Source organism: Streptomyces sp. NPDC002793, assembly GCF_040295485.1.
GTDB lineage: Bacteria > Actinomycetota > Actinomycetes > Streptomycetales > Streptomycetaceae > Streptomyces.
In genome coordinates this window covers 112,776-168,919 of record NZ_JBEOVL010000015.1, presented here as the reverse complement: position 1 = coordinate 168,919, position 56,144 = coordinate 112,776, and the positions used below count along the sequence as shown (strand labels likewise).

52 protein-coding genes, 1 pseudogene and 1 riboswitch (2 of these 54 cut by a window edge) are annotated in these 56,144 nt (G+C 71.9%); of the genes and pseudogenes, 21 read left to right on the top strand and 32 right to left on the bottom strand.

Translation table 11 applies throughout. The features are described from left to right. The 6 genes from ABT001_RS17615 to ABT001_RS17590 form a co-directional block, all read right to left on the bottom strand. A protein-coding gene (locus ABT001_RS17615) for a hydantoinase B/oxoprolinase family protein (RefSeq protein WP_351277954.1) crosses the window boundary here: on the bottom strand, window positions 1-254 show its beginning. The gene continues 3,358 nt to the left of window position 1, outside the view; the window shows 254 of its 3,612 coding nt (coding positions 1-254); it begins with the start codon at window positions 252-254; its stop codon lies off the left edge, out of view. Beyond that, window positions 251-1,192, bottom strand: a complete 942-nt coding sequence (locus ABT001_RS17610) for an SGNH/GDSL hydrolase family protein (RefSeq protein WP_351277952.1) — start codon at window positions 1,190-1,192, stop codon at window positions 251-253. The genes ABT001_RS17615 and ABT001_RS17610 overlap by 4 nt, the downstream gene beginning before the upstream one ends. After that, window positions 1,189-2,355 carry a glycosyltransferase gene (locus tag ABT001_RS17605; RefSeq protein ID WP_351277949.1) on the bottom strand — a complete coding sequence of 389 codons (1,167 nt, stop codon included), beginning with the start codon at window positions 2,353-2,355 and terminating at the stop codon, window positions 1,189-1,191. Before ABT001_RS17605 ends, ABT001_RS17610 begins: the two co-directional genes overlap by 4 nt. Further along, complete coding sequence (locus ABT001_RS17600) at window positions 2,352-3,482, bottom strand: glycosyltransferase family 4 protein (RefSeq protein ID WP_351277947.1); 1,131 nt, start codon at window positions 3,480-3,482, stop codon at window positions 2,352-2,354. Before ABT001_RS17600 ends, ABT001_RS17605 begins: the two co-directional genes overlap by 4 nt. 132 nt (window positions 3,483-3,614) lie before the next feature. Then, window positions 3,615-5,033, bottom strand: coding sequence for a HEAT repeat domain-containing protein (locus ABT001_RS17595; protein WP_351277944.1), 1,419 nt, complete (start codon window positions 5,031-5,033; stop codon window positions 3,615-3,617). A 234-nt stretch (window positions 5,034-5,267) separates the two neighbouring features. After that, window positions 5,268-5,660 (bottom strand): ankyrin repeat domain-containing protein, encoded by a 393-nt coding sequence (locus ABT001_RS17590; RefSeq protein ID WP_351277942.1) that lies wholly within the window; start codon window positions 5,658-5,660, stop codon window positions 5,268-5,270. A gap of 322 nt (window positions 5,661-5,982) precedes the next feature. Here ABT001_RS17590 and ABT001_RS17585 point away from each other — a divergent pair, with 322 nt between their 5' ends. Then, window positions 5,983-6,177: a hypothetical protein gene (locus ABT001_RS17585; RefSeq protein WP_014044751.1), complete on the top strand. Its 195-nt coding sequence runs from the start codon at window positions 5,983-5,985 to the stop codon at window positions 6,175-6,177. 36 nt (window positions 6,178-6,213) lie between these two features. Beyond that, complete coding sequence (locus ABT001_RS17580) at window positions 6,214-7,815, top strand: hypothetical protein (protein WP_351277940.1); 1,602 nt, start codon at window positions 6,214-6,216, stop codon at window positions 7,813-7,815. A gap of 14 nt (window positions 7,816-7,829) precedes the next feature. On the opposite strand, the gene ABT001_RS17575 is transcribed toward ABT001_RS17580, so the two are convergent. Beyond that, complete coding sequence (locus ABT001_RS17575) at window positions 7,830-9,329, bottom strand: SCO1417 family PLP biosynthesis transcription factor (RefSeq protein WP_351277937.1); 1,500 nt, start codon at window positions 9,327-9,329, stop codon at window positions 7,830-7,832. 104 nt (window positions 9,330-9,433) lie between these two features. Here ABT001_RS17575 and yczE point away from each other — a divergent pair, with 104 nt between their 5' ends. From yczE to ABT001_RS17555, 4 genes are all read left to right on the top strand, one after another. Then, window positions 9,434-10,102 carry a membrane protein YczE gene (gene yczE, locus ABT001_RS17570; protein WP_351277935.1) on the top strand — a complete coding sequence of 223 codons (669 nt, stop codon included), beginning with the start codon at window positions 9,434-9,436 and terminating at the stop codon, window positions 10,100-10,102. Further along, entirely contained in the window at window positions 10,099-10,872 is a 774-nt protein-coding gene (locus tag ABT001_RS17565; RefSeq protein WP_351277933.1) for a glycerophosphodiester phosphodiesterase family protein, read from the top strand. The genes yczE and ABT001_RS17565 overlap by 4 nt, the downstream gene beginning before the upstream one ends. A gap of 46 nt (window positions 10,873-10,918) precedes the next feature. Continuing rightward, window positions 10,919-12,283, top strand: a complete 1,365-nt coding sequence (locus ABT001_RS17560) for an MFS transporter (protein WP_351277930.1) — start codon at window positions 10,919-10,921, stop codon at window positions 12,281-12,283. Between the two features lie 264 nt (window positions 12,284-12,547). Continuing rightward, a complete protein-coding gene (locus ABT001_RS17555) occupies window positions 12,548-12,922 on the top strand; it encodes an RNA polymerase-binding protein RbpA (RefSeq protein ID WP_078598328.1) in 375 nt (124 codons plus the stop codon). A gap of 119 nt (window positions 12,923-13,041) precedes the next feature. Here the strand turns inward: ABT001_RS17555 and fxsA are convergent, their stop codons facing one another. From fxsA to ABT001_RS17535, 4 genes are all read right to left on the bottom strand, one after another. Beyond that, window positions 13,042-13,644: an FxsA family membrane protein gene (gene fxsA / locus ABT001_RS17550; RefSeq protein ID WP_351277927.1), complete on the bottom strand. Its 603-nt coding sequence runs from the start codon at window positions 13,642-13,644 to the stop codon at window positions 13,042-13,044. Window positions 13,645-13,712: 68 nt separating this feature from the next. Then, the gene (locus tag ABT001_RS17545) at window positions 13,713-14,480 is read right to left on the bottom strand and encodes a polyprenol monophosphomannose synthase (RefSeq protein ID WP_351277924.1); all 768 of its coding nucleotides are present in this window, start codon (window positions 14,478-14,480) and stop codon (window positions 13,713-13,715) included. 534 nt (window positions 14,481-15,014) lie between these two features. Next, on the bottom strand, window positions 15,015-16,655 hold the full coding sequence (locus ABT001_RS17540; protein ID WP_351277922.1) for an amidohydrolase: 1,641 nt from the start codon (window positions 16,653-16,655) through the stop codon (window positions 15,015-15,017). A 67-nt stretch (window positions 16,656-16,722) separates the two neighbouring features. After that, window positions 16,723-17,163 (bottom strand): Lrp/AsnC family transcriptional regulator, encoded by a 441-nt coding sequence (locus ABT001_RS17535; protein ID WP_351277919.1) that lies wholly within the window; start codon window positions 17,161-17,163, stop codon window positions 16,723-16,725. 202 nt (window positions 17,164-17,365) lie between these two features. Here ABT001_RS17535 and ABT001_RS17530 point away from each other — a divergent pair, with 202 nt between their 5' ends. Next, window positions 17,366-17,785: a hypothetical protein gene (locus ABT001_RS17530; protein WP_351277917.1), complete on the top strand. Its 420-nt coding sequence runs from the start codon at window positions 17,366-17,368 to the stop codon at window positions 17,783-17,785. Between the two features lie 151 nt (window positions 17,786-17,936). Here ABT001_RS17530 and ABT001_RS17525 read toward each other — a convergent pair whose 3' ends face one another. Next, window positions 17,937-19,109: an acyl-CoA dehydrogenase family protein gene (locus ABT001_RS17525; protein WP_351277915.1), complete on the bottom strand. Its 1,173-nt coding sequence runs from the start codon at window positions 19,107-19,109 to the stop codon at window positions 17,937-17,939. A 357-nt stretch (window positions 19,110-19,466) separates the two neighbouring features. Here ABT001_RS17525 and ABT001_RS17520 point away from each other — a divergent pair, with 357 nt between their 5' ends. After that, the gene (locus ABT001_RS17520) at window positions 19,467-20,741 is read left to right on the top strand and encodes a glycoside hydrolase family 18 protein (protein ID WP_351277913.1); all 1,275 of its coding nucleotides are present in this window, start codon (window positions 19,467-19,469) and stop codon (window positions 20,739-20,741) included. 90 nt (window positions 20,742-20,831) lie between these two features. On the opposite strand, the gene ABT001_RS17515 is transcribed toward ABT001_RS17520, so the two are convergent. Then, complete coding sequence (locus tag ABT001_RS17515; RefSeq protein ID WP_351277911.1) at window positions 20,832-20,978, bottom strand: SCO1431 family membrane protein; 147 nt, start codon at window positions 20,976-20,978, stop codon at window positions 20,832-20,834. A 258-nt stretch (window positions 20,979-21,236) separates the two neighbouring features. Beyond that, window positions 21,237-22,163, bottom strand: a complete 927-nt coding sequence (locus tag ABT001_RS17510; protein WP_351277908.1) for a LysR family transcriptional regulator — start codon at window positions 22,161-22,163, stop codon at window positions 21,237-21,239. A 189-nt stretch (window positions 22,164-22,352) separates the two neighbouring features. Between ABT001_RS17510 and ABT001_RS17505 the strand changes: the two genes are divergently transcribed. From ABT001_RS17505 to ABT001_RS17475, 7 genes and pseudogenes are all read left to right on the top strand, one after another. Continuing rightward, window positions 22,353-23,351 carry a fumarylacetoacetate hydrolase family protein gene (locus ABT001_RS17505; protein ID WP_351277906.1) on the top strand — a complete coding sequence of 333 codons (999 nt, stop codon included), beginning with the start codon at window positions 22,353-22,355 and terminating at the stop codon, window positions 23,349-23,351. Next, the gene (locus ABT001_RS17500; protein WP_351277903.1) at window positions 23,348-24,310 is read left to right on the top strand and encodes a cyclase family protein; all 963 of its coding nucleotides are present in this window, start codon (window positions 23,348-23,350) and stop codon (window positions 24,308-24,310) included. The genes ABT001_RS17505 and ABT001_RS17500 overlap by 4 nt, the downstream gene beginning before the upstream one ends. Window positions 24,311-24,335: 25 nt before the next feature. After that, entirely contained in the window at window positions 24,336-25,466 is a 1,131-nt protein-coding gene (locus ABT001_RS17495) for an FAD-dependent oxidoreductase (protein WP_351277901.1), read from the top strand. Then, window positions 25,463-26,467, top strand: coding sequence for an amidohydrolase family protein (locus ABT001_RS17490; RefSeq protein WP_351277899.1), 1,005 nt, complete (start codon window positions 25,463-25,465; stop codon window positions 26,465-26,467). The genes ABT001_RS17495 and ABT001_RS17490 overlap by 4 nt, the downstream gene beginning before the upstream one ends. Window positions 26,468-26,480: 13 nt before the next feature. Then, on the top strand, window positions 26,481-27,419 hold the full coding sequence (locus tag ABT001_RS17485) for a VOC family protein (protein WP_351277896.1): 939 nt from the start codon (window positions 26,481-26,483) through the stop codon (window positions 27,417-27,419). 90 nt (window positions 27,420-27,509) lie between these two features. Continuing rightward, complete coding sequence (locus ABT001_RS17480; protein WP_351277894.1) at window positions 27,510-28,481, top strand: fumarylacetoacetate hydrolase family protein; 972 nt, start codon at window positions 27,510-27,512, stop codon at window positions 28,479-28,481. Window positions 28,482-28,551: 70 nt separating this feature from the next. Next, window positions 28,552-28,893: pseudogene (locus ABT001_RS17475) on the top strand (CoA-transferase); the annotation flags it as partial. 86 nt (window positions 28,894-28,979) lie between these two features. On the opposite strand, the gene ABT001_RS17470 reads toward ABT001_RS17475, so the two are convergent. Further along, complete coding sequence (locus tag ABT001_RS17470; RefSeq protein WP_351277891.1) at window positions 28,980-30,332, bottom strand: C39 family peptidase; 1,353 nt, start codon at window positions 30,330-30,332, stop codon at window positions 28,980-28,982. 186 nt (window positions 30,333-30,518) lie between these two features. Here ABT001_RS17470 and ABT001_RS17465 point away from each other — a divergent pair, with 186 nt between their 5' ends. Both ABT001_RS17465 and ABT001_RS17460 read left to right on the top strand, forming a co-directional pair. Continuing rightward, on the top strand, window positions 30,519-31,133 hold the full coding sequence (locus ABT001_RS17465) for a uridine kinase family protein (RefSeq protein WP_351277889.1): 615 nt from the start codon (window positions 30,519-30,521) through the stop codon (window positions 31,131-31,133). 367 nt (window positions 31,134-31,500) lie between these two features. Then, window positions 31,501-33,402, top strand: coding sequence for an AAA family ATPase (locus tag ABT001_RS17460; protein WP_351277887.1), 1,902 nt, complete (start codon window positions 31,501-31,503; stop codon window positions 33,400-33,402). 47 nt (window positions 33,403-33,449) lie between these two features. Here the strand turns inward: ABT001_RS17460 and ABT001_RS17455 are convergent, their stop codons facing one another. The 11 genes from ABT001_RS17455 to ABT001_RS17405 all read right to left on the bottom strand — a co-directional run bounded on the left by ABT001_RS17455 (window position 33,450) and on the right by ABT001_RS17405 (window position 43,635). Beyond that, complete coding sequence (locus ABT001_RS17455) at window positions 33,450-34,535, bottom strand: hemolysin family protein (protein ID WP_351277885.1); 1,086 nt, start codon at window positions 34,533-34,535, stop codon at window positions 33,450-33,452. Beyond that, window positions 34,532-35,914, bottom strand: coding sequence for a hemolysin family protein (locus tag ABT001_RS17450; protein ID WP_351277883.1), 1,383 nt, complete (start codon window positions 35,912-35,914; stop codon window positions 34,532-34,534). Before ABT001_RS17450 ends, ABT001_RS17455 begins: the two co-directional genes overlap by 4 nt. Window positions 35,915-36,100: 186 nt before the next feature. After that, on the bottom strand, window positions 36,101-36,580 hold the full coding sequence (locus ABT001_RS17445; protein ID WP_351277881.1) for a PH domain-containing protein: 480 nt from the start codon (window positions 36,578-36,580) through the stop codon (window positions 36,101-36,103). Between the two features lie 68 nt (window positions 36,581-36,648). Next, window positions 36,649-37,497: an ATP phosphoribosyltransferase gene (gene hisG, locus ABT001_RS17440; RefSeq protein ID WP_351277878.1), complete on the bottom strand. Its 849-nt coding sequence runs from the start codon at window positions 37,495-37,497 to the stop codon at window positions 36,649-36,651. A 77-nt stretch (window positions 37,498-37,574) separates the two neighbouring features. Further along, window positions 37,575-37,847, bottom strand: a complete 273-nt coding sequence (locus ABT001_RS17435; protein ID WP_031097852.1) for a phosphoribosyl-ATP diphosphatase — start codon at window positions 37,845-37,847, stop codon at window positions 37,575-37,577. A 35-nt stretch (window positions 37,848-37,882) separates the two neighbouring features. Then, window positions 37,883-38,368, bottom strand: coding sequence for a 6,7-dimethyl-8-ribityllumazine synthase (gene ribH / locus ABT001_RS17430; RefSeq protein WP_351277873.1), 486 nt, complete (start codon window positions 38,366-38,368; stop codon window positions 37,883-37,885). 24 nt (window positions 38,369-38,392) lie between these two features. After that, window positions 38,393-39,679 carry a bifunctional 3,4-dihydroxy-2-butanone-4-phosphate synthase/GTP cyclohydrolase II gene (locus ABT001_RS17425; protein WP_351277871.1) on the bottom strand — a complete coding sequence of 429 codons (1,287 nt, stop codon included), beginning with the start codon at window positions 39,677-39,679 and terminating at the stop codon, window positions 38,393-38,395. Then, window positions 39,676-40,320 (bottom strand): nicotinamide mononucleotide transporter family protein, encoded by a 645-nt coding sequence (locus ABT001_RS17420; RefSeq protein ID WP_351277869.1) that lies wholly within the window; start codon window positions 40,318-40,320, stop codon window positions 39,676-39,678. Before ABT001_RS17420 ends, ABT001_RS17425 begins: the two co-directional genes overlap by 4 nt. Next, the gene (locus ABT001_RS17415; protein WP_351277867.1) at window positions 40,317-40,937 is read right to left on the bottom strand and encodes a riboflavin synthase; all 621 of its coding nucleotides are present in this window, start codon (window positions 40,935-40,937) and stop codon (window positions 40,317-40,319) included. Before ABT001_RS17415 ends, ABT001_RS17420 begins: the two co-directional genes overlap by 4 nt. Next, window positions 40,938-42,011, bottom strand: a complete 1,074-nt coding sequence (gene ribD / locus ABT001_RS17410) for a bifunctional diaminohydroxyphosphoribosylaminopyrimidine deaminase/5-amino-6-(5-phosphoribosylamino)uracil reductase RibD (RefSeq protein ID WP_502967479.1) — start codon at window positions 42,009-42,011, stop codon at window positions 40,938-40,940. It abuts the gene before it with no gap. A 191-nt stretch (window positions 42,012-42,202) separates the two neighbouring features. Continuing rightward, window positions 42,203-42,333: riboswitch (FMN riboswitch) on the bottom strand. 99 nt (window positions 42,334-42,432) lie between these two features. Beyond that, the gene (locus ABT001_RS17405) at window positions 42,433-43,635 is read right to left on the bottom strand and encodes an ROK family transcriptional regulator (protein WP_351277862.1); all 1,203 of its coding nucleotides are present in this window, start codon (window positions 43,633-43,635) and stop codon (window positions 42,433-42,435) included. Between the two features lie 144 nt (window positions 43,636-43,779). On the opposite strand from ABT001_RS17405, the gene ABT001_RS17400 reads away from it, so the two are divergent. From ABT001_RS17400 to ABT001_RS17390, 3 genes are all read left to right on the top strand, one after another. Then, entirely contained in the window at window positions 43,780-45,009 is a 1,230-nt protein-coding gene (locus ABT001_RS17400) for an MFS transporter (protein ID WP_351277860.1), read from the top strand. A 138-nt stretch (window positions 45,010-45,147) separates the two neighbouring features. Then, entirely contained in the window at window positions 45,148-46,539 is a 1,392-nt protein-coding gene (locus ABT001_RS17395) for a uracil-xanthine permease family protein (RefSeq protein ID WP_351277857.1), read from the top strand. A gap of 180 nt (window positions 46,540-46,719) precedes the next feature. Beyond that, window positions 46,720-47,430, top strand: a complete 711-nt coding sequence (locus ABT001_RS17390) for a DUF5995 family protein (protein WP_351277855.1) — start codon at window positions 46,720-46,722, stop codon at window positions 47,428-47,430. 13 nt (window positions 47,431-47,443) lie between these two features. Here the strand turns inward: ABT001_RS17390 and ABT001_RS17385 are convergent, their stop codons facing one another. The 5 genes from ABT001_RS17385 to ABT001_RS17365 form a co-directional block, all read right to left on the bottom strand. Continuing rightward, entirely contained in the window at window positions 47,444-49,135 is a 1,692-nt protein-coding gene (locus ABT001_RS17385) for a flavin monoamine oxidase family protein (protein ID WP_351277852.1), read from the bottom strand. A gap of 45 nt (window positions 49,136-49,180) precedes the next feature. Then, window positions 49,181-49,978: a carbon-nitrogen hydrolase family protein gene (locus ABT001_RS17380; protein WP_351277849.1), complete on the bottom strand. Its 798-nt coding sequence runs from the start codon at window positions 49,976-49,978 to the stop codon at window positions 49,181-49,183. Between the two features lie 210 nt (window positions 49,979-50,188). Then, window positions 50,189-50,644 carry an Lrp/AsnC family transcriptional regulator gene (locus tag ABT001_RS17375; RefSeq protein ID WP_351277847.1) on the bottom strand — a complete coding sequence of 152 codons (456 nt, stop codon included), beginning with the start codon at window positions 50,642-50,644 and terminating at the stop codon, window positions 50,189-50,191. Window positions 50,645-50,770: 126 nt separating this feature from the next. Next, window positions 50,771-52,231, bottom strand: coding sequence for an aldehyde dehydrogenase family protein (locus tag ABT001_RS17370; RefSeq protein ID WP_351277844.1), 1,461 nt, complete (start codon window positions 52,229-52,231; stop codon window positions 50,771-50,773). A gap of 199 nt (window positions 52,232-52,430) precedes the next feature. Continuing rightward, window positions 52,431-53,897, bottom strand: a complete 1,467-nt coding sequence (locus tag ABT001_RS17365; RefSeq protein WP_351277842.1) for a GuaB1 family IMP dehydrogenase-related protein — start codon at window positions 53,895-53,897, stop codon at window positions 52,431-52,433. A gap of 294 nt (window positions 53,898-54,191) precedes the next feature. On the opposite strand from ABT001_RS17365, the gene ABT001_RS17360 reads away from it, so the two are divergent. Further along, window positions 54,192-55,244, top strand: coding sequence for a terpene synthase family protein (locus ABT001_RS17360; RefSeq protein ID WP_351277840.1), 1,053 nt, complete (start codon window positions 54,192-54,194; stop codon window positions 55,242-55,244). Between the two features lie 75 nt (window positions 55,245-55,319). Here the strand turns inward: ABT001_RS17360 and ABT001_RS17355 are convergent, their stop codons facing one another. Next, window positions 55,320-56,144 carry the 3' portion of a sugar-binding transcriptional regulator gene (locus ABT001_RS17355; protein WP_351277999.1) on the bottom strand. The gene runs 162 nt beyond the window's last position, so only the last 825 of its 987 coding nucleotides appear in the window; its start codon lies beyond the right edge, outside the window — the gene reads right to left on this strand; the stop codon is at window positions 55,320-55,322.

The following is a 56,144-nucleotide window of genomic DNA, read 5'->3' as shown; positions in this document are numbered from 1 at the left end:
TCGCCCCTTCGCTCCAGGAGGGCGTTGGTGGCGACGGTCGTGCCCATCCTGACTCCCGCTACCCGGTCGGCGGGGACGGGGTCGTGGGGGCCGAGACCGAGCAGCAGCCGGATCCCCGCGACAGCCGCGTCGCGGTATCGGCCGGGGTCGTGCGACAGCAGCTTGCGGGTGACCAGCCGGCCGCCGGGTTCCCGTCCCACCACGTCCGTGAAGGTGCCACCACGGTCGATCCAGAACTCCCAGCGTCCGGTCATCCCTCCATTCTGGCGCGGGGGACGGACTCCCGCAGAGAGGGCGTACGGGGCAGGCCGGACAGTGCCTCGGTCAGTGCGTGCTCGGCCCGTGCGTCGAGCCGTTCGGCCGTGCCGCGCGCCCGGTGCACGACCTCGGCCGCCGCGAGCCCCAACAGCTGGGGCAGCAGATCCGTGCTGCGCCGCGCCAGCCAGCCGGTGCCCTCGGTGGCCAGCCAGCGGGCGGCGGCCGCGCGGGTCGGCGGCGGCTGCTGCGGCTCGTGTCCGGGCCGGTCACCGAGGACGAGTCCCCGTTCGGCGAGCAGCCGGTGGAACCCGGCGGCCAGCCTGCGGTGTCCGGCCTCGGCGGGATGGAGACGGTCCACGCTCCACAGCGAACGGTCCTCGGTCCAGGCCCGGTCCGACGCGTGCAGGTGGACGGCGTCGTGGCGGGCGGACAGGGCGTGGACCACGGCGTTGACCGCCCCCTGGCGCCGCGCCAGGGGGCGGCGCAGCGGACCCGGGAGCCCCAGCGCCGTTCCCGGGTCGGGCAGACACGCCGTCAGCAGCAGGGCGCCGCCTCCGGTGAGCAGGGTGCAGACCTCGTCGAGCCGCGCGGTCAGACGGCCGATGTCGAAGGACCGGCGCAGGGTGTCGTTGACGCCGACGACCACCGAGGCGATGTCGGGCCGGAACTCCGCCGCCGCCACGGCCTGGCGTTCGTGGACGTCGGCGGAGAGCGCACCGCTCACGGCGAGGTTACGGAACTCCACGTCCTGGTCCGGGCCTGCGAGGCCCTGGGCGAGGAGGGCCGCCCAGCCCCGCCGGCCGCCCGGGACCGGATCACCGACGCCTTCGGTCAGGGAGTCGCCCAGGGCGGCGAACCGCACGGTGGCACGGGCGGCCGTGGCACGCTCCGGCGACCCGCTCACGGTTCCGCTGCGCGGAGCGGCCCCGCTCATGACCGCGCTCCGAGTGCGCCGCGACGCTGCGGGACGTCATGGGCGGCCAGGAACGCCGCGACCGACCGGTCCCATCCGAAGTGTCCGGCCCGTGCCCGGGCGGCCGCCCGGCGCTCCGGCTCGGGCCTGGCCAGCAGTTCCCGGAGGGCGGCGGCGAACGCCCGGCCGGTGTCGGCGGCGGCCAGTCCTGCCGTGCCGATCACCTCCGGGAGCGCGGAGCTCCCGCTCGCCACCACCGGGGTGCCGCAGGCGAGCGCCTCCAGGGCCGACAGCCCGAAGGTCTCCGCCGGCCCCGGGGCGAGACACAGGTCGGCGCTGGCCTGGAGACGGGCCAGATGCGCGCGGTCGTGCACATGGCCCAGGAATTCGGCCGGCAGCCGCTCCGCCCGCGCCCTGCTCTCCATCTCCGCGCGCAGCGGCCCCTCACCCGCCACCACCAGGGCCGCCCGCACACCCAGGTGCCGCAGTGCCGCCAGCGCGTCCAGCGCCCGGCCCGGGCGCTTCTCCACGGAGAGCCGTGAGCCGAGGAGCAGCAGGACCTCCTCACCGCGCAGATGGCGCGCGCGCAGTGCCGTGCTGCGCAGTCCGGGACGGAAGCGCCGGAGGTCCACTCCGAGGGGGGCGCGCACCACGTTGCGCACGCCGATGCGCACGAACTCCCGCTCCGCCCATTCGGTGGTGCACACGATCCGGGCGTACGCGTGGGCGCTGCGCGTGTTGAGGCGGTCGGCGGTCCTTCCCGCCACCGCCGGGGGCACCCCCCAGGTGCGGAGCACTCCGTCCGCCGTCTCGTGGGACACCATGACGGCGGGAACCCGGGCGCGGCGGGCCCATTCCCCCGTCCATCGCAGCGTGGTCCGGTCGGACACCTCCAGGCGGTCGGGGCGCAGCTCCTCCAGGAGGCCGCGCAGCCTCGCCCGGTTCGCCAGGACCCGGTAGCCGCCGCTGCCCGGCAGCACCGGCCCGGGCAGGGTGACGATCCTGCCCTGGGGGGCGCGTACGCCGCTCGCGTCGGCGCCGGGGACGATCAGTACCGGTTCGTGACCCGCCGCGAGGTAGCCGCGTCCCAGCTCGTCCAGGGCGGTGCGCAGGCCGCCCGAGGCGGGCGTGACGAAGTTCGCCAGGCGCACGATGCGCAGCCCGTCACGGCCGTTCCCGTTCACGCGGCCACCGCCGTCCGGCCGCGCAGGACCTCGTCGTAGTGGCCGAGGAGCTGGTCTCCGACGGCCTCCCAGGTGCGGCCCTCGACCGCGGCCCGCGCGGTCCTGCCGAAGGCCTCGGCGCGTGCGGGGTCCGCGAGGAGGGCGGCGACCGCCTCCCGCACCGCCCCCGCGTCGTGGGGCGGCACCAGCAGCCCGGTGCTCCCGTGGGCGACGAGGTCGAGCGGCCCCCCGGCCGCCGGCGCGACGACGGGGACCCCGGAGGCCATGGCCTCCTGCACCGTCTGGCAGAAGGTCTCGTACGGCCCGGTGTGCACGAAGACGTCCAGGGAGGCGAAGAAGCGTGCGAGGTCGTCCCCGGTGCGGCGTCCCAGGAAGACCGCGCCGGGCAGCGCCGGGCGCAGCGATGCCTCGCTGGGTCCGTCGCCGACGACCACGACGCGCACCCCGGGCAGCGAGCAGGCGCCGGCGAGGAGTTCGACGTGCTTCTCGGGGGCGAGCCGCCCCGCGTATCCGACGATCCTCTCGCCGCCCGGGGCGAGGGCGCGGCGCAGGGCCTCGTCGCGCAGACCGGGCCGGAACCGTACGGTGTCGACGCCCCGCGGCCAGAGCCGCACCCGGGGCACTCCGTGACCGGCGAGGTCGCGCAGTGCGGCGGACGAGGGGGCGAGGGTGAGATCGGCGGCGCTGTGCACGGCGCGCATCCGACGCCAGGCGGCGCCCTCCCCGGTACCCAGGTAGGTGCGGGCGTAGCCGGCCAGGTCGGTCTGGTAGACGGCCACGGCGGGTAGTCCCAGCCGGCCGGCGACCGCCATGCCGCGTACGCCGAGGACGAACGGTCCTGCCAGATGGACGAGTTCGGCACGGTGCCCGGTCAGTGCGGCGGCGAGCCTGCGTCCGGGGAGGGCCACCCGGACCTGCGGGTAGCCGGGCAACGGCAGTGAGGGGACGCGCACCACGGGGCAGGGGTCGCCGGTGGACGCGGAGTCGGTGGTGCTCGTCGCCCCGGCCGGGGCGATGACGAGCGGCTGGTGGCCGCGGGCGGCGAGGTGCCGGGCGGTCTGCAGGGTGCAGTGGGCCACACCGTTGATGTCGGGAGGGAAGGACTCGGTGACGATGACGACACGCATACGGGTGTTGTCACCGCGCAGGGAGTGCCCTTGCCGACTTGGATCTTTCCGTCCGGGGAACGTCCCATGAGCGTTTGAGCCGCGCGCCCCCGGCGCGCGGCATCCGGCTCCGTGCAGCGGCGTGGATCCGGCTCAGACGGCGGGCGCGTCCGGCCCGATGCGACTGCGTACGGCGGTCTGGACCTCGGCCTCCTCGGCCGGGTCGGCGGCGAGCCTCCTCAGCCGTTCGGCGACCCGTATGTCGCCGGTCTCCGCGTGGTGCGCGGCCAGCTCCCGGGTGGTCTCCTCGCAGTCCCAGAGGCATTCGACGGCGAACCCGCTGGGGAAGGACGGGTCGGTGGCGGCCAGCGCACGGGCGGCGCGTCCGCGCAGGTGCGAGGAGGACGTCTCGCGGTACACGTGGCGCAGCACGGGTGCGGCGCAGGCGATGCCCAGGCGCCCCGTGCCGTCGACGAGGGTCCACAGGCGGGGGGCGTCGGGCCCTTCGCCCCTGACCGCCTCGCGCAGCGCGGCGAGGACGAGCGGTGCGTCCTGTGCGCCGCCTCGGCAGGCCAGGACTCCGGCTGCGGAGGCTCCGAGCGCGTCGGGCCGGGGGGCCCAGCACCGGGCCCGGTCGACCGCCGCGTCTCCGCACATGCGCTCGAAGGCGGCCACGGCCGCCTCGGCGACGGTGCGGGACGGTCCGGCCACGGCCGCCTCGACGAGGTCGAGCACGGCGGGGTCCTGGGCCTCTGCCAGGTAGTGCAGGGCGGCGCAGCGTGCGCCCTCGGTACCGCTGCGGGCGGCCTCGACGATCAGGGGCCGGTCCTCGGCGCCGGCGACGGCGGAGAGGCAGCGGGCCGCTGGGACGTGGAGCGCGCTACCGCGTTCCAGTCCTTCCTGGGCCCAGTCGAAGACGGCCTGGACGCTCCAGCCCGGGCGTGGTCCGCCGGGCCTCATCTGCCGCTGCCACCTGTCGAAGGAGCCCTGCTCCGCGGCCGCCCTGACCCGGGCGCCGACCGCTGCACGCGGGTCGTCGGCCCAGAGCCGCCAGGGGCGGGGCTCGAAGGCGTCCCGCACGGTGGCGGCCAGCTCGGCCGCGCCCTCCGCGGTGGCGGGGAAACGGGCGAGCACCGGCTCGGCGAGTGAGCGCAGCCCGGCGTCGTCGTCGCGCACGGCCAGCTCGTCGAGCGCCCAGGCCCAGTTGGCCCCCGTGGCGGCGTACCGGCGCAGCAGCACGAGGGCGTCGTCGCGGCCGTAGGAGGCCAGGTGCCCGAGCACGGCGAGTGCGAGACCCGTACGTGATTCGTCGGTGTCGAGGTGGTCCTCGGGGTCCCAGAGGTGCCGCTCGATCTCCTCGGTACCACCGTCGAGGTCGAGGTAGAGGCGGGCGTAGTAGAGGGAGCGGTTCTCGACCTGCCAGTCGTGCCGCGGATCGCTCAGGACGCAGTGACCGAGGGCCGCGAGGGCCTCGGAGCGCGGGGCTGCGAGCGCGTGGAGCGTGCCGTCGCCTCGGCCCCTCTGCAGCAGGCCGAGCAGGGTGCCGCTCGGCGCTATGAACGGATCGAACATGGGGAAAGCCTCACATCAAGCTGTCGACGCGACCGGGACTGTGCTGTTCCATCTGCCGGGGTGGCATCCACGCCCTAGGCGGCACAGCAACATGATCGGCCGACCGCCGTCTTCTGCCTGGTGCTCATCTTCCTCTGCCTCTCGTCGGTGGCCCGAAACGGACCCGCGACGTCATGATGACCCAGCCATTTCGCCGACGCGACCACATTTACGACGCACCGGCCGGCCGGTGTCTCAGCGCGCACCGAAGAGTTCCAGCAGGTCGTCCTTGCCGAACATGCGCGCGGTGTCCAGGGCGGAGGGTGCTCCGGCGGCCGGGTCGGCGCCTGCGGCGAGCAGCGCGTCGATCACGTCACGCTCACCCTTGAAGACGGCTCCGGCCAACGGTGTCTGCCCCCGGTCGTTGGCCCGGTCCGGGTCGGCGCCACGCGCCGCGAGGGCGACGACGGCGGGCGCGTGCCCGTGGTAGGCGGCGAGCATGAGCAGGGAGTCGCCCCGGTCGTTGGTGAGGTTCGCGGGGACACCCGCGTCGACGTAGGCGGCGAGCGTGTCGCTCTCGCCGCGGCGGGCCAGGTCGAAGACCTTGGTCGCCAGCTCGACCACCTCGGGATCGGGGGTTTCGCTCATCGGACGGACCGCCTTCCATGGCCGTTTCGGCCGTTACCGGCCTGGTGGGGGTACGGCGGGGGCCGTACGAGTGAATCGACAGGGTACTGCTCCGGTCAGCCGTCAGCCTGCCCCGGAGCGGCGGAAGATCACGGTGACGGGCGGCACTTTCCGGCGGGGACAGGGCCCGTGCGGCTCCCGGAACTTCCGGGCAAGCATTTTTCGCCCACCGGTCGGGTGAAATGGATCACTGTTCACCCACTTGCACCTTTTATCGTATAGATACATCTTGTGATCCTGGAAGTACTCATGGTGACTGTCCCCTCAACCAGGAGAACCGCTCATGATCCTCTCCATCTCGGGCGTGGTACTGCTCGGCATCATCGTCTTCCTCTTCTTCAAGAAGGACGGGCTCAAGGCCTCGCACGCCCTCATCTGCGCCCTGTTCGGCTTCTACCTGGCCGGCACGGCCATCGCCCCGAGCATCACCGCCGGCGGGGCGAGCCTCGCCAGCATGCTGGGCGGGATCAAGTTCTGACGCCCCCGACCGCACCCACCACCTCAGGAGACCGACGTGGCCCGGCGACCACTCCCCCGCATTCTGAGCAGCGGCAGCACCTCGATCACCCGCAGCCGTGAGATCGCGCGCACGGCCGCCGACAACGCCACCGACGTCCTCCAGCCGCTGATCACGGTCACCCGCGGTCTGCGGCTGCTGGCGGGAGCAGGGCGGCAGAAGTGGGCCGCGACGCCCAAGGACCGGCGCGGACACGTGCTGTTCCTGGCCGCGGCCTGTGTCCTGGTGGTGGCGCTCATCCCCTACGGGCCTCTTCTGGCCCTGATCTCGGTGATGGGCGCCGCCGCGTGGCGGGGGCGCGACCGCACCCCCGCGAGTACCGGCCCCGGCGAGGCGGGGGCCGCACGGCTCCAGGCGCTCTACGAGGCGCTGGTGCCGCACTTCTCCGTGGCCGACGACCCCGGTCCGCTGTTCTCCCACGGCGGCGACTGGGAGAAGGCCTTCGGTACGTCGTACGAGTTCGACGGCAACGGGCGCCTCACCCGGCTCCAGGTGAACTATCCGGCGTACTTCACCGACGGCGATCCCGCGTCCCGCGCCCGGATCGAACAGGTGCTCCACGCGAAGTCGGGCCGTGGCCGCGAATACCACTTCGCCTGGGACGAGGAGAACAACCACCTCCTCATGACGGTGCTCGCCGCGCTCCCCACCACCCTCGCCGCCCAGCGCTTCGTCACCGCACCCGGCGAGACCGTGCTGGGTTTCACCGACGCCGACGCGGTCCGGCGCACCGTTCCGGTCCAGGACGGTGAGGTGACGCGGGACGCCTCCCCGGTGATCTGGCGCACCGGCGCCCGTTCGACGGAACCCCATCTGCTGATCGCCGGGCACCCAGGAAGCGGCACCACGACCCTGATGCGCTCGCTCGCCCTGCAGGCCCTCCAGCACGGCGACATCCTCGTCGTGGAGGGCGGCGGCACCGGCGAGTACGGCTTCCTGACCGGCCGGGACGGCGTACTGGCCGTGGAGTGCGGTCTGGCCGGGGCTCTCGCGACACTCGAATGGGCCGCGCACGAGACCGAGCGGCGGCTCATCGCCGCCAACCGGTCCCGCCAGGCCGGGCACCCCGAGCCCGAGGACATCAAACGCCCCCTCTGGATCCTGCTGGACCGCCCGAGCGCCCTGGGCCACCTGGCCGCCGCCGACGGCAGGCAGGATCCTCAGGAACTGCTCCAGGTGCCGTTGCGGCACGGCCGCGCGGCCGGGGTGACGGTGGTCGTCGCGGAAGCGTTCGACAGCCTGGACTCCCTCACCGAGACCGTGCGGACCCACACCAGGGCGCGCGCCGTCCTCGGCCCGGCGGACCGTGAACAGGTCGAGGCGGTCCTGGGCGCCCGGCCGCACACCACGCCCACCCCCGACGTCCCGCCGGGGCGCGGCTACACCCGGCTGGGCAGCGGGCCGGTCCTGCGGCTCCAGGTACCCGCCACCCCGGACCCGAACGACGAGGCCACGAACGAGGCGCACCGCCGGGCTGTGCTCGGCCTGCTGCCGGGCGGGGCGCCGACGACGGAACAGGCAGCACCCGAACCCGCCGCCGAGCCCGTGTCCGTCCACGCGGACCGGCTGATCGGGACGCCGGCCGCCGCCGAGGGGTGAACAGCCCCGGCGCCTCAGGCCACGAAGGTCCGGGGCGCCTCGGCTCCCGTGCTCGCCCCGGAACCGACCAGCTCGGCGGCCGCGGCGAGCCGGAGCGCCGCCTCGTCCGCCAGCGGGCCGCCGACGGTGAAGGGCAGCCGCACATAGCCCTCGAAGGCCCCGTCGACCCCGAAGCGCGGCCCCGACGGGACGCGGACGCCGACCCGCTCGCCCGCCACGGCCAGCCGGGACCCGGAGAGTCCGCCGGTGCGCACCCACAGGGTGAGTCCGCCGGCCGGCACCTCGAACTCCCACTCCGGGAGCTCCCGGCGCAGCGCCCGCACCAGGTCGTCCCTGTTCTGCCGCGCCTGCTCACGCCGGACCTCCACCGCCTGCTCCCAGCCGCCCGTCCGCAGCAGCCAGTTGATGGCGAGCTGTTCCAGCACCGGGGTCCCCATGTCGGCGTACGCACGTGCCGCGACCAGGCTGCGGATGACGTCCGGGGCGGCCCGCACCCAGCCGATGCGCATGCCCGCCCAGAAGGCCTTGCTCGCGGAGCCGACGGTCAGGACGGTGCTGCCGGCCGGGTCGAACGCGCAGACCCTGCGGGGCATCGCCACGTCCGCGTCCAGGCGCAGTTCGTGCATCGTCTCGTCGACCACCAGGACCGTGCCCGCCGAACGGGCCGCCTCGACCAGGGCACGGCGCTGCTGCTCGTCCGCCAGGGCACCGGTGGGGTTGTGGAAGTCGGCGACGACATAGGCCAGTCTGGGCGCCGCGTCCCTCAGGACCTGCCGCCAGCGGCTCATGTCCCAGCCGCCGAGGCCCTCCTCCATCGCCACGGGCACCAGCCTGGCGCCGGCCTCGCGCATGAGCTGGAGGATGTTGGCGTAGCTCGGGGACTCCACGGCGATGCGCTCACCGCGGCCGGCGAAGAGATGACAGATGGCGTCGATGGCGCCCATCGCCCCCGTCGTGACCATGATCTGCTCGGGCATCGTGGGGATGCCGTGCCCGGTGTAACGGTCCGCGATCATCTGCCGTAGCGCGGGAAGTCCGGCCGGGTAGTCGCCGTGCGTGTGCGCGTACGGCGGCAGCTCCTCCAGCGCGCCCTGGACGGCCCGGGTCAGCCACGGTTCCGGGGCGGGGAGCGAGGCGCACCCCAGGTCGATCATGGAGCCGAGCGATTCCGGGGGCAGCGGTTCGAGGCCCCGGGCGGGCAGCGGGTTGCCCGCCGGCACGGCGGTCCAGCTGCCCGCACCGCGGCGAGACTCCAGGAACCCCTCGGCGCGCAGCGCCTCGTAGGCGGCCGCGACGGTGGTCCGGCTGAGGGACAGCGCCAGGGCGAGCTCCCGTTCGGCGGGGAGCCGCGCGGCGACCGGGACCCGGCCTTCCAGGACGAGCAGACGCACCCCGTCGGCGAGGGCGCGGTAGGCGGGCGGCTTGCGGACGCCCGGCGCCGGGGGACGCGCCTGCTGGCCCTGGAGCTGACGGGCGAGCTGCGCCGCACCGACGGTCGAAGTCCACTGCGCCATACGAATCAGTCCACCTTCCTCGGATTGGCCATAGTTGGCAGCCAATCCCCTGCCACAGAGTGTCACGGAGCAGTCCACTCGCACCACCACACCGGAGGCACCACGTGTCCGAAACCACCGCCAGGAGCGGCGCCCGGCTCCCCCGGAGGCTCATCCACCTGTACGTGGGTCTGGCCCTGTACGGCGCGAGTTCGGCGCTGCTGGTCCGCGCCGGACTCGGCCTGGAACCATGGGGAGTGCTGCACCAGGGGCTCGCGGAGCGCACCGGCATTTCCATCGGGGTCGTCTCGATCGTCGTCGGGGCGGTCGTCCTCCTCCTGTGGATACCGATCAGGCAGCGCCCGGGCCTCGGAACCGTCTCCAACGTGTTCGCCGTCGGCATCGCCATGGACGGCACTCTCGCCCTCGTCCCCGAGGTGCACGGCCTCGGGGCGCAGATACCCGCGATGGTGGCGGGCATCGTGCTCAACGGTGCCGCCACCGGCCTGTACATCTCCGCGCGCTTCGGCCCGGGGCCGCGTGACGGTCTGATGACGGGACTCAACCGGCTCACGGGCCGCTCCATCAGGCTGGTGCGTACGGCGATCGAGGTGGCCGTGGTCGTGACCGGCTTCCTGCTCGGCGGTTCACTCGGCGTGGGCACGGTCCTGTACGCCCTGGCCATCGGTCCGCTCGCCCAGCTCTTCCTGCGCCTCTTCGACCTTCCCGCGCCGGACGGGCGCACCGCCGCCGTTGCCGGCCGGACACCGCGAGAGGCGATACTTCCGCGGTGACCGCAGCGACTTCGGGGCGCCACCCCTATCTGGACCACCCTTCGACGATTGCCTTCGCCCACCGAGGCGGGGCGGCGGACGGCTTGGAGAACACCGCGGCCGCGTTCCGGCGCGCGGCCGGAGCCGGCTACCGCTATTTCGAGACCGATGTGCACGCCACCGCGGACGGCCGCCTGGTGGCCTTCCACGACCCGACCCTGGACCGGGTGACGGACTCCCGGGGACGGATAGCCCGGCTTCCCTGGAGCGAGGTGCGCCGGGCGAGGGTGGCCGGCAGTGAGCCGCTGCCCCTCTTCGAGGAGCTGCTGGCGGAGTTCCCCGACGCCCGCTGGAACGTGGACATCAAGGCGGAGCCCGCCCTCGCACCGCTCATCGATCTGATCCGCAGGACCGACGCGTGGGACCGGGTGTGCGTGGGTTCCTTCTCGGAGGCGCGCGTGGCCAGGGCGCACCGTCTCGCGGGCCCTCGCCTGGCCACCTCCTACGGGGTGCGCGGCGTGCTCGGCCTGCGGCTGCGCTCGTACGGCATCCCGGCGGCCCTCCGGGCGGGCGCCGTCTGCGCGCAGGTCCCGGAGAGCCAGAACGGCGTCCGCGTCGTCGACCGGAACTTCGTCCGCACGGCGCACGCCCGCGGCCTGCAGGTGCACGTCTGGACGGTCAACGAACCGGAACGGATGGCGGCGCTCCTGGACCTCGGGGTGGATGGCATCATGACCGATCACATCGAGACGCTGCGTACGGTGCTGAGCGAGCGGGGGGCCTGGGCCTGACGCCGGGACCCGCCGCGTCCGCAGGGGACGAACGAGGGGGCGCGGTGTGAGCACCGGTACCGCAGGAACGGTGGAGCCGGCCGGACAGCCGGCCGAGGCCGCCGCACGCAGGCGAGAGCAACGCGGCTGGTACTTCTACGACTTCGCCTGCTCCGTCTATTCCACCAGCGTCGTGACGGTCTTCCTCGGCCCCTATCTGACGTCGATAGCCAAGGCGGCCGCCGACGCGGAGGGGTACGTGCATCCGCTGGGCATACCCGTGCGTGCGGGCTCACTCTTCGCGTACACCGTGTCGGTGTCCATCGTCGTGGCCGTGATCGTGATGCCGGTCGTGGGTGCCGCGGCGGACCGCACGGGCCGCAAGAAGCCCCTGCTGGCGGCGGCCGCGTACACGGGCGCGACGGCGACGGCCTGCATGTTCTTCCTGGAGGGCCACCGCTATCTGCTGGGGGCCTTCCTGCTCATCGTGGCGAACGCCTCGATCTCCGTGTCGATGGCCCTGTACAACGCGTACCTGCCGCAGATCGCCACCCCGGAGGAACGCGACGCCGTCTCCTCCCGCGGCTGGGCCTTCGGGTACACCTCGGGCGCCTTCGTCCTCGTCCTGAACCTGATCCTCTACACGGGCCACGAGTCCTTCGGTCTGGCCGAGTCCGACGCGGTCCGCGTCTGCATCGCGTCGGCCGGCGTGTGGTGGGGCGCCTTCGCCCTCGTACCGCTGCGGCGGCTGCGTGACCGCCGGGTGGCGCCCGGCGGCGACGGCGCGGTCGGCTCGGGCTGGCGGCAGCTGCGGGCGACCCTGCGCGACATGCGCCGTCACCCGCTCACCCTGTCCTTCCTGCTCGCCTATCTGGTCTACAACGACGGCATCCAGACGGTGATCTCCCAGGCCTCCCTGTACGGCTCCGAGGAACTCGGCCTCGACCAGACGACCCTGATCACCGCGGTGCTGCTGGTACAGGTCCTCGCCGTGGCGGGTGCGCTGGGGATGGCGCGACTCGCCCGGCGGTACGGAGCCAAGCGCACGATCCTCGTCTCCCTGGCCGTCTGGACGCTGATCCTCGCCGCGGCGTACGCGCTGCCCGCCGACGCTCCGGTGTTCTTCTACGTCCTGGCGGCGGCGATCGGCCTGGTGATGGGCGGCAGCCAGGCCCTCTCGCGGTCGCTGTTCTCACATCTGGTGCCGCGCGGGAAGGAGGCGGAGTACTTCTCCGCCTACGAGATGAGCGACCGCGGACTGAGCTGGCTGGGGCCCCTGGTCTTCGGCCTCGGCTATCAGCTCACCGGCAGTTACCGTGACGCGATCCTGTCCCTGGTGCTCTTCTTCGCGCTCGGCGCCGTGCTCCTGGCGAGGGTTCCCGTGCGGGCCGCGGTGGCCGCCGCGGGCAATCCCGTGCCGGACCGGATTTAGACGTTGAAGTGAAAGGCCGGTAGTGTACGCCTTTGGTGTGCTCGGCGGACCGTTACTGCGAGCGGAAGAAGCCGAACCCTCGGGTGACAGCTTCGACCAAAGGTGACAAACCGGGCACCGGTGGGTAGTGGACCCAGACAAAGCAGCGGCACGACGGGCGACGCATGACCGGCAACGGGAATCTTTGCCGCCGACCGGACGTTGACCGGATGACGACGACAGCGACACCTGTCCTGTGGGCGACAAGCCCGGGAGGCACGATTCATGAGTGAGCGAGCTCTCCGCGGTACGCGACTCGTGGTTACCAGCTACGAGACGGACCGCGGCATCGATCTGGCCCCGCGCCAGGCGGTGGAGTACGCATGCCCGAACGGACATCGATTTGAGATGCCGTTCTCGGTAGAGGCGGAAATTCCGGCGGAGTGGGAGTGCAAGGCGTGCGGCGCCACGGCACTTCTGGTGGACGGGGACGGCCCCGAAGAGAAGAAGGGCAAGCCTGCGCGTACGCACTGGGACATGCTCATGGAGCGACGGACCCGCGAGGAGCTCGAGGAAGTGCTGGCCGAGAGGCTGGCGGTCCTGCGCTCCGGCGCCATGAACATTGCCGTGCACCCGCGGGACAGCAGGAAGTCTGCCTGACCGCGTATCACCGCACCGCACAAGAGCCGCGGGCCGCGACACAGAACATGTGTCGCGGCCCGCGGCTCTTGTCACCTCTTCACGGGCTGCGGCTCCTTCGCCGTCGCCGCCCGCCCGGCTCAGGAAATCAGCGGCGGGCGGTCCGCGCCCCGGCCGTCGTCGGGGCGCCGTCGCCCGGGCGTGCCGTCCTCACGGATGACCTCGCCCTGGACCACCTTGCCGTCCGGACGGTGGATACGAGCCTGCTGGAAGACGTCCTGGAGGCCCCCCGGCGAAGCCGCCCGCATCCGGCGCTCCAGGGAGCGTTCCACGGCGCGTCCGAGAGCGGAGCGGACCGGGGGCAGCAGGAGCAGGAGCCCCGCCGCGTCGGAGATCACTCCGGGGATCATCAGGAGCAGGCCGCCCAGCATCAGGAAGCCGTTGCCCTTGCTCCCGGCCGGAGGCGCGACAGGACCCCCCGCGGGGGCGCCGGGCTGCCCCGGCATCTGCTGAAGGGTCTCGGTGAGGTTGCGGAAGGCCCGCCGGCCCGCCCGCTTGATCACCGTCGCGCCGAGCACGGCACCGGCGACCAGGATCAGCAGCACGGTGAAGCCGTTCGCCGCACCGGCCACCACGGTGAGCAGCCAGATCTCCAGCACCAGCCAGGCGGCGACGCCCAGCGGCAGGAGGGTGCGGGCGCGCGAGCGCCGGGGACGGGTCGGAGGCGGAGTGCCGGTCGTCATGCCCCCAGTGTGCCTGTACGGGCGTGCGAACGGCGTAAGGGGGTGATCACCAGGCCGCCGCCGGGCGGTCAGGGGGCCTTGCGGCCCAGTACCTTGTTGGCCCGGCCGGTGATGCCCCAGCCGGTGACGCGCCACAGAGCCTCGACGAGGATGTCGCGGCTCATCTTGGAGTCACCGATCTCCCGCTCCATGAAGGTGATCGGCACCTCGACGACATGACAGCCCGCCTCGACGGCCCGCCGGGCGAGGTCGACCTGGAAGCAGTAGCCCTGCGAGGCGACCTCGTCGAGGCCGAGGTGATCGAGCGTCTCGGTACGGAAGGCCCGGTAACCGCCGGTGACGTCCCGCACCGCGAGGCCCAGCAGCATCCGGGAGTAGAGGCTGCCGCCGCGCGAGATCATCTCGCGGTGCCTGGGCCAGTTGACCACCCGGCCGCCGGGGACCCAGCGCGAGCCGAGGACCAGGTCGGCACCCTTCAGGGCGGTGAGGAGCCGGGGCAGCTCCTCCGGCTGGTGCGAGCCGTCCGCGTCCATCTCGACCAGGACGCCGTAGCCGTGTTCGGAGCCCCAGCGGAAACCCGCGAGATAGGCGGCGCCGAGCCCTTCCTTGCCCTCGCGGTGCAGGACGTGCACCTGGCTGTCACCGGCCGCCAGCTCGTCGGCGACCTTGCCGGTGCCGTCGGGGCTGTTGTCGTCGGCGACGAGGACGTCCGCTTCCGGAACGGCGGCGCGCACCCGGGCGACGATCAGCTTGACGTTCTCGGCCTCGTTGTAGGTCGGAATGATCACCAAGACCCTGCCGAGCGGGCCGAACTGCCTCTGACCGCCGTCGTTCACTACTGCCCCTTAAAGTCCGTACGCAGGTGCACACCATATCCAGCACGGCACGGCCGGGCGCCGACGCGGTCGCGGGGTGGCGTGTGGCGCCTGGACAGAAGCGTGGAACTGCGGACAGAAGGACGGCGGTGCGGATCGGGGCCCGGCGTCCTTCGGGCCGACCTGGGACCCGCTGGCTGCGGGTCGACCGAGAGCCGTTGTCTACTGAACCTCCGGGCCCCACCCGGGTCGCACCTGCCGTCCGGACCGAACTCTCCCTCGCCCCCGAGGCGCGGGCGCTGAACCTGGCTGTCAGTGGTGGTGCGCCGGTGCGGCACACCACCCCATGACCCAGCGGCGTTCGACGACTGCGTGGAGGTTCGACCGGTCGGACGTCCAGTGGTGGACCCGGCCGAACCTACCGGCCCGTGGGCGCTTTCTGTCAACAGTCGCCCGACCTGCTGTTTCTCCGGAAAACGCCTGGTCAGCGCCGAGGACTCGCAGGTGGCGGGAGAGACTCCCCGTCTTCGATCGGCGGTACGCGATGTCCCCACGTCACTCGTTCGGCCTCACGTAGACGGTCTCCCCGAAGACCACCGTGCGCAGACAGACCGGAAGCTCCGCCCCGGGGGTGAGATCGGGCAGCCCCGGGGTGCCGGAACGGGGGTCGGTGGACCATCGCGCCACCCGGTCGTCAGGGGCCTGGACCAGCAGGTCACCGGTCCGCCAGACGGCGTAGTCGGCCGGGGCCCCCGGGACGAGCACACCTCCGTCGTCCCGCCCGACGGCCCGCCAGCCACCCCGTGTGTGGGCGGTGAAACCGGCGCGTACGGAGACCCGGTGCCCGGGTGTGCGGTGATGGGCGGCGGCGCGCACCGTCCCCCAGGGGTCGAGCGGGGTGACCGGGCTGTCGGAGCCGAAGGCGAGGGGCACCCCGGCACGGAGGAGCGCCGCGTACGGGTTGAGGGTCGCGGCGCGCTCGGCGCCCAGGCGCTGGGCGTACATGCCGTCGGCACCGCCCCAGGCCGCGTCGAAGGCCGGCTGCACGGAGGCGGTGAGGCCCAGTTCGGCGAAGGCCGCGACGGTTTCCGGGGTGAGCATCTCCGCATGCTCGACACGGTGCCTGGCGGCCCGGATCCGGGCGAGCCCGAGGGTCTCGGAAGCGGCCCGGACCCCTGCCACCACGGCGGAGACCGCCGCGTCGCCGATGGCGTGGAACCCGGCCTGGAGCCCCGCCTCGGTGCACGCCGTCACGTGCGCGGCGATCTGCGCGGCGTCGAGCCGGCCCGCGCCGGTGTGCGGGGCGTCGGCGTAGGGCTCGTGCAGAAGGGCGGTGTGCGAGCCGAGGGAACCGTCCACGAAGAGGTCACCGGCCGCGCCGAGGGCCCCGAGCTCACGGATCCTGCGGGCCCCCTCCGCGTCCTCGACGCGCTCCGCCCAGTAGCCGAAGACCCTGGGTCCGGGCTGCTCGGAGGCCAGTTCCAGGAGCCCGGTGAAGTCCTCCTCGTCCGAGATCTCGGGACCCGCGCACTCGTGCACGGTGCCGATTCCCAGCGAGGCGGCGTGCGCCAGGGCGGCGCGCTGGGCCCGCGCCCGCTGCCGCGGCGTGACGGCGCCGTGGGCGGCCGCCCGCACCGCGTGATGGGCGTCGCCCGTGAGGGGGGCGTCGGGGTGGTAACCGGGCAGCCCGGTGACGCCGGGGACGAGGTCCAGGAGCGCCGTGGTCACCACCGCGGAGTGGACGTCCACACGGGGGAGGTAGACGGCCCTGCCGCCTGCCGCGTCGTCGAGCTCGGCGCGCGACGGGGGCCGCCGCTCGGGCCAGCGGGCCGCATCCCATCCGTGGCCGAGGATCACCCCTGCCTCGGGCTGACCGTTTGCGAACGCACGTACGAGACCGAGGGCCTCGGCAAGCGTGCGCGCCCCCGACAGGTCCAGCCCCGTGAGTGCGAGTCCGGTCGACGTCGTGTGGACGTGGGAGTCGGTGAAGGCCGGGGTGACCAGGGACCCTTCGAGGTCGATCACCTCGTCGACACCGCTCGCGAAGGCGTCGGCGGCTCCCTCGGAGCCCACCCAGGCGACATGGCCGCGTTCGACGACCATCGCGGTGGCGAACGGATCGGCGGGGCTGTGGACGTCTCCACCGCGCAACAGCACGGTGCGGTGTTCGCTCTGGGGGGCGGCGCTCTCGGTCATGGGACCAGTCTCGCGCCTGGCGGAACCGGTTGCTCCCCCGCCCCCTCCGCGAAGGGGGCGGGGGGCCTCAGATACGCGGCGGACGCGCCTCGTAGGGCGTGGAGAGGACGACCGTCGTGCGGGTGGAGACACCGGCCAGCGTACGGATCCGGGTGAGCAGGTGTTCCAGCTCCAGGGGGCTGGAGACCCGCACCTTGAGGATGTAGTTCTCGTCACCAGCGACGCTGTGGCACGCCTCCAACTCCGGCACGTCGGCGAGCCGTTCGGCGATGTCGTCGGGTGCGCTCGGGTCGAAGGGTTTCACCGAGATGAACGCGGTGAGGGGCAGGCCGACGGCCTCGGGGTCGACGACCGCGGCGTAGCCCTTGATCACCCCGCGCTGCTCCAGCCGGCGGACGCGCTGATGAACGGCCGAGGTGGACAGGCCCGTGGCCTTGCCCAGGTCGGTGTAGCTCATCCGCCCGTCCTTGACGAGCAACTCCACAATCTGACGGTCCAGCTCCTCCATGCGGATCAACCTATGGCCCCGGGCCCTCCAGGCACAGCCGTGGGACCCTCGGAAGGGCACGTTCGAGGGGCATGTGACGAATGCCACAGGTTTACGGGTGGGTAGCCGCAGGACCGGCGGTTACGGCCGACCTCCCGCGGGAAGTGCTTGCTGTGGCCGAGGCCGAGGCGCCTGGCCGGTCCACCCGAGGGGGGAATGACCCATGCAGAGCCTGAAGCTGACCGGACGTACCGAACGGGAACACGACGACGACGACGCCTACGCGGCGTCCGACGAGGACGCCGTTCCCGACGCGTACGACACGTTCGAGATGTACCGGGTGATCTGCCCGGACTGCGCACAGCCGATCGCCCTGCTGGCGGACGAGGACGTGCTTCCCGAACACGCGCTGTGCCCCACGCCGTGGAACCCGTTCGTCCTCACCGTCTGCCCCGGGACGAATCGCGACGCCTCCCGGGCCCGCCCGGCCGACGAGACGCTCGAGGCGCAGGAGCAGGAGACCGCACTGCTGCTGACGCTCCCTCAGGGACTCGACTGGCGGATGCAGCCCTTCTCCCACGCCGGCGGTCCGGGCTCGCGTCCCCTGCGGTACGTGCCTCAGGCGCGGCGTCACGCGGCCTGAGCCCTCCCGCGCCCCGGTAGGGCTCCCTGCGCGCACCACGACGGCCGGGCCGGCGTGGTGCGGACAGTGCACCGGACGGCCGGTGGCCGGGCCGCCCCGGAGTGGAACCGGATCATGACGACACCCGGCCGGTCGGACCGGCCCGTGCGGGTCAGCGGGTCTCGGGACCCGCGAGGTGGCGGGCGATGACCATGCGCTGGATCTGGTTGGTGCCCTCGACGATCTGAAGCACCTTGGCCTCGCGCATCAGCCGCTCGACCGGGAAGTCGAGCGTGTAGCCGTAGCCCCCGAGCACCTGGACCGCGTCGGTGGTCACCTGCATCGCCGCGTCGGTGCAGAACAGCTTGGCCATGGCCGCCTGCCGCGAGAACGGCAGGCCGGTGTCGCGGAGCCGGGCGGCTTCCAGGTAGAGGGCACGCCCGGCCTCGATCCGGGTCGCCATGTCGGCGAGCATGAAGCGCAGCCCCTGGAAGTCCGCGATCGGCCGGCCGAACTGGTGCCGGTCGGTGGCGTATCCGATCGCCTGGTCGAGTGCCGCCTGGGCGACACCGATGGCACAGGCGGCGATCCCCAGCCGCCCCGAGTCGAGTGCGGACAGGGCGATGGCGAAGCCCTGCCCCTCGTCACCGATGCGGCGGTCGCCCGGGATCCGTACGCCCTCGAAGTGCAGTTGGGCGGTGGGTGATCCCTTCATGCCCATCTTCCGCTCGGGCGGTGCCGCGCCGAGGCCTTCGGCGTCTCCGGGGACGAGGAAGGCGGTGATGCCACGGGGGCCGTCCTCCCCGGTCCGGGCCAGCACCGTGTAGAAGTCGGCGATGCCGCCGTGCGTGATCCATGCCTTGGTTCCGGTGAGGACCCAGTCCTCACCGTCCCGTACGGCCTTCGTGCGGAGCGAGGCGGCGTCGGAGCCCGAGGACGGCTCGGAGAGGCAGTAGGCGCCGAGCAGGCCGCCCGAGAGCATCGCGGGGAGATGGGCGGCCCGTTGCTCGTCGGTTCCGTATCCGGCGAGGGCGTGGCAGGCCAGCGAGTGGACGCTGACACCGAGGCCGACGGTGAGCCGGGCGGCCGCCAGCTCTTCGAGGACCTGCAGATAGACCTGGTACGGCTGGTCGCCGCCCCCGTACGCGGAGTCGTACGGCAGGCCGAGCAGCCCGGATTCGGACAGCAGGGTGAAGACCGGGCGCGGGAAGAAGCCCGCCTCCTCCTCCTCGGCCGCCCGGGGAGCGATCTCCTTCGACACGATGTCGCGTACGAGCTCGACGAGCTGCCGGGACTCCTCGGTGGGCAGACGGCGTTCCACCGGCTGCGGGGCACGGTCGGACATGACGGCGCTCTCCTCCCTGTCGGGCGTGACGGCGGTCGCGCGCGCGGGGTGTGCGCGGCGCCGCCGGGTGGTCCCGGGCGATGCCCGGAAATCTACGGCTCCTCCGCCGATCCTGCCTGCCCGGATCACGGGAGGCGCCGGTCAGCGGCTGTGGCGCGTTGAGTATGCCCGATCGGAGCGCGCGCGTCACCGGTCGACAGGGGCCGGGATCAGGGAAATTGGTCCGCACCATTGACCCCACTGGTCTAGTCCTCCTACGGTCTCCCCCGATGCCTCATCGCGTCCATGCCAATCCCCGGATGGACGGGCCGGGGCATCTTCCCCCCGCACTCAAGCCCTCCCCCACGAGGAGCCACAATGACCGGACTTCACCGTCCTCGCGCCCGTCTCCGGGCGCTCGCCGCCACCCTCTGCACCGCCGCGCTCGGAGCCGCCCTCCTCGGCGTCGCCGGTACGTCGTCGGCGGGCGCGGCCCCCACCGCCTCCGAGGCCCCCGCGCCCACCCCGGACGGAGCCGCCCCCACTGCGGCCGGTGGCAAGGTGGTCGGATACTTCACCAACTGGGGTGTCTACCAGCGCGATTACCACGTCAAGAACATCGAGACCTCGGGCTCGGCGGACAAGCTGACCCACATCAACTACGCCTTCGGCAACGTCCAGGGCGGCAAGTGCACCATCGGGGACAGCTACGCCGACTACGAGAAGGCCTACACGGCCGACCAGTCGGTGGACGGTGTCGCGGACACCTGGGACCAGGAACTCCGCGGCAACTTCAACCAGTTGCGCAAACTGAAGAAGCTGCACCCCGATCTGAAGGTCATCTGGTCCTTCGGCGGCTGGAGCTGGTCCGGTGGCTTCGCCGAGGCCGCCCGGAACCCCGCAGCCTTCGCCGAGTCCTGCTACGACCTGGTGGAGGACCCGCGCTGGGCCGATGTCTTCGACGGCATCGACATCGACTGGGAGTACCCGAACGCCTGCGGCCTGACCTGCGACACCAGTGGCCGCGACGCCTACGGCGGCCTCCTGTCGGCACTGCGCTCGACGTTCGGCACCGACAATCTGATCACCTCGGCGATCACCGCGGACGGGTCCGACGGTGGCAAGATCGACGCGGTGGACTACGCGGGGGCGGCGCAGTACCTCGACTGGTACAACCCGATGACGTACGACTTCTTCGGCGCGTTCGCGGCGCAGGGGCCGACAGCTCCGCACTCACCGCTGACCTCCTACCCGGGCATCCCGACGGAGGGCTTCGACAGCGACGCGGCGATCTCCAAGCTCAAGGGACTGGGCATCCCGGCGGAGAAGCTGCTGCTGGGCATCGGCTTCTACGGCCGCGGCTGGACCGGCGTCACACAGCCCGAGCCGGGCGGCACGGCGACCGGCGCGGCCCCGGGTACGTACGAGGCGGGCATCGAGGACTACAAGGTCCTCAAGGACAGCTGCCCCGTGACGGGCACCGTGGCGGGCACGGCGTACGCCCACTGCGGCACCGACTGGTGGAGCTACGACACCCCGGCCACGATCGCCACCAAGATGGAGTACAAGGACCAGCAGGGCCTGGGCGGCACCTTCTTCTGGGAGCTCAGCGGCGACACCACGGACGGTGAGCTCATCAGGGCCATCAACTAGCCCCGGCGGGGTACACGCACGGCAGGGCGGGTCAGGGGTGGGGTGCCGGGCGGGCGCCTCACCCCACCCGTCAGGAACGGCGGCCCCAGGTCACATGAGCCCTGCCTGGGTGACGAACATGGCGAGGACGACGACGAGCGTCCAGCCCAGGACGTGTTCCAGGATCTTCGGCCCGTCCTCGGGGCCGCCCGTGCGGGCGCGGGAGCGGGTCCGGTTCTCGACTGCGGTCGCGGTCATGGCATCTCACTCTGTCGTTCGGCAGCGGACGTCCCCCCGTGACCCGACCACAGTGCCAGCGGATGCGGCCGGTGCGGTAGAGACCCGGGTCACAGCGGTCGGCGGGCCCCGGGCGGGCGGGCCGCGACCTCCCCCGCTGCCGCACGGGCCGGCAGCCCGTGACCGCCCGGCGGACGGCGCCGGCTGTGGTGGACGCCACATCCCGCGACTGCCGGAGCGGGCGGGTGTCCCGTTCCACCGGTGCGCGGGATCAGGGCTTCAAGGCCCGGGCACCTCGGGGGCCCCTCCCAGCCGCCGCCCGACCCGGGCGGCGGTCTCCCGGAGCCATATGTGGGCGGCGTCGTGCGTGTGCACGGGATGCCACCACAGCGCTTCCCGCAACGGCACCGCTTCGTACGGGGGTTCCACGGTCCGCACCGCGGCGAGCGGCGAGAGGAGCTGGGCGAGCCGGGCCTGGATCATCGCGATACGGCGCGTGCCCGCCACCATGAGCGGGAGCAGCTGGAAACTGTCCACGGAGACCTCCACGCGCGGCTCGATGCCGAGCATGCCCAACTGCCGCACGGCGGGGGCGTCGTAGGTGCGCTGGTAGGTGACCCAGGGAAGCCGGGCGAGGTCCTGGCGGGTGAGCCGGTCGTCGACGCCCGGGTGGTCGTCCGCGACGATGAAGACCCAGCGGTCGTCGTAGAGGTCGGTGACGGGGAGGCCGCTGATGACGCCGTGCGGCATGAGCAGGCCGTCGGTGGCGCTCAGCAGGGCGGCGGTGTCGTCGACCACCGTGGCGGGGGTCTGGGTGAAGCGGAGCCGGATGCCGGGCGCCTCCTCGTGCACGACGTGGGCCAGTTCGGTGCCGAACAGGGCGACGGCGTAGTCGGACGCGACCAGCCTGAACTCGCGGCTCTCCCTGGCCGGGTCGAAGTCGGCCTGGCTGGCGAAGAGCCGCTCCAGCACGGCGTACGCCGTCGCCGTGCGGTCGAGGAGGACCTGGCCGAGCGCGGTGAGCTCGTAGTGTCCACCGACGCGCGCGAGCAGATCGTCGTCGAAGTGCCGTCGCAGCCGGGCCAGGGCGGCGCTCATGGCGGGCTGGCTGAGCCCGACGCGCCGGCCGGCCCGGGTGACGTTGCGTTCCTCCAGGAGAGCGCGCAGGGCGACGACCAGGTTGAGGTCGAGGCTGGCCAGATTCACGGGACTCCTCCTGCGGTGGGACGCCTGCCGGACTGCGGTGGAGCGCCTCCCGGACTGCGTGGGACGCCTGCCGGACCGCGTGGGACGCCGTCCGGATGAATAGACGCGACGGATACCGATTATCCACAGAATCGATTTCCCTGATTGCGGGTGGCGGGTCCAGATTGGTCACACCGCAATCAGGAGGACATGTTCGTGAAACCTGCATCCGCTTCCGCGCTCTTCGCCGGCCCCTTCGCCCTCGGCACCCTGTCGGCCCCGGACGGGCCCGCCTTCCCGGCCCTCGTCACGTCCGGAGGCCTGGTGACCGATCTGCGCGTCGCCTTCGGCGAGGAGCAGTTGACGGTCCGGGACCTGCTGGACCGCTGGGAGACGACGCTGCCGCGGCTGCGAGCCCTGTCCGACGGGAGCGGCTCCGACGGCAGCCCGCTGGCCGGCTTCCGGGTGCACGCGCCCGTCGAGCCGCGGCAGGTCTTCCAGTCGGGGGCCAACTACCGGCAGCACGTCATCGACCTGCACGTCGCGCACCGGGCGCCGGGCGACGACCGCCCCGAGGAGGAGCGGCGGGCGGAGGCGGCGGAGATCATGGACCGCCGGGCGGCCGACGACCTGCCGTACGTGTTCATCGGCCTGCCGAGCGCGGTCACCGGTCCGTACGACGACGTCGTGCTCCCCTCCTGGGCCGAGAAGCCGGACTGGGAGCTGGAGCTGGCCGCGGTGATCGGCAGGCCCGCCCACCAGGTCTCCGTCGAGGACGCCCTGTCGTACGTCGCCGGCTACACCATCGCCAACGACCTGACGGACCGGGCGACCGTGTTCCGCCGGGACATGCCGCAGATCGGCACCGACTGGCTGCGCAGCAAGAACGCCCCGGGGTTCACCCCGCTCGGTCCCTGGATCGTGCCGACCGAGTCGGTCGGGGACACCCACGACCTGCGCCTCACACTGAAGCTCAACGGCGAGACCATGCAGGACGAGTCCACCGAGGACATGATCTTCGACGTGGCGCGGATGATCTCCTACGCGTCGCAGTCCGCCCACCTCCTCCCCGGTGACCTGGTGCTCACCGGGTCACCCGCCGGGAACGGCATGCACTGGGGCCGTCTCCTGCGCGACGGGGACGTCATGGACAGCACCGTCACCGGGCTCGGAACACAGCGCACCCGCTGTGTCACGGAGGCCTCATGAGCATGGACCGTACCGACCCCGAGGGCGCGATAGCCGAGGCGGCGAAGAAGTACTCCAACTGGGGGCGCTGGGGCCGGGACGACGTCCTCGGCACCCTCAACTTCCTCGACGAGGCCAAGCGCCGGGAGGGCGCCGCGCTCGTCCGGCGGGGCGTCAGCTTCTCGCTGTCCCAGCGCTTCGACATCGACGGCCCGCAGGACGGCTGGCGTCGGCGCACCAATCCGGTGCACACCATGCTGGACACCGGAACCGACGCCGCCCTGGGGAACCAGGGTCTGCCGCACGGCATCGGCGGCGCCGACGACGTGATCGCCATGCCGCTGCAGTGCTCGACGCAGTGGGACGGGCTCGGGCACATCTTCGACCACGGCAAGGCGTGGAACGGCCGCCCCGCCGAGCAGGTCGTCACCTCCGACGGCGACCTGGTCACCGGCATCGAGCACATGGCGCCGCACGTAGCGGGGCGGGGCGTACTCCTCGACGTGGGGCGGACGTTCGGCGACGCGGGCGAGCTGCCGGACGGGTTCGCGATCGCCGAGGAGCACCTGACGGCGACCGCCACCGCCCACGGCGTGACCGTGGGGCGCGGTGACCTCCTGGTGGTGCGCACCGGCCGGCTCACCCGGGCGCGCCGCGACGGCTGGGGCGAGTACGCGGGCGGGCCCGCGCCCGGCCTCTCCTTCACCACCGCGGGCTGGCTCCATGGCTCCGAGATCGCCGCGATCGCCACGGACACCTGGGGGTTCGAGGTCCGTCCCAACGAGTTCGAGCACGCCTTCCAGCCGCTGCACCAGGTCGCCATCCCCAACATGGGCCTGCTGATCGGCGAGATGTGGGACCCGGACGCGCTCGCCGAGGACTGCGCCGCTGACGGGGTGTACGACTTCATGCTGGTCGCCGCGCCCCTCCCCATCACCGGCGCGGTCGGATCGCCCGTCAACCCGATAGCCGTCAAGTAACCAGCGGAACGAAGGAGTTCCCCCTATGACTGAAACCCGCACGATCCTCGTCGTCGGTGGCGGCGCGGCAGGCAACGCCGCGACGGTCCTGCTGCGCCGTGCCGGCTTCGCGGTGGACCTGATCGAGGCCCGGGACGACTGGAACGCGACCGCTGGCTCCGGCATCACCCTCCAGGGCAACGCCCTGCGCGTGCTGCGCGAACTGGGCGTCTGGGACCAGGTGAAGGCGTCCGGCGCCGGCTTCGGCGCCGTCGGAATCACCGCCCCCGACGGCACGGTCCTGCATGTCCAGGACGACCTGCGCACCGGCGGTGACGACCTTCCCGCCACCGTCGGCATGCAGCGCCCCCGGCTCCAGCAGATCCTGATCGAGGCGGTCCGCGCGAGCGGGGCCCGTGTCCGTCTGGGCACCCGGGCCGAGAGCTTCGACCAGGACGCCGACGGCGTCACGGTCCGCTTCACCGACGGCACCGAGGGCCGCTACGACCTGGTGATCGCCGCGGACGGCCTCGGCTCCACCACCCGGGCCGCGATCGGTATCACCGCCGCGCCGGAGCCGACCGGCATGGCCATCTGGCGGGCCGCCGTCCCGCGCCCGGCAGGGGTGTCCCGCACGGACCTCGCCTACGGGGGCCCCGCCTACATCGCCGGTTACTGCCCCACCGGCGACACCACGCTCTACGCGTACGTCGTCGAGGCCAACCGCGACCGCGCCACGATCCCCGCCGAGTCGTACGCCGACGAGATGCGCCGGCTGTCCTCCGCCTACGGCGGCAACTGGCCGGAGATCACCGCGCAGATCACCGACCCGGCCCAGGTCAACTACACCTGGTTCGACCGCATGCTGGTCGAGGGCTCGTGGCACCGCGGCCGGGTCGTCCTCGTCGGCGACGCCGCCCACTGCTGCCCGCCCACCCTCGCTCAGGGCGCCGCCCTGTCCCTGGAGGACGCCTGGGTGCTGACGCAGTTGCTGAGCGGCTCGGGCACCTGGGACGACGCCCTGTTCCAGGCGTACTACGAGCGGCGGATCACCCGCGTACGCCCCGTCGTCGAGGCCTCCGTACAGATCGGGCAGTGGCAGCTCGACGGCGTACGCGACGCCGATGTCCCGGGCCTGATGGGCCGCACCATGGCGATGCTGCGGGAGCTGCCGTGACGTCACCGACCGTGGACGTGCACGCCCACGTCCTGCTGCCCGAGATCGAGGCACTCGTGGCCGGCCTGCCCGGCCTGGCCGAGGCCAAGGAGCTCGACGCCCGCCGTAACGGAGCCGCGGCTCTCGCCGTCAACGGCCCCATGGTGCGCGAACGGATTCCCCGGATGACCGACCCGGCCGTACGCCTGGCCGCGATGGACGCCCAGGGCGTGGACATCCAACTGGTCAGCCCTTCCCCCTCCCACTACCACTACTGGGCCGGCGAGGAGACGGCCGAGAAGGTGTACCGGACCGCCAACGAGGCGACGGCCGCGCACTGCTCGGCCGCCCCCGGCCGGCTCCACGGACTCGGACTCGTCCCCCTCCAACATCCGGACCTGGCGGTGCGCGCCCTCGATCACGCCCTGGAACAGGGCCTGCGCGGGGTGGAGATCTCCAGCCACGCCCCGGGGCGGGAACTGTCCGACCCCGCGTACGAACCGTTCTGGTCCCGGGCCGGCGAGACCGGCGCGATCATCTTCCTGCACCCCTTCGGCTGCACGCTCGACGAGCGTCTGGACCGGTGGTACCTGTCCAACACGGTCGGCCAGCCCACCGAGAACGCCGTCGCCCTCTCCCACCTCATCTTCTCGGGGGTCCTCGACCGGCACCCCGGCCTGAAGCTGATCGCCGCCCACGGCGGCGGCTACCTCCCCACCCACATCGGCCGCTCCGACCACGCCTGGTCCGCCCGCTCCGACGCTGGCGCCGGCTGCGCCCACCCGCCGAGCAGCTACCTCAAGCGGCTGTACTTCGACTCGCTCGTCCACGACCCGCACGTCCTGCGGGAGCTGATCCGGGTGGCCGGGGCCGACCGCGTGCTCCTCGGCTCCGACTACCCCTTCGACATGGGCACCGAGGACCCGGTCGGCGCGCTGCGCGCCGCGGAGCTGTCGCGGGCCGCGTTCGACGCCGTACGCGGTGACAACGCCGCTGCCCTGTTCGACCCCACCCCCGCCTGAGGAGGAATTCACCATGAGCGCACGCCTGCTCACCCACCTGCGCCACGTCGACCTGGCGGTGCCGGACTACGACAAGCAGCTCGACTTCTACTCCGGCGTCTGGGGCCTCACCAAGGTCTCCGAGGACTCAGGGATCTCCTTCCTCGCCGCCGAGGGCTCTCCCGAGCAGTACGTCGTACGGCTGCGCGAGGCCGAGGAGAAGCGCCTCGACCTCGTCTCCTACGGCGCCGCGAACCCGGCGGACGTGGACACCCTCGCCGAGCGGCTCCTGGCCGGCGGCGTCCAGCTGATCTCGCGGCCCGGTGCCGTGGACACCCCGGGCGGCGGGTACGGCTTCCGGTTCTTCGACGTCGACGGCCGCACCATCGAGGTCTCGGCCGACGTCGAGGTGCGGCAGCACCGGAAGATCGAGGAGAAGGAGGCCATCCCGGTCAAGCTCTCCCACGTCGTCCTCAACTCGCCCGACCTGAACCGCACCCGGGCGTGGTACGAGCGCCATCTCGGCTTCGCCCTCTCCGACACGCTCTCCTCGCCGCACATGGGCGAGGTCATGCACTTCATGCGGATCAGCAACCAGCACCACTCCATGGCGATCGCCCAGGGCCCGCACACCGCCCTGCACCACGTCTCCTTCGAGATGCGCGGCATCGACGAGTACATGCGCGGCTCCGGCCGGGTGATGCGGGCCGGCTTCCGCAAGATCTGGGGGCCCGGACGGCACATGGCGGGCGACAACACCTTCACGTACTTCCTCGACCCGCACGGCAACACCGTCGAGTACACGACCGAGCTGGAGAACCTCGACGAGGACACCTGGCACCCCCACGTCTACGACTTCTCGAAGCCCGAGGTCACCGACCAGTGGGGCACCGCCAACGCCATGAACGAGATCGTCGCCAAGGAGTCCTTCAACGACCCCGACCGCGGCGTGTTCATCGCCCCGCCGGTCTGAGCCCCGGCCTCTCCCCCGCGGGGCGCTGCGGCCGTGTCACCCACACGGCCGCGGCGCCCCCACGCCCGCCCTCCCTCCTGGAGCCGCACGATGCGCTTCGCCGCCTATCAGCATCAGCACCGCCACCGGGTGGCCGTCGTGGAAGAAGACGGCACGCTCCATCCCCTGCCCGGCGTCACCTCCCTCACCGCGCTGCTCGTGGAGACCGACGGTCTGCCCGGACTGCTCGCAGCGGGCGCGGCGGCACTCGACGTGCCGGCCGGCCCCCATGTGTCCCAGGTCCGGCTGCTGCCTCCGCTCCAGCCTGCATCGGTGCGCGACTTCGTCACCTTCGAGGAACACGTCGAAGGGGTGCGCCGCTCGGTCGACGGCGTCGCCGGTGTCCCCGACCAGTGGTACGCGGCGCCGACCTTCTACTTCACCAACCCGCACGCGATCTACGGCCCGCAGGACGGCGTCCCGATGCCCCCCGGCTCCACCGTGCTCGACTTCGAACTCGAGGTGGCCGCCGTCATCGGCCGCGAGGGCCGCGACCTCACCCCGGAACGGGCCCGCGACCACATCGTCGGCTACACGGTCTTCAACGACTGGTCCGCCCGGGATCTGCAGTCCGCCGAGATGAAGGTCGGCCTCGGCCCCTGCAAGGGCAAGGACACCGCGACCACCCTCGGCCCGTACCTCGTGACCGCCGACGAGCTGGAGCCCCACCGCGACAGCGAGGGCTTCCTGCGCCTCGCCCTGACCGCCGAGGTCAACGGCGTGACGGTCGGCACGGATCTGCTCTCCCACATGAGCTGGACCTTCGAGGAGATGACCGCCTACGCCTCACGCGGCACCCGTGTCGTGCCCGGTGACGTACTCGGCTCCGGCACCTGCGGCAACGGCGGCTGTCTCGCCGAACTCTGGGGCCTGCGCGGCGAGCAGACCCCGCCGCCGCTGAAGCCCGGTGACACCGTCACGCTCACGGTCGAGGGCATCGGCACGCTGACCAGCACCGTCGTGCCGGGCGTCGAACCCGTGGCGCTGCCGACCGGCCGCCGCCGCACCAGGGAACGGCCATGACCGACCGCTCGCCCCGCGGCTCCTGGGCAAGGTCGTCACCGGCGCCGAGATACCCGCGGACGGCGGTCTCACCGCGCACGGCGGCGTCAAGCAGGTGTCGCACCACGGCGACCTCGCCAACTCGATGATCCCCGGCAAGACGGTCAAGGGCATGGGCGGCGCCATGGACCTCGTCCACGGCGCGCGCCACGTCATCGTCCTGATGGAGCACACCGCCAAGGACGGCAGTCCCAAGATCCTGGAGGAGTGCACCCTCCCGCTGACCGGCGAGCGGTGCGTCCTGCGGATCATCACCGACCTCGCGGTACTGGACGTCACGGACGGCGGCCTCACCCTCGTGGAGACGGCCCCGGGCGTCACCGCGGCGGACGTCGTCGCCCGCACCGACGCCCCCGTACGCACGGGGGCGTAGCCACCGCTCCGGCCGGGTGCGGCCCTCTGCCGCACGAGGTGGGGCAGAGGGCCGCACCCGGCATCCCACAGGAGCACAGTCACCGGTCAGGTCAGTCCGAGCGACCGCAGGACACGGTGCCGAGTCGGTGCTGAGTCGACGGGCCAGTAGACGTAGCAGACCCCTCCCGTACCGCCTCTGACCTGGCCGTTCGCGTCGTAGCGCTTCGTGCGCAACCAGATGTTCTCCCACTCGCGCCGCCGGTAGACACGGCGCACCGCGTCGTTGGACGGCGACGCCGGGTCGTTGGCGATCACATCGCCGTCGGCCGTGAAGCCGATGACCGTCATCAGGTGGCCCGACGTGCCGTAACCCGCGCCGGTCAGCTCCCCCGCCAGGAAGGACTGCGACGTGATGACCGGGATGCCCACGGAGACCAGCGCCTCCAGGTCGGCCAGCGACCCGAGCCGGGTGACCACGGCGTTCATGTCCCTGTACGTCGAGGCGTAGGCGGCGTTGAAGGGCCAGTTGCCACAACCCTCGTACTGGTGATCGAAGGTGTAGCGGGCTGCGTGACAGACCTGCGGGTCGGCGATGCCCGGCTTCACCCAGGCCAGGTCCTCCGCGGTGGGCTTGCGGCCCCAGTACTCGATGATCATCTGTGAGGAGGTGGGGCTGCACCAGGCCTCGCCCCCGTTGTCGTACTCCGGGTACTCCCCCTTGTGGATGTCCTGCGAGTAACGGGGCACGGTGAGCTCACGGGCGGCGCCGGGTGCCGTGGCGGGGACCGTGAAGCGGTCGGGGATGTCCGAGGCCATGGCTCCGGCCCGGTGGACCGTGGGCGTGAGGCGGGTGCCGGGGGCGCGGTGGAGGGTGAGCCTCAGACGGTAGGACACCAGACGCAGCCCGCTCGCCGCGTCGTCCACGGAGAGGGTGTCGGTCCAGACCGTGCTCCTGTCGTCGGTCTGGTCGTCCACGGATGTGCGGCGGATGTCCGTGTCACCGGCGGCCCAGCGGCCCATCACGTACCAGGGCGTGTCCGTGCCGTCCGAGTAGCTTCCGCGCAGCTCGATCTGGATCCAGGTGCCCTGGGGGGTGTGCGCGTTCCAGGAGGCGATGACCTCCGTGGCGGGGACCGCCGGGCGGTGGACCGGGGAGGTCCAGGTCGCGTACTCCCAGGTCCTGGTCGTGCCGGTGTGCGGGTCGGTGTGGTCGGTGCTTCCGGCGGGCGTGGAGATCACCAGGCCCGGCCGGGGACCGGCGAGGGCGCGGGTCCCTTCCGAGGAGCCGCAGCGCCAGTCGGAGTAGGTGGTCCAGAAACGGTTGTCCACGAGCGGGAGGGTACGGGGAGTACGGGAGGTGGTGGCGCTCGCCGGGCCGGCTGAGGCCACGGCGCCCGTCCCGGCCGCCGCCGCGAGCGCGGCGGTGAGCACGGTCCTGCGCGAAGTCGGTCTGGTCATGGGCGAGACCCCCGGTCGTTGAGCGGATTGGGACTGCGGGTGCCGAACGGTGCGCCAACTATCGCGGGTCGGGGCCGGGTCCGGCCAGTGATTCGCCCCGTGCCGCGGCAGCGTCATCGGTCTGGTCCACTGACGCGACCTGGACACGTCCATGAGCCTGACCGCCGGACTCGTAGGCTGGGGACCATGAACGACCTGGCGGACCACGCGCGCCGGCTGCGTGCCCTCCCCCCGTCCTGCGGTCCGGTGCGGCTGATCGCCGTCGACGGCCACGCGGGATCCGGCAAGAGCACCTTCACCGGTCGCCTCGCCGCGGCCCTCGGCGGCGCCCCCGTGCTGCACCTGGACGACCTGGCCACGCACGAGGAGCTCTTCGCCTGGACGGACAGACTCCGTACGCGGGTCCTGGATCCGCTCTCACGGGGAGAGCCGGCACGGTACGCCCCGTACGACTGGACGGCCCGGCGCTTCGGGCCGCCGAGGACGCAGGCCCCCGCCCCCGTGATGCTGATCGAGGGTGTGGGGGCGGGCCGCGCCGCGGTGCGGCCGTCTCTCGCGGGGCTGCTGTGGATCGAGGGGGAGCGGGAGGCGTCCTGGGAGCGGGGCAGGGATCGCGACGGCCCCGGGCTGTCGGACTTCTGGGACGGCTGGACGGTCGCGGAGCGGCGGCATTTCGCCGATGACCCCTCGTACCCCTTCGCGGATGCGGTGATACGGCGGACACCCACGGGGTACGTGTGGCTGCAAGGACCTTGCCCGACAGCGGTGGCGAGTCGGATCGTCACGGACGGTGAAGCCTGAGGGTCCCCCTGGCGGGTGGCAGGAAAAAGCCCCACAGGCGCCTCAACTCGGCTTGACCGACGTGCCGTACAGGTCTTACGTTCTCAATGTGCGGCTTTTCGGAGCCCCCGCAGACGCGAAGCCCCCGGTTGTTCCCCCGTGATCGGGGGCTTCGTTCTGCCCTCCCGCCCCGGCGCACGGAGCCCTTCACTCACCCTCGGTCACCACCCCCCGATGCGCCGGTTACGCACTTAACCGCTCACTCCCTGTGCAGGTACGATGCCTCTCGGGTGTGGTCAATTCCCGTCCCCGGCACGGTGATTAGGTGCGCCGCGCTGGGCATGCTGTGCGGGCGGGACATTCTGGGGCACGGTTTGTGGGGGACCTGATGGACATCGGCACGCCGGGCGCGCAGGCCCCGGCCGACCTTGCCTGGCTTCGCGGGGTGGACGCCTACACCATGGGCGCGTACCCGCAGGCCGAGGAGGAGTTCAGAACCGCGGTGCGTCTCGATCCCGGCATGGCGGACGGCTGGCTGGGGCTGCACGCGCTGCGGATCGACACCACCACGGCGCTCTTGCGCATGTACCGACATCGCGACCGCTTCGGCGAGCAGCGCACCCGCCATCGCCGCACGCTCAACTCGTGGTACTGGCTGGGCTGGTGGGTGCAGCCGGTGCTGGAGAGCCCGCGCGATCTGCTGCTCGCGCACGCCTCGCACTGGCTGGACGGCCGTCATGTGCCGGAGCTGGACCGGGCGTTGGCGGGCCTGCCGCCGGTGGACGCCGATCCCCAGGTGCGCTTCCTGCACGCCTGCCGCTCGTACCTCGTCAAGGACTGGGAACAGCTCGTGCGCACCACGGAGCGGCTCGTCGACGATCCCCTGCTGGGCATCGAGGCGGGACTCTTCGGCGGAATGGCACGGGTGCGCCTGGAGATGTACGGACAGGCGGAGCCCCTGCTGTCCGCCGCGCTGATGCGCTGTCGCAGCGAACAGCCACAGCGCAAGGAGCTGCGCTACTGGCTCGCACGGGCCCACGAGGGAACCGGTCGCAGTGCGGCGGCCCTGCCGCTGTACCGAGCGGTGCACCGCGTGGACCCGGCGTTCATGGACACCTCGGCCAGGCTCGCTGCCATCTCCGAGGGAGACGGTTACGACGAGGCGACCGACCTCGCCGCGGTCTCGCTGGCCGGCCTCGGCTCCGACGGCGTGGAGGCCCGGACGGACGGGGAACCGGTGCTCGGCACCGACCTGGTGGACGGCCGTGAGCCGTGGATCGGCGGCGAACCGGAGACCCCGACCGGGACCGCGGTCCCACCGTCCGGGCCCGCCGGTGACGGGGCGCGGGCGAAGCCGGGTGCGCCGCGGGCCGCAGCGTTCCCCGCGGGGCCGAGCGACCCGGTGATGCTCGCGCAGGCCCTGGCGGAGCTCGAACGCATGGTCGGGCTCGAACCGGTGAAGCGCCAGGTGAAGGCCCTGTCCGCCCAGCTGAACATGGCGCGGCTGCGGGCCGAGCAGGGACTGCCGGTGCAGCCCCCGAAGCGCCACTTCGTCTTCTCCGGACCGTCCGGGACGGGCAAGACCACGGTCGCCCGCATCCTGGGCCGGGTGTTCTACGCGCTCGGGCTGCTCGGCGGTGACCACCTGGTGGAGGCCCAACGGTCCGACCTGGTGGGCGAGTTCCTCGGGCAGACAGCGGTGAAGGCCAATGAGCTGATCGATTCGGCGCTCGGCGGGGTGCTGTTCGTGGACGAGGCGTACAGCCTCGCCAACTCGGGCTACAGCAAGGGCGACGCGTACGGCGACGAGGCCCTGCAGGTCCTCCTCAAACGGGCGGAGGACAACAGGGATCACCTCGTCGTCATCCTGGCCGGCTACCCGGAGGGCATGGACCGGCTGCTCGCCACCAACCCGGGGCTCTCCTCACGCTTCACCACGCGGGTGGACTTCCCGAGTTACCGACCCCTCGAACTCACCGCGATCGGCGGGGTGCTGGCCTCCGAGAACGGCGACGTGTGGGACGAGGAGTCCCTCGACGAGCTGCGCAGCATCAGCGGGCACGTCGTCGACCAGGGCTGGATCGACGAGCTGGGCAACGGCCGTTTCCTGCGCACCCTGTACGAGAAGAGCTGCGCCTACCGCGATCTGCGGCTGTCCGGTTACTCCGCCGCGCCGAACCGTGACGACCTGGCCACCCTGCGACTGCCGGATCTGATGCAGGCGTACGGCGAGGTGCTGTCGGGGCGGGGCCCGATCGAGCGCGGGACACAGGAGCCCGGGGACCGTTGAGGCCGTTGCCGGACGGACCGCCGCGGGCCGCCCGGCAACGACGGAGCTCAGCCGAGAGGGGCGAGGGCCTTCGGCGCCTCCACCGTGCGCCGGGGCACGGAGACGCGGTGGGCCGGGTCCCTGACCTCCCCCACGAGCATCTCCAGGACGTCCTCCATGGCGACCAGGCCCAGCACCTTGCCCGACGCGTCGGCGACCTGGGCGAGGTGCGTGGCCGCGCGGCGCATGACCGTCAGGGCGTCGTCCAGGGGGAGTTCCGCCCGCACGGTCGCCATCGGACGCCAGATCTGCTGCGGCACGGCCCGCTCGCCGTCCTCCAGCTCCAGGACGTCCTTGACGTGCAGATAGCCCATGAACGGACCGCCGCCCTCCGCGCAGACGGGGAAGCGTGAGTAACCGGTCCGCACGGTCAGCTCCTCGATGCGGCGCGGGGTGACGGAGGGGTCCACCGTCACCAGCGACGCCCGGTCGAGCAGCACGTCGGTGACGGGCCTGCTGCCCAGCTCGAGGGCGTCCCCGAGGCGGTCACGCGCCTCCGGTTCCAGCAGGCCGGCCAGGCCCGCGTCCTCCACCAGACGGTTGAGCTGTTCGCTGGTGAAGACGGCCTCGACCTCGTCCTTCGGCTCGACCTTGAAGAGGCGCAGGACGAGCGTGGCGCATGCCCCGAGTGCGGAGGTGACGGGCCGGCACAGCCGGGCGAAGCCGACCAGGCCGGGGCTGAGCCACAGCGCGGTCCTCTCGGGGGCGGCCATCGCCAGGTTCTTCGGGACCATCTCGCCGATGACGAGATGGAGGAAGACCACGGAGACGAGCGCGACCGCGAAGCCGAGCGGATGCACGAGCCCTTCGGGCAGGTGCGCCGCGTGGAAGACGGGCTCCAGGAGGTGGGCGACGGTCGGCTCCGCGACGGCGCCCAGTGTGAGGGAGCAGATGGTGATGCCGAACTGTGCGGCGGCCATCATCTGCGGCAGGTTCTCCAGGCCGTACAGGACCTGTCCTGCCCTGCTCGATCCCTCTGCGGCGAGGGGTTCGACCTGACTGCGGCGTACGGAGACGAGCGCGAACTCGGCGCCGACGAAGAAGCCGTTCGCCAGCACCAGGAGACCGGCGAAGATCAGTTGCACGAAGCTCATCGCACGGCCTCCAGGAGTTCCTGGGTGAGCCGCTCGGGCTGTACCCGATCCGCCGGGACCGGCGGTGTGTCCGTCAGACGGACGAAGCGGACCTGTTCGGCGCGGTAGTGGTCGACCTGGCGGACGGCGATCCGCCAGCCGGGCAGTTCGGTCCGGTCGCCGGGGGCGGGGATGCGCCCCAGCAGATCGGCGACCAGCCCGGCCACCGTCTCGTACGGCCCTTCGGGCACGTCGAGGCCTATCCGCAGCAGGGTCAGCACCCGGGTGCTGCCTTCCACGTCCCAGCCGGAACGTCCGTCGTCGGCGACGACGGGCGTCAGCTCGGGGCGGTCGGCGCCCTCCACGTCGTGCTCGTCCCGCACCTCGCCCACGAGTTCCTCGATGATGTCCTCGAGCGTGACGACACCGGCGGTGCCGCCGTACTCGTCGACCACGACGGCGATCGGCTGCTCGCTGCGCAGCCGCTTGAGCAGCTGCTCGACGGGCAGGGACTCCGGCACCAGGAGGGGCGGTACGGCGACGCGGCTCACCGGGGTGCGCAGCCGGTCCCGGGAGGGGACGGCCAGGGCGTCCTTGAGGTGGACCATGCCGACGACCTCGTCGATGCGGTCCCGGTAGACGGGAAAGCGGGACAGGCCGGTGGCCCGCGTGAGGTTGAGGACATCCGCCGCGGTCGCCGCCGACTGCAGTGCGCTGACCTTCACCCGCGGGGTCATGACGTGCTGCGCGGTGAGGCCGGCGAGGGACAGGGTCCGTACGAAGAGATCGGCGGTGTCCTGCTCCAGGGTGCCGGCCTCGGCCGAGTGCCGGGCCAGGGAGACGAGCTCGCCGGGGGTCCTGGCGGAGGCCAGTTCCTCGGTGGGTTCGACGCCCAGCAGCCGGACCAGCCGGTTGGCGACGGCGTTCAGGGCGGTGATCACCGGCCGCAGGAGGGTGGAGAAGAGGTGCTGGGGCCCGGCGACGAACCGGGCGACCTGGAGCGGCCGGGAGACCGCCCAGTTCTTCGGTACGAGCTCGCCGATCACCATCTGGACCGCGGAGGCGAACAGCATGCCGATCACGACGCTCACCCCGGGGACAGTCCCTTCGGGCAGTCCGGTGGCGGTGAGCGGTCCGGCGAGCAGTTGGGCGAGCGCCGGTTCGGCGAGCATGCCGACGACCAGCGACGTGATGGTGATCCCGAGCTGGGTGCCGGAGAGCTGGAAGGAGAGTTCACGCAGGGCGGCGACGACGGTACGGGCCCGGCGGTCGCCTTCGGCGGCGGCGCGTTCGGCGTCCGGCCGTTCCACCGTGACGAGCCCGAACTCGGCTGCCACGAAGAACCCGTTGGCGAGGATGAGAAGGAATGCCGCGAGGAGCAGCAACAGGGGGGTGGTCATGCCGCCGCCTCCGGAGAGAGGGCGGCGCAGGTACTACCGGACGATCCGTCCATTGCTGGAGGGAGTCACTCCTTGGGTCGCAGGAATGCCCCGCGGGCCTCGACGGCCTTCTGGTGCGGGGCGGGGCGCACCCGGTGCGCCTCCGGTCCCAGAATAATCGGGATCGGGCCGTACGGGGCAGAGGGCTCAGCCGTTCTCCGTGGCGTCGTTCACTCCGCTGCCGTGGAATTCGGCGAGCGCGCGAAGGGTCCGGGCATCGCTGATGGCCCGTTCTCTGGCGATTCCGGGCTGGATGCCGAGTGCGGGCATGCTGGTGCCGTCGCTGAGGTCGAGGAAGACCCACGGGTCACCGGCCCGCAGGTTGACGCGGAGGATCTGCGCCCAGGCGAGCCGCCGGGTACGGGTGATGTTGACGACCGTGACCCCCGCCTCGTCGACGGTGATGCGGGGCCTGCTGAGCAGGGCGAGGACGCCGAAGAAGAGCAGGGCGACGAAGACGAAGCTGGTCCGCTCCCCCGCGCTGAGGTTCTCGAGGATCACCGCGACCGCGGTGATGACGACGAACATCGCCGCCCCCACGGCCAGCAGGACCACCCGGGTGAGGGTGGGCCTGAAGGTCGCCGGGAGAGCGGGGAGTCCGGGCGGCCGGGGCGCGGGGTCGGACATGGCGGCGCTGTCGTCCTTAGGGGTGTGCTGTGGTCCGGCCCAGGGGTCTGGTCCGGCTGGGACGGCGGTCAGAGGCGGCAGGCGTGGATGGCCGTCGTGAGGATGGCGCGCGCACCCAGCTCGTACAGATCGTCCATGATCCGCTGGGCCTCCTTGGCCGCGACCATGGAGCGGACGGCGACCCAGCCCTCGTGGTGCAGCGGGGAGATGGTCGGCGACTCCAGGCCCGGGGTGAGGGCGACGGCGCGCTCCAGGTGCTCGACGCGGCAGTCGTAGTCCATCATCACGTAGGAGCGGGCGACCAGGACGCCCTGCAGACGGCGCAGGAACTGCTGCACCTTCGGGTCGTCGGCCTCGGCTCCCCTGCGGCGGATCACGACGGCTTCCGACGTCATGATCGGCTCGCCGATGACCTCGAGTCCGGCGTTGCGCAGGCTTGTGCCGGTCTCGACGACGTCGGCGATGACCTGGGCGACACCGAGCTCGATGGCGGTCTCGACCGCGCCGTCGAGGTGGACGACGGAGGCCTGGACACCCGCGTCGGCGAGGTGCGCCGCGACGATGCCCTCGTAGGACGTGGCGATGGTCATGCCGTCGAAGTCCTGGGGGCCGACGGCCGTGCCGGGCTTGGTGGCGTAGCGGAAGGTCGAACGCGCGAAGCCGAGCTGGAGGATCTCCTCGGCGTCGGCACCGGAGTCCAGCAGCAGGTCGCGGCCGGTGATGCCGATGTCGAGACGGCCCGAGCTGACGTAGATCGCGATGTCGCGCGGCCGCAGGTAGAAGAACTCGACCTCGTTGACCGGGTCGACCAGGACGAGTTCCTTGGACTCCTTGCGCTGCTGGTAGCCGGCCTCATGGAGCATCGCCATCGCAGGTCCGGAGAGTGAACCCTTGTTGGGAACGGCGATGCGCAGCATGAGGTCGGGTTTCCTTTGTGCGGAGGGAGGGTGCGGGGGATCGTGCGGAACGCTCTTCGGGAGGTGCGCGGTGTGGCTCAGAGGTGGGCGTAGACGTCGTCGAGGGAGATCCCGCGGGCGACCATCATCACCTGGACGTGGTACAGCAGCTGCGAGATCTCCTCGGCGGCGGCTTCCTTGCCCTCGTATTCGGCGGCCATCCAGACCTCGGCGGCCTCCTCGACGACCTTCTTGCCGATGGCATGCACTCCCTTGTCCACCAGCTCGGCGGTGCGGGAGGTGGAGGGGTCGCCGTCGGCGGCCTTGAGCTGCAGCTCGGCGAAGAGCTCTTCGAAGGTTTTGTTCGCCATGATGGTCCTTAGAATACGGGGTCCCGGAGCGCTGCTCAGCGCCAGGGTTCGCTGACGGTGCGCAGTGTGGCGGCGGTGGCCACGGCGGCGGTGACCGCTTCGTGCCCCTTGTCCTCGTTGGAGCCTTCGAGTCCGGCCCGGTCGAGTGCCTGTTCCTCGTTGTCACAGGTGAGCACCCCGAATCCGACGGGGACTCCGGTGTCGACGGTGACCTGGGTGAGACCGCTGGTCACACCCTGGGACACGTATTCGAAGTGGGGTGTGCCTCCGCGGATGATCACCCCGAGGGCGACGATCGCGTCGTACCCGCGGCCGGCGAGCACCTTGGCCACCACGGGGAGCTCGAAGCTGCCGGGGACCCGGAGCAGCGTCGGCTCGTCGATGCCCAGGTCACGCAGGGCGCGCAGGGCCCCGTCGACGAGTCCGTCCATGACCTTCTCGTGCCACTGGGCCGCGATCACCGCCACCCGCAGGTCCCCGCAGTTGCGTACGGACAGTTCGGGTGCGCCCTTGCCGCTCATGTCTCTCCTGTGTGTCGTCGGTGCTTACTGGTTGCCGCAGGCCGACGCGGGGGCGTCGAGCCAGGGCAGGTCGTGTCCCATCCGGTCCCGCTTGGTGCGCAGGTACCGCAGGTTGTGCTCACCGGCCTGTACGGGCATGGGTTCCCGCCCGGTGATCTCCAGCCCGTGCCGTACGAGCGCGGCGGTCTTGTCCGGGTTGTTGGTCATCAGACGCAGGGAGTGCACGCCGAGGTCGCTGAGGATCCGGGCGCCCGCCGCGTAGTCCCGGGCGTCGGCCGGCAGCCCGAGTTCGAGGTTGGCGTCGAGGGTGTCGGAGCCGAGCTCCTGGAGTTCGTAGGCGCGCAGCTTGGACAGCAGTCCGATGCCGCGGCCCTCGTGCCCGCGCAGGTAGACGACGATCCCGCGTCCCTCGGCCGTGACGCGCTCCATGGAGGTGTGCAGCTGGGGGCCGCAGTCGCAGCGCTGGGACTGGAAGATGTCGCCGGTCAGGCATTCGGAGTGGACCCGGACGAGGACGTCCTGTCCGTCCCCGATGTCGCCGTGCACGAGTGCCACGTGCTCGACGCCGTCGGCGACCGAGCGGTAGCCGTACGCGGTGAACAGGCCGAAGGCGGTGGGCAGCCGCACCTCGGCCTCGCGGCGCACGGTGGGCTCGGAGCTGCGGCGGTAGGCGATCAGGTCCTCGATGGAGATGATCGTGAGGCCGTGCTTGCGGGCGAACGGGACGAGTTCGGGCAGCCGCAGCATCACGCCGTCCTCGCCCGCGATCTCGACGATGGCGCCGGCGGGGCGCAGCCCGGCGAGCCTGGCCAGGTCGACGGCGGCCTCGGTGTGGCCGTTGCGCACCAGCACACCGCCGGCGCGGGCGCGGAGCGGGAAGACGTGGCCGGGGCGGACGAAGTCGCCGGGGCCGGCCCTGCCGCCCGCCAGCATCCGGAGCGTCGTGGCGCGGTCGGCCGCGGAGATCCCCGTGGTCACGCCGTGCTCCGTGGAGGCGTCCACGGAGACGGTGAAGGCCGTCCTCATCGACTCGGTGTTGTGCGTGACCATCTGCGGGAGTTCGAGGCGTTCCAGCTCGTCGTCCTCCATCGGCGCGCAGATCAGACCGCGGCACTCGCTCATCATGAAGGCGATGATCTCGGGGGTCGCCTTCTCGGCGGCGATGACGAGGTCGCCCTCGTTCTCCCGGTCCTCGTCGTCGACGACCACGACGGGCCGTCCGGCCGCGATGTCGCGGATCGCCTGCTCGACGGGGTCGAGCGAGAGGTCCTCGATGGTGCGTTCGTGCAACCAGGTGGGCTGGGCAGTCATGCCGTGGCTCCTTCCAGAGCGGGTGTCCGCGTACGCAGCCACCAGTCGCGCATGCCCCACAGGACGAGGGCGCCGTAGACGACGTAGATGAGACCGGAGAAGGCGAGTCCGCTGTGGAAGTTGAGCGGTACGCCGACGAGGTCGACGAGCAGCCAGGCGAACCAGAACTCGACCATGCCGCGCGCCTGGGCGATCATCGCCACGAGGGTGCCGGCGAAGATGTAGGCGTCCGCCCACGGGCTCCAGGAGAGCGACGGGAACGCGGTGAACAGCCCGCCGACGGCGAGCGTACCGAGCACGGCGCCGCCCAGCAGGTATCCGCGCTCGCGCCAGGTGGCGAAGCGCACCGCGATGGAGCCGTCCTGGGCCTGCTGCCTGCCGCGGGTCCACTGCTGCCAGCCCCAGACGGCGACGGCGATGACGATCAGCTGCTTGCCGACACTGCCCGCCTGCTGCACGGAGACGTTGGCGGCGACCAGGACGACGCCGGACAGGAGCTGGGCCGGCCAGGTCCAGACCGAGCGGAGCCAGCCGAGGGCCAGGGCGATCAGGCCGATCGTGTTGCCGATCATGTCCGACCAGATGATGTGCTGTCCGAAGGCGGTGAACGCCTCCGAGTTCAGCCAGTCCAGGGCGTTCATGCGACGGTCTCCCCGGCCTCCGGCGCGGCACCGTGGCCGAGCAGCCGTTCGACGTACTTCGCGAGGACGTCGACCTCCAGGTTGACCGGGTCGCCGGGCTCCTTGATGCCGAGGGTGGTCAGGGCGAGAGTGGTGGGGATGAGGCTGATGGTGAAGTGGTCGGACGCCGCGTCGACGACGGTCAGGCTCACGCCGTCGACGGTGATCGAGCCCTTCTCCACCACGTAGCGGGCCAGGCCCGCGGGCAGGGAGATCTTGACGATCTCCCAGTTCTCGGAGACCCGGCGCTCGACGATGCGGCCCGTGCCGTCCACGTGCCCCTGGACGATGTGCCCGCCGAGGCGGCCGCCGAGGGCCATGGGGCGCTCCAGGTTGACCCGGGATCCGGCCGCGAGGGCACCGAGGCTGGAGCGGTCCAGCGTCTCGGCCATGACGTCGGCGGTGAACTCGTCGTCCCCGAGGTCCACGACGGTGAGGCAGACGCCGTTGACGGCGATCGAGTCGCCGTGCTTGGCGCCCTCGGTCACGACGGGGCCGCGCAGTCGGAAGCGGGAGGCGTCGTCGAGCTTCTCGACGGCGGTGACCTCGCCCAGTTCTTCGACAATTCCGGTGAACACTCAGTTTCCCTTCCGAGCAGGGACGGGGACGGCGGTGATGCGCAGATCGGGGCCGATACGGACGGTCTCGGTCACATCGAGGCGCAACGCCTGGGAGAGGGTGGAGATTCCGGCGTCCGCGAGGGCTGCCGGGCCCGCGCCGAGGAGGACCGGGGCGAGATAGCCGACGACGGTGTCGACCGCTCCCGCGGCGACGAAGGAGCCGGCCAGGACCGGACCGCCTTCGAGGAGTACGGAGCGGACGCCCCGCCCGTGGAGGGCGGCGAGCAGTGCGCCGATGTCCAGGCCGGGCCCGGTGGCGGCGCGCGGCAGGCGCAGCACGGCGTCCTCTGGGAGGTGGCCGGCCTCGGCGTCCTCGGCGACCGCGACCAGGGTGGGCGCGGTCCCGTCGAGGACCCGGGCTCCGGGCCGGACGGCGGTGGCGGCGGTGTCGACGACCACGCGGAGCGGCTGGCCGGCGCCCTCGATTCCGCGTACTCCGAGCTGGGGGTCGTCGGTGCGTGCGGTTCCGGAGCCGACCACCACGGCGTCGGCCCGGGCGCGCAGCCGGTGGACGTCGGCGCGGGCCTCGGGGGAGGTGATCCAGCGGCTGGTGGCGTCGGCGGCGGCGATCCGGCCGTCGAGGGTCGCCGCGTACTTCCACAGGACGTACGGACGGCCGAGGCGGACCGAGGTGAGCCATGCGGTGTTGCTGGCCTCCGCCTCTTCGGCGAGGAGGCCCTGTTCCACCTGGACGCCTGCGGCGCGCAGGGTGTCGGCGCCGCCTGTGGCCTGCGGGTTCGGGTCGCCCACCGCGTAGACGACACGGCGGACGCCCGCCTCGACGAGTGCCTGGGCGCACGGACCGGTGCGTCCGGTGTGGTTACAGGGTTCGAGGGTGACGAGGGCGGTGCCGCCCCTGGCCCGTTCACCGGCCTCACGCAGGGCGTGGATCTCGGCGTGCGGCCCGCCGGCACGCTGGTGGAAGCCTTCGCCGGCCTGTTCCCCGGCGGCGTCGAGGACGACGCATCCGACGACCGGATTCGGGCTGGTGGCGCCGAGTCCGCGGGCTGCGAGCGTGATCGCCCGCCGCATGGCGGTCTTTTCGGCTGCGATGGCCACCGGGTCCTCCTGCCTCTTCGGGCACGGACTCCGGGGCCTGTCGATGACGACAGATGAAACGGAACGCAACAGGGGACGCCGGAAACCGAGGACACGGGTGTGAGCGTCCCGGGAATCCCGGAAACACACCCGCCTGCCTACGGCGGCGTACCTGTGACGGCCCGCCGCGCACTGCCTCCCATCCGGACTTTCACCGTCGGTCCAGGAATCTCACCTGGTCAACCGGCCGCTGGATGCGGACGGGTCGCGGACTATAACCGCCGGTTCGGAATTACACCGACCCCGGAGTGCGCTGCTGCTGGTACAGAAGCCATTCTGCCACGGTGGGCGGTGGCCCATACAGCCGTCCCCTGTGGGACGGATCACAGAGAGCCATGGCGCGCTCCCCGCAGCGTCACCGTCCCGGGGCGAAGAGGGCGTCCTGGGCGGCGTCCCGGGCGGCGAACAGCCCACCGCGCAGGACCGCGCCACCGCCCAGCGTCCCGGCCCTGACTTCCGTACGGAGCGGTGACATGCGGGCCAGCCGCTCCTCCACGCGCGCCGCGAGCGCACCGCCACCGGCGCGGCCGACCTCACCGGCCAGCACGAGGCAGCCCGGGTCGAGCACAGAGACGACGGAGGCGGCTCCGAGGGCGAGGCGGCCGGCGAGCGCCTCCAGGAATGCCTCCCCCTCGGCGTCGCCGGCCCGCAGCGCGGCCCGAACGGCGAACGCCGCGGCGGGGTCCTGCTCCTGCGCCCCGCCGGCCCCGTCGCCCGCCCACGTGCTGACGCCGTGGGCGGCGGCCAGCTCACAGACGGCGGCCGACCCCACCAGGGAGTGAAAACCTCCGTCGCAGTTGACTGCCGAGGGAACCCCTGAGGTGCCGGGCACCGGCAGGAAGCCGATCTCCCCCGCCCCGCCGGAGGCTCCGCGGCGCAGCTTCCCGTCGAGCATGACGGCGGCGCCGATCCCGTGGCCGAGCCAGAGCAGTACGAAGGTGTCGCGGTCCCGGGCGGCCCCGATGCGGTGTTCGGCGACGGCGGCGAGATTGGTCTCGTTCTCCACCAGGACGGTGGCGGAGAGCCGCTGCTGGAGCTCCTTCACCAGGCCCCTGTGCCAGGCGGGGAGGCCTGCGGTGTCCCTGAGTTCGCCGGTGACCGGGTCGATGAGGCCGGGGGCGCCGATGCCGACGCTGTGCAGCGGTGCCGTCCCCGCGGTGCGGGCGGTGCGCTCCAGCATCCGCACGGCCCGTTCGACGGCGGGCCGCGTCCCGGTGTCGCTGCCGATGGGCAGGGTGGCCTCGGCGAGCGTGTCGCCGAGCAGGTCCGCGACGGCCACGGCGACGCTGTCGGTCCGTACGTCGAGGGCCGCCAGGTGTGCGCGGTCGGCGACGATTCCGTACAGACGGGCGTTGGGGCCGCGCCGCTGCGATCCGCTCTCCCCGACCACCCGGACCAGGCCGGCCTCCTGCAGGCGTTCCACCAGGTCGGCGACGGTGGGCCGGGACAGGCCGGTCAGGGTCTTCAGCTGACTGGCCGTCAACGGGCCGTCCTGCTGGAGCAGGCGCAGGGCGAGCCGGTCGTTGATGACCCGGGCGGTGCTCGGGGATGCGGGCATGCCGGGATCCTTCCAGATCACTGCTCGTGGGAAGTGTACGGACTATTTATCAGGCAGGCTTCCTGATAGTTTACTGCCCGCACATCGCACCCACCCCGGAGAGAAGCCGGTGGGCGGACGATCTCTCAGGGAGGGGCACGGCGCATGACATCGGTTCCCGCGGCAGCGGTCTTCGGTACGGAACAGGTCAGGCGGGGCAGGTACGCGATCATGGCGGTCTTCGCCGTGCACGGCGCGGTGACCGGCAGCTTCGCGACCCGCGTCCCCTGGATCCAGGACCACGCCTCCGTCAGCGCCGGACAGCTCGGTCTCGCCCTCGCCTTCCCGGCCATCGGCGCCTCGCTGGCGATGCCGCTCGCCGGCCGGGTGAGTCACCGCTTCGGCGCGCGGACGGCGCTGCGGGGACTGCTGGCCCTCTGGACGCTCGCGCTGATCCTGCCCGCCCTCGCGCCGAACCTGCTCACCCTCTGCGCGGCACTGTTCGTGTACGGGGCGTCCGCCGGGATGTCCGACGTGGCGATGAACGCGCTGGGTGTGGAGGTGGAGAACCGGCTCGACAAGTCGATCATGTCCGGGCTGCACGGCATGTGGAGCGTGGGCGCCCTGATCGGGTCGACCGCCGGCACGGTCGCCGCGCACATCGGGGCCGACGCCCGGCTGCACCACACGGCTGCCGCCCTGGTCCTCACGGCGCTCGGCCTGATCGCCTGCCAGGGCGTACTGGACCTGCGCAGCCGACCCGACGAGGAGCCGCCGCCACGCTTCACCCTGCCGCCCAGGTCGGCGCTGGTGATCGGTGCGGTCGGGTTCTGCGCGGTCTTCGCCGAGGGCGCCAGCCTGGACTGGTCGGCGGTCTACCTCAAGGAGCACCTGGGCAGTTCGGCCGGGGTCGCGGCGGCCTCGACCACGGCGTTCGCGCTGACGATGGCGATCGCCCGGCTCGCGGGAGACCGGGTGGTGGACCGTTTCGGCGCCGTGCCGACCGTCCGGGTGAGCGGTGTGCTGGCCACGGCCGGCGGTCTGCTGGTGGTTCTCGCCCCGAACACGGCACTGGCCCTGTGCGGCTTCGGGCTGCTCGGACTCGGCGTGGCGGTGACCGTCCCGCTCGCCTTCGCCGCGGCGGGGCGCAGCGGGGACAACCCGAGCCGGGCCATCGCCGGCGTCGCCACCATCACGTACACCTCGGGTCTCATCGCACCGTCGGCGATCGGCTCGCTGGCCGAGGCGACCTCGCTGCTGGTGTCCTTCGGCCTGGTGACGGTGCTGGCGTTCGGGCTGGTGCTCGGGGCGGGTGTGCTGCGCGGCAGCGACCGCAAGGTCGCGGAAGGCGGCGTTCCGCAGCCGGCGACGACCAGGACCCCGAAGGTCGGCTGAACTCCCGGCGGCTGAACGACAGGTTCCGTCCGCGGTGGGGCCGAGCGCGAGGCGACCGGCCGCGGCACTAACATGGCTCTGATCTTTTCGGCGGACGGCCCCCCAGGGCGCACCGCACACACCAATCAGGGAGCGACCATGGGCCTCGGCGTGCGCTGGACCTTGCACGGCGACGGGAAGACCCCCGCGCCGGGGGCCGTGGTGCGCCCCGACGAGCGGCTCTCCTGGCCTCGTACGTTCGGTCTCGGCGCGCAGCACGTGGTGGCCATGTTCGGCGCGTCCTTCGTCGCGCCCGTCCTCATGGGCCTCGACCCGAACCTCGCCATCATGATGTCCGGCGTCGCCACCGCCATCTTCCTCCTGGCGACGAAGGGCAGGGTGCCCAGCTATCTGGGGTGCTCCCTCTCCTTCGTGGGCGTGGCCGCCACCATCCGGGCCGGTGGCGGCAGCAGCGCCACCGTCACGGGCGCGGTCCTGGTGGTCGGGGCCGTGCTGTTCCTGGTGGGGCTGGTGGTGCAGCGGTTCGGCGCGCGGATCATCCACGCGGCGATGCCTCCCGTGGTGACCGGCGCCGTCGTGATGCTGATCGGCTTCAACCTGGCACCCGTGACCGCGTCGACGTACTGGCCCCAGGACCAGTGGACCGCCCTGCTGGTGATGCTGTTCACCGGGCTGGCCGTGGTCTGTCTGCGCGGGTTCTTCTCCCGTATCGCGATCTTCCTCGGACTCGTCTTCGGCTACGTCCTGTCCTGGGTGCTCGACCTCGTCCTCGGGAAGATCCACTCCCCCGCCGGGGGCACCGAGGCCGTGGACCACTGGCGGCTGGACCTGTCGGCCGTGGCGGACGCGGACTGGATCGGGCTGCCGTCCTTCCACGCCCCGGCCTTCGAATGGTCCGCGATCCTGGTCGCGCTGCCGGTCGTCATCGCCCTGATCGCCGAGAACGCCGGGCACGTCAAGGCAGTCGGCGAGATGACCGGCGATTCGCTCGACGACAAGCTGGGCACCGCCATCGCCGCGGACGGCGCCGCCTCGATGCTGTCCACGGCCGTCGGCGGTCCGCCCAACACCACGTACTCCGAGAACATCGGGGTCATGGCGGCGACCCGGGTCTACTCCACCGCCGCCTACTGGGCAGCGGCCTGCTTCGCGCTGCTCTTCGGCCTCTGCCCCAAGTTCGGTGCGGTCGTCGCCGCCATCCCCGGCGGTGTGCTGGGCGGCATCACCGTCATCCTCTACGGCATGATCGGCCTGCTGGGCGCCCAGATCTGGCTGAACGCCAAGGTCGACCTGCGCAATCCCCTCAACCTCGTACCGGCCGCGGCGGGCATCATCATCGGTGTCGGCGGTGTCAGCCTGAAGATCACCGACAACTTCGAGCTGAGCGGCATCGCCCTCGGCACACTCGTCGTGATCACCGGCTACCACGCGCTGCGGGCGTTCGCCCCCGCCCACCTCAAGACCCAGGAGCCCCTGCTGGACTCGGGCACGTCGCAGTACGACGGGAAGCCGCCGGCCGGGACCTCCTGAGCACGCCGTGGGCCCGCGCCGTGCCGCCCGGCGCGAGGCCGTCCCAGAGGTGCGGCCCGGTGAGGGAACCCGCGGCGCCCCGGGGCATCCTGGCTCCCCCGGCGCCCGGTGTTCGTCCGATCCGATGAAGTCTCCGGCCCGTCGGCGCCGTGCGGAGCCGGTGGCTGGGACGCTGCCCCCATGGACCGGATCGAGCAGTTCGCAATTCCGGCCGGCTCGGCCGGCACGGTGACCGACGTCGGCGCGGTGATCGAGCGGATGCGTGCCTTCCGCTCCGGCTGGCACCCCGGGGACGGGCTGGCGGTCTTCAACCAGGTCTATCTGACGGTCACGGAGGCCATCGGCCGGCACATCGCGGAGGGCGCCTTCCCGAACCGGGAGGCCGTGTCCGCGCTGGACGTGCGGTTCGCCGAGCGCTATCTGACGGCGGTGGACGCCGAGGTCTCGGGCGGCCGCCCGCCCGAGTGCTGGCGCCCCCTGTTCCAGCACCGGCACCATCCGGGCGTACGCCCGATGCAGTTCGCGCTGGCCGGGATCAACGCGCACATCGGCCACGATCTCGCGCTGGCCGTCGTGGACACCTGCCGTACGCTCGGCTGCGCTCCGGCGGACCTGGAGGAGGAGTTCGAGCGGGTCGGCGACCTCCTCGTGATGCTGGAGGAGCAGATCCGCGAAGACCTGATGCCGGGCCCCGACCTGCTGGAGATCGCGGATCCGCTCACCCATCTGGCGGGGGCCTGGAGTCTGGAGCGGGCCCGTGAGGCGTCGTGGTCGGCGGCCCGGGTGCTGTGGGGGCTGCGCGGGGTGCCGCCCCTGGCCGAGGAGTTCCGAGCGCGGATGGATGCCGGGGCCGGGCTGGTGGGGCGCTTCCTGCTCACTCCGTGCCGCTGAGACGGCCGCTCCCTCAGCCTTCCGGGAGCTCGACCGGCGCGATCTCGTCGAAGACGTCGCCGGGACCGGGGTTCGCCGGGTCGGTGGCCCCGCCGAACTGCGTCATCACGCCCCAGACGGCGTTCAGCGCGGTCTGCACCGCTCCTTCGGCCCAGCCGGCCGTCCAGGAGATGTCGTCGCCCGCGAGGAACAGGCCGCGTTTGTCGGCGGGCAGCCGGTCCTGCATGAAATGGGTGAACAGACGTCGCTGGTAGCGGTAGTGGCCGGGCAGGTTCGCCTTGAACGCGCCCATGAAGTACGGCTCGTTCTCCCAGGAGACGGTGACCGGGTTTCCGATGACGTGCTTGCGGATGTCGACGCCCGGATAGATCTCGCCGAGCGATTTGAGCATGACGTCCATGCGTTCGTTCGGGGAGAGCGGAAGCCACTTCAGGCTGTCGTCGCACCAGGTGTAGGAGAGACAGATGACGGCCGGCTTGCCGGGTCCGTCGTCCAGGAGGTACGTCCCCCGGGTCATCCGGTCCGTGAGCGTCATGGACATCGTGTCCCGGCCGGTCAGCTCGTCCTTGTCCAGCCAGAACGGCCGGTCGACGGGCACGAACAGCTTGGACGACTCCATGTAGTGGGTGCGCTCCATCGCCGTCCAGTGGTCGATGGGGAAGAGCGCGTCGTCGCAGGCGATCTTGGAGAGCAGCAGCCAGGACTGACCGGTGAAGACGGCGGCCCCGTAGGTGCGGATGTCACCTGTGGCATCGGTGACGGTGATCCGGTTGCCCGCGGTGCGGTCGAGCCGGGTCACGGCGGGGCGCGGCTGCCCGTCGTGCAGCGAGGACAGCGAGGTGCCGGACGGCCAGTGCACCGTCTTCTGCGGCTCGCGGTCCCACAGGCGCAGCGGCAGCTGCTGGCTGCCGCCGACGATCCCCCGGTGGTGGTCGTCGGCCTCGGTGTAGACGACGCGGAGGATCTCCAGGATCGAGTTGGGGAAGTCGGTGTCCCAGCCTCCGGTGCCGAACCCGACCTGGCCGAAGATCTCGCGGTGCCGGAAGGAGGCGAAGGCCTCGGAGCCGCAGAGGAAGCCGTAGAAGGTCTGGTCGTCGAGCTTCTCGACGAGCTTCGCCCAGATCTCCCGGATGCGGGGTACGTCGCGCTCGCGCATCGCGCGGTTCATGCCGGAGAAGTCCGCGCCCTCCTTCAGGCAGGAGTTCCAGGCGTCCATCACGTCGCGGTAGACCTGGGGCAGGTCGTCGATGGTCCGCGCGTAGTGGGTCTCGCCCTTGAGGTCGACGACGGTCGACGGGGTGGCCGCCGAGAGGGGGTTGGGGAACGGTTCGGTCTCCAGGCCCACCAGGTCGATGTAGTGCTGGAGCGCCGTGGACGACGGCGGGAAGCGCATGGCTCCCATCTCGGCGGTCAGCGAGGGGTCGCAGCCGTCGAAGCCGACCGTGCGGAGCCGGCCCCCGATCCGGTCCGCCTCGTAGACGACGGGCTTCAGGCCCATCTTCATGAGTTCGTACGCGGTGATGATGCCGGAGAGCCCTCCGCCGATGACGGCGACCTCGGTGCCGTGCGCGGTGGCCGGTATCTGCCCGATGCCCGCCGGGTGGGCGAGGAAGTCGTCGTAGGCGTAGGGGAAGTCCGGCCCGAACATGGTGATCGGCGGCTGCGCCTCGGTGTGCTGGACGGCGTTGGGCACCGTGGACGTCATGGGGTACGGACTCCTTGCGGGAAGCGTGGAACGGGGTGGGATCGCTCAGACCAGGGAGCGGTACAGGCCCGGGACGCGGTCCTGGAGATAGGGGTTGGCCGCGCGTGAGCGGTCGAGCAGGCCGAGGTCGACCTCGCTGACGAGCAGTTCCTCGCCCCTGCCCGCACGGGCAGGGACCGTGCCGTCGGGGCCGGCCAGGCAGCTCAGCCCGGTGAAGTCGAAATCGCCTTCCCTGCCGGCCCTGTTGACGTAGGCGATGTAGAGCTGGCTCTCGAAGGCGCGGACGGGCACGACGGCTTCGGCGACGAAGGGGAAGGGGTGCATCAGGGCGGTCGGGACCAGCAGCAGCTCGGTTCCGGCCAGGGCGTGCGCACGCACGTTCTCCGGGAACTCGACGTCGTAGCAGATCAGCAGCCCGATCCGTACGCCGTCCAGCTCGGCCTGCACCACGGGCTGCTCACCGGGGGTGAACCACTCCTCCTCGAAGCTGCCGTAGAGGTGGGTCTTGCGGTAGTTGGCGAGGGCCGTCCCGTCGGGGCCGATGAGCTGCGCCGCGTTGAAGACCGCCTCTCCGGCCCGCTCGGGGTAGCCGTAGTGGACGGCCAGTCCGTGGCGTGCGCAGAGGTCGGCGACCGCCTCCGCGGCGGGACCGTCCGCGGGCTGGGCCAGCTCGGGGACGGCGTCGCCGATGGCGTATCCGGTGAGGAACAGCTCGGGGCAGACCAGCAGCCGGGCCCCCACGGCGGCGGCCCGCGCCGCGGCGTCGTCGAGCACCGCGAGGTTGTCGTCCACGGAACCGGCTCGTCCGGAGCTCTGGAGCAGGGCGGTGCGCAACAGCGGCATGGCTGACCTCGGGCGGGACGTGCGGGGTGGGGAGACGTATCGAAGGTACGGCGCGGGGAACACGGCCGACAAGGCGCGATTGTTGCGCGTACACCGTCGATGCGTTGCGTGGGATGCCGTTCGGACGGCGATTCGTTGCGTACGGCGTCCTGGCAGGTCAGGCGAGTGATTTCGGTCTCGCCGGACGGCCGCGGGTCCGGCCGTCCGGGGTCAGGCCGGCGGGCCCGACGAGTACCGCCGCAGTAGCGGGGAGAGCACGAGGACCGACTTGGTCCGCTCGACGTACGGCTCGCCCGCGATCCGCTCCAGCACCTGCTCGAAGTGCCGCATGTCGGCGGCGAAGACCTGCACGATGGCGTCGGCGTCGCCCGTCACCGTGGACGCGGACGCGATCTCCGGATACGTGGAGAGGCCCCGCTTGATCGCCTCGGGGGCTGTGTTCCGGCTGCAGTAGATCTCGATGAACCCCTCGGTCTCCCAGCCGAGCGCCGCCGGGTCGACCCGCACGGTGAAGCCCGTGATGGCGCCGTCGGCGCGCAACCGGTCCACACGGCGTTTCACCGCGGGCGCGGAGAGGCCGATGAGGGCGCCGATGTCGGCGTAGGACCGGCGGGCGTCTTCGGCGAGGGCGTGGACGATGCGTTCGTCGAGGTCGTTCAGGCGCACTTCGGGTGGGTCACTTCTCTGCGGCGGTCGGATTCGGGGGCGGCCGGGGGACAGCCCCTGGGGCCGCCCCCGAAGTAGACCATGGAGCGCACCGCGCAGGGCGCGCTCACCGCGGAGGCCGGCCGGTCAGAAGGGGAATTCCGAGCGGCCGTGCTGGACCGAGATCCACTTCTGCGTGGTGAACGCCTCCAGCATCGACTCGCCGTTCAGCCGTCCGAGGCCCGAGTTCTTCTCCCCGCCGAAGGGGACGATGGGCTCGTCGTGGACCGTGCCGTCGTTGATGTGGATCATTCCTGTGCGGATCCGCTGTCCCACTCGCACGCCGCGCTCCGTGTTCCCGGTGTGCACCGCGCCGCTCAGCCCGTACGGGGTGTCGTTGGCGATCCGAACGGCCTCGTCCTCACCGTCGAAGGGGACGAGCAGGGCCACGGGCCCGAAGATCTCCTGCCGCAGGACCGGTGAATCGGCGGCGAGGCCGGTCAGCACCGACGGGCTCACCACGTTGCCTTCGGCCCGGCCGTGCAGCAGCGCCGTGGCGCCCGCCTCCACCGTCTCGTCGACGAGCTTGCACACGGCGTCGGCCTGTGAGGAGCTGATCAGCGGGCCGATGTGGGTGGCGGGGTCGGCCGGGTCGCCGACGCGGAGGGAGGCGACCTTGGCGACGAACTTCTCGGTGAACTTCTGCTCCACCGAGCGGTCCACCAGGATGCGGTTGGCAGCCATGCAGACCTGGCCCTGGTGGATGTAGCGGCTGAAGACGGCCGCGTCGACGGCGTAGTCCACGTCGGCGTCGTCCAGGACGATCAGCGCGCTGTTGCCGCCCAGTTCGAGCACCGCGCGCTTGAGGTTGGCCGCACAGACCGTCGCGACGTGACGGCCGATCCGGTCCGAGCCGGTGAAGGAGATGACCTGCGGGACGGGGTGCTCCAGCAGGGCGTCGCCGATCTCGGCGATGTCGGTGACCACGACGTTCAGCAGTCCGGCGGGCAGCCCCGCCTCCTCGAACACCTTGGCGATCAGCGTGCCGCCGCACACCGGCGTGTTCTGGTGGGGCTTGAGGACCACGGCGTTGCCGAGGGCCAGCGCGGGCGCGACCGACTTGAGTGACAGCAGGAAGGGGAAGTTGAAGGGGCTGATGACACCCACGACGCCGACCGGCAGCCGGTAGACACGGTTCTCCTTGCCCTCGGTCGGCGAGGGGAGTATCTGCCCCGTGGACCGCAGGGTCAGCTGGACCGCCTCGCGCAGGAACTCCTTGGCGAGGTGCAGCTCGAAGCCCGCCTTCAGCCGGGTGCCGCCGAGCTCGGCGACGATCGCCTCGCTGATCTCGGCCTCGCGCTCCTCGACGACGCGCAGCGCCTTCTCCAGCACCGTCCGCCGGACGTACGGGTTCGTGTCCGCCCAGTCCGGCTGGGCCCGCTCGGCTGCCCGGTAGGCCTGGTCGACCTCGTCGGCCGTCGCGACGGTGATCGAGGCGAGCTTCTCCCCGCTGTACGGGTTGAAGTCGATGATGTCCCAGGACCCCTTCCCCGGCCTCCACGCGCCGTCGATGTACTGCTGGGCCAGGTCGGTGAAGAAGGAGGGCATGAATTCCCTTACCTCAGAGGGGCGGGCAATTGATTGCCGCTCATATTACTTATCCCGCAAGCGAGTTGAAGGGGAGACCGAAGTGCTCTCCCGGAAGAACGACCCCCCACTCCCCGCCCCCGGCACACGCAAGAGGTGCCCCTCCCGACGCGAAGGCCGGACAGGGGCACCCATGACGCGGGGCCGCGGCCCCTCGACATCAACTCCAGCTGGCGTGCAGCGGCTTGCCCTCGGCGTAGCCGGCGGCGCTCTGCACACCCACGATCGCCTTCTCGGCGAACTCCTCGAGCGAGGACGCTCCCGCGTAGGTGCAGGAGGAGCGCACACCGGCGATGATCGAGTCGACCAGGTCCTCCACACCGGGGCGGGTGGGGTCGAGGAACATCCGCGAGGTGGAGATGCCCTCCTCGAACAGCCCCTTGCGGGCCCGGTCGTAGGCGGACTCCTCCGAGGTGCGGTTCTTGACCGCGCGCGCCGAGGCCATCCCGAACGACTCCTTGTAGTACCGCCCGTCGGCGGACTGCTGGAGGTCACCGGGCGACTCGTACGTGCCGGCGAACCAGGAGCCGATCATGACGTTCGACGCGCCCGCGGCGAGCGCCATCGCCACGTCGCGCGGGTGTCGGACACCCCCGTCGGCCCAGACGTGCTTGCCGTGCTTCTTCGCCTCCGCGGCGCACTCCAGTACGGCGGAGAACTGCGGCCTGCCGACGCCGGTCATCATCCGGGTGGTGCACATCGCGCCGGGGCCCACACCGACCTTGATGATGTCGGCGCCTGCCTCGATGAGGTCACGCACCCCCTCGGCCGCCACGACGTTGCCCGCGACGATCGGCACGGCCGGGTCGAGCGCCCGGACGGCGGCGACCGCGCTGATCATGGATTCCTGGTGCCCGTGAGCGGTGTCCACGACGAGGGTGTCGACACCGGCGTCGAGGAGCTGCTTGGCCTTGCCCGCCACGTCGCCGTTGATGCCGACCGCCGCCGCGATCCGCAGCTTGCCGTCCGCGTCCGTCGCGGGGGTGTAGAGCGTCGCGCGCAGCGCGGCCTTGCGGGTGAGGATGCCGACGAGCCGGCCGTCCGCGTCGACCGCCGGGGCGAGCTTGCGGTTGGCGCCGTCGAGCGTGTTGAAGGCCTCGCGGGGATCGATGTCCGCGTCGAGCACCACCAGGTCCTTGGACATGACCTCGGAGAGCTGGGTGAAGCGGTCCACGCCGGTGAGGTCGTGGTCGGTGACGACACCGACCGGACGGTTCTCGGCGTCGACGACGACGCCGGCTCCGTGGGCCCGCTTGTGCAGGAGGGACAGCGCGTCGGCGACGGTCTGCCCCGGGGCCAGCACGATCGGCGTGTCGAGCACGAGGTGCCGCGTCTTGACCCAGCCGACGACCTCGGTGACGACCTCGATCGGAATGTCCTGGGGGATCACGACCAGCCCGCCGCGGCGGGCGATGGTTTCGGCCATCCGGCGGCCCGCGATCGCCGTCATGTTCGCGACGACGAGTGGGATGGTGGTGCCACTGCCGTCCGGCGAGGAGAGGTCCACGGCCTGTCGGGAGCCGACCGCGGAACGGCCGGGGACCATGAAGACATCGTCGTACGTGAGGTCGTAGGGGACCGAGGGAGAGGTCGTGTAGCGACCGGTGCCGGGCTCAAGAAAACGCATAACACCCATTTTTTCATATGAAACGGTGCAGGACGTTTCCACAAAGACACAGCAATGCGCCCCCACTTTCGTCAGTTCCTCCAAGGAAACCGTCCGAGGGCCGGGCAAGTGGAAACCTGCCTTACCCAGGGACCCTACTCGAACAGGAATCGCTTCTTCGTGATCTCTATCCCTGGACCAGGTGACGGAGCCTCAGGTAGCTTCAAAATCGCAGGTCCCTGCGGTTGGCGCGACACCGCCCGCGAGCCCGGAACACCTGTCACGCGTTTGGCCGGAGAGGATGGGGATCCGCCTATGGAAAGCGAACTGCCCGATATCTACTGCCCGTTCCCCCGGCGGAGCAATCCGCACGTGGACCACACCCGCGAACACCTCGACGCCTGGACCCGGCGGACCGGCCTGGTCCATCGGGAATCGGCCAGGCAGCGCTTCGAGCAGGCGGACTTCGGTGCCTTCGTGGCCATGGTCCACCCGACGGCGAGCAGCGAGCACCTCGACCTGGTCGCCGACTGGTTCGTCTGGCTCTTCCTCGTCGACGACCAGCTGGACGACGGACACCTGGGCCGCAGCCCCGAACGCGTACGCGCCGTGGTGGAGCGCATGCGCGCCGTGGTCGAGGGCACGGCCACGGCTCCCCGCCGGGACGAGGAGGCCCCCGCCGCACTCGTCGCCCTGGCGGACCTGTGGGAACGTACGGTCCCCCAGGCCGCCCCCCACTGGCGGGCCCGTTTCACCTATCACCTCATGACGTATCTGACGACCGCCACCACCTGGGAGGCGGGAAACCGGGCCGACGGGGGCGTGCCGTCCGAGGCGACGTACATCGCCAAGCGCCGGCACACCGGGGCGATCCACGTGTGCATGGACCTGATCGAGATCGTGGCAGGAGTGGGTGCGCCGGAGTCGATCCACAACGACGCCCGGTTCATCACGGCCCTGGAGGCGTCCTGCAACGTCATCTGCTGGGCGAATGACGTCTACTCCTACGAGAAGGAGCAGGTCCTGGGCGAGATCCACAATCTCGTCCACCTGGTCCGCCACCACCGCGGCTACGGGAAGCGCGAGGCTCTCGAACACGTGTGCAAGGAGATCGCCACAGAGACGAAACGGTTCCTCGCCGCCGAGCACGAGCTGCTGAACCGGTACCCGGAGCTGGCCGGCCTGCTCGTGCCCTATCTCGACGGGATGCGGAGCTGGATGCGCGGGAATCTGGACTGGTCACGGCAGACTCCCCGCTACAACCCGGCGGACGTCAGCCAGTACGCGGAGCCCGAGGCGTATCTGGAGGAGTCCGTCCTCGGCGTGAGCGCGGACCACGCACGGCTGGGCGCCGCCGACGGCCGCTGACGTCGGGTACGGCGGAGGCCGGGCACCGCACGGGTGCCCGGCCTCCGCCGTGGGCCGGTCGACCGATGTCCGGGGTCAGGCGTCGGGGTCGGCGCGCTCCAGCGCGGGCCGCTGCCCGGCGGGAGACTCCGTCAGGAGGTAGTCGGCGGCGGCGGTGTCCGTGACGAGACTGGTGACCAGCCCCGAGCGCAGCACCGCTCCGATCGCCGCCGCCTTGCGCTGCCCTCCGGCGATGGCCACCACTTCGGGGATCCGGCGCAGCCGGTCGGCCTCCACGGTGATGCAGCGCTCACCGAGGTCCCGGCCGACCCGGCGTCCGTCCGTGTCGAAGAGGTGGGCGGACATCTCCGCCGCGACACCGAGCGAGGCGTAATGGCCCCGCTCCTCGTCCGAGAGCATGTCGTGGACGGTGGAGATGCCGGGCTCCCAGGAGCCGATGGAGACCGCGGCGACCGTCACCTTGTCGAAGTATTCGAAAGCGCGCGCGATACCCGTCTGGTGGCGCAGTGCGGCCGCCGTCGCGGGATCGGGCAGCAGCATCGGAGCGTAGATCGGGTGCGCCTCACCACCGGACACCTGTGCCGCCCGGCGCACCGCCTCGACCGAGCCGCGCTCCGCGGTCCCCGCGTCGTAGACACCGGTCAGCTGCACGACCGTGCACGGGGGCAGCCGGTCCAGGGCCGCCGCCATGTGGATGGTGGAGCGGCCCCAGGCCAGCCCCAGCACATCCCCCTCGTTCACCAGCTCGCCGAGCAGATCGGCCGCGACCTCGCCGAGATTCTCCGGATCGGCGGCGTCGTCCTGCTCCTCGGCCGGCGATTCGACCACGACGGCGTGCCGCAGGCCGTAACGGGCCCGGAGCGCGTCGGAGCGCTCCGCGTCCAGCTCCGCCGGTACCCG

Coding starts and splice junctions, on each gene's coding strand:
- ABT001_RS17450 (WP_351277883.1), bottom strand. CDS start 35,914: ATGACCACCCCCCTGTTGCTGCTCCTCGCGGCATTCCTTCTCATCCTC.
- ABT001_RS17380 (WP_351277849.1), bottom strand. CDS start 49,978: ATGCCGCTGTTGCGCACCGCCCTGCTCCAGAGCTCCGGACGAGCCGGT.
- ABT001_RS17535 (WP_351277919.1), bottom strand. CDS start 17,163: ATGGAGGAGCTGGACCGTCAGATTGTGGAGTTGCTCGTCAAGGACGGG.
- ABT001_RS17445 (WP_351277881.1), bottom strand. CDS start 36,580: ATGTCCGACCCCGCGCCCCGGCCGCCCGGACTCCCCGCTCTCCCGGCG.
- ABT001_RS17515 (WP_351277911.1), bottom strand. CDS start 20,978: ATGACCGCGACCGCAGTCGAGAACCGGACCCGCTCCCGCGCCCGCACG.
- ABT001_RS17500 (WP_351277903.1), top strand. CDS start 23,348: ATGAGCATGGACCGTACCGACCCCGAGGGCGCGATAGCCGAGGCGGCG.
- ABT001_RS17465 (WP_351277889.1), top strand. CDS start 30,519: ATGAACGACCTGGCGGACCACGCGCGCCGGCTGCGTGCCCTCCCCCCG.
- ABT001_RS17390 (WP_351277855.1), top strand. CDS start 46,720: ATGGACCGGATCGAGCAGTTCGCAATTCCGGCCGGCTCGGCCGGCACG.
- ABT001_RS17495 (WP_351277901.1), top strand. CDS start 24,336: ATGACTGAAACCCGCACGATCCTCGTCGTCGGTGGCGGCGCGGCAGGC.
- ABT001_RS17400 (WP_351277860.1), top strand. CDS start 43,780: ATGACATCGGTTCCCGCGGCAGCGGTCTTCGGTACGGAACAGGTCAGG.
- ribD (WP_502967479.1), bottom strand. CDS start 42,011: ATGCGGCGGGCGATCACGCTCGCAGCCCGCGGACTCGGCGCCACCAGC.
- ABT001_RS17385 (WP_351277852.1), bottom strand. CDS start 49,135: ATGACGTCCACGGTGCCCAACGCCGTCCAGCACACCGAGGCGCAGCCG.
- ABT001_RS17590 (WP_351277942.1), bottom strand. CDS start 5,660: ATGAGCGAAACCCCCGATCCCGAGGTGGTCGAGCTGGCGACCAAGGTC.
- ABT001_RS17610 (WP_351277952.1), bottom strand. CDS start 1,192: ATGAGCGGGGCCGCTCCGCGCAGCGGAACCGTGAGCGGGTCGCCGGAG.
- ABT001_RS17470 (WP_351277891.1), bottom strand. CDS start 30,332: ATGACCAGACCGACTTCGCGCAGGACCGTGCTCACCGCCGCGCTCGCG.
- ABT001_RS17595 (WP_351277944.1), bottom strand. CDS start 5,033: ATGTTCGATCCGTTCATAGCGCCGAGCGGCACCCTGCTCGGCCTGCTG.
- ABT001_RS17555 (WP_078598328.1), top strand. CDS start 12,548: ATGAGTGAGCGAGCTCTCCGCGGTACGCGACTCGTGGTTACCAGCTAC.
- ABT001_RS17480 (WP_351277894.1), top strand. CDS start 27,510: ATGCGCTTCGCCGCCTATCAGCATCAGCACCGCCACCGGGTGGCCGTC.
- ABT001_RS17405 (WP_351277862.1), bottom strand. CDS start 43,635: ATGCCCGCATCCCCGAGCACCGCCCGGGTCATCAACGACCGGCTCGCC.
- ribH (WP_351277873.1), bottom strand. CDS start 38,368: ATGAGCGGCAAGGGCGCACCCGAACTGTCCGTACGCAACTGCGGGGAC.
- ABT001_RS17395 (WP_351277857.1), top strand. CDS start 45,148: ATGGGCCTCGGCGTGCGCTGGACCTTGCACGGCGACGGGAAGACCCCC.
- ABT001_RS17420 (WP_351277869.1), bottom strand. CDS start 40,320: ATGAACGCCCTGGACTGGCTGAACTCGGAGGCGTTCACCGCCTTCGGA.
- ABT001_RS17525 (WP_351277915.1), bottom strand. CDS start 19,109: ATGTCCGACCGTGCCCCGCAGCCGGTGGAACGCCGTCTGCCCACCGAG.
- ABT001_RS17575 (WP_351277937.1), bottom strand. CDS start 9,329: ATGGCGCAGTGGACTTCGACCGTCGGTGCGGCGCAGCTCGCCCGTCAG.
- ABT001_RS17360 (WP_351277840.1), top strand. CDS start 54,192: ATGGAAAGCGAACTGCCCGATATCTACTGCCCGTTCCCCCGGCGGAGC.
- fxsA (WP_351277927.1), bottom strand. CDS start 13,644: ATGACGACCGGCACTCCGCCTCCGACCCGTCCCCGGCGCTCGCGCGCC.
- hisG (WP_351277878.1), bottom strand. CDS start 37,497: ATGCTGCGCATCGCCGTTCCCAACAAGGGTTCACTCTCCGGACCTGCG.
- ABT001_RS17540 (WP_351277922.1), bottom strand. CDS start 16,655: ATGACCGAGAGCGCCGCCCCCCAGAGCGAACACCGCACCGTGCTGTTG.
- ABT001_RS17365 (WP_351277842.1), bottom strand. CDS start 53,897: ATGCGTTTTCTTGAGCCCGGCACCGGTCGCTACACGACCTCTCCCTCG.
- ABT001_RS17455 (WP_351277885.1), bottom strand. CDS start 34,535: ATGAGCTTCGTGCAACTGATCTTCGCCGGTCTCCTGGTGCTGGCGAAC.
- ABT001_RS17600 (WP_351277947.1), bottom strand. CDS start 3,482: ATGCGTGTCGTCATCGTCACCGAGTCCTTCCCTCCCGACATCAACGGT.
- ABT001_RS17370 (WP_351277844.1), bottom strand. CDS start 52,231: ATGCCCTCCTTCTTCACCGACCTGGCCCAGCAGTACATCGACGGCGCG.
- ABT001_RS17520 (WP_351277913.1), top strand. CDS start 19,467: ATGACCGGACTTCACCGTCCTCGCGCCCGTCTCCGGGCGCTCGCCGCC.
- ABT001_RS17585 (WP_014044751.1), top strand. CDS start 5,983: ATGATCCTCTCCATCTCGGGCGTGGTACTGCTCGGCATCATCGTCTTC.
- ABT001_RS17505 (WP_351277906.1), top strand. CDS start 22,353: ATGTTCGTGAAACCTGCATCCGCTTCCGCGCTCTTCGCCGGCCCCTTC.
- ABT001_RS17485 (WP_351277896.1), top strand. CDS start 26,481: ATGAGCGCACGCCTGCTCACCCACCTGCGCCACGTCGACCTGGCGGTG.
- ABT001_RS17425 (WP_351277871.1), bottom strand. CDS start 39,679: ATGACTGCCCAGCCCACCTGGTTGCACGAACGCACCATCGAGGACCTC.
- ABT001_RS17460 (WP_351277887.1), top strand. CDS start 31,501: ATGGACATCGGCACGCCGGGCGCGCAGGCCCCGGCCGACCTTGCCTGG.
- ABT001_RS17530 (WP_351277917.1), top strand. CDS start 17,366: ATGCAGAGCCTGAAGCTGACCGGACGTACCGAACGGGAACACGACGAC.
- ABT001_RS17435 (WP_031097852.1), bottom strand. CDS start 37,847: ATGGCGAACAAAACCTTCGAAGAGCTCTTCGCCGAGCTGCAGCTCAAG.